Origin of the sequence: Duganella sp. S19_KUP01_CR8 (assembly GCF_036688705.1) — a bacterium.
Taxonomy (GTDB): Bacteria; Pseudomonadota; Gammaproteobacteria; order Burkholderiales; family Burkholderiaceae_D; genus Rugamonas.
Genome location: NZ_JAQQPR010000015.1, coordinates 109,902 through 165,419, shown reverse-complemented (window position 1 = coordinate 165,419; position 55,518 = coordinate 109,902). Strand labels below are relative to the sequence as shown.

The window sequence follows — 55,518 nt, the reverse complement described above, 5'->3', positions numbered from 1 at the left end:
TAGTCTGGATGGATGCAGGCACGGCCCGCTTCCACCATGCGGCCACGCAGGTTGTTCAGGCGCCCCAGGTCGAACTCGCCTTCGGAGTAGACGCGGCCCAGTTTGCGGGCGCGCGATGCGCTCAGCAGGCGGTAGGTGCCCACCACCTTGAGCGTGCTCGAGTCACGCACGATCAGGTGATCGCAGTGTTCGTCGAATTCGTCGCTGTCCAGGCCATCCTCGCGGACCAGCGAACTCAATCCCATTGTTTCGATGAACACCTTGTAGCGCAGGCGTTGTACCTCGCGCAGCTCTTCCGGTGTGCTTGCCATACTGAGTACCAGCTTACCGGACGCTGCTCGCACGTCGGCTTGTATGATCGAAGTTTGCATGCTTCATCCTTTCTGTGGGAGACGAAGCAAGCGTAACGGTCGAATACTTCAGGAAAATGACATCGTGGTGTCAGTTCCGTGACATAAGCCGAAGTGTTGTTTTTTAATTAGGCTTTCTTTGGACGGCCGGTCTTCAGTTGTGGCAGGCCAGCCAACACATTTTGCAGCGTGGCAAGGTCGATCTGGCTGATCAGGGCCACGCCGATACGCAGCAATTCGCTTTTCTTGATTTCGAAGCCGGCTTTCAGGCAAGCCTTCTTGACCTGGCCGAGCACCGCATATTCCTGTTCCGGCATGGTGAAGCTGTCGCGCACCAGCTTTTCCTTGCGGGTTTTGTCCTTGGCGGCATCCACTGGCGCCGGCTTGGCGGCTGCGGCTTTAGGAGCTGCCTTAGGTGCTGGCTTGGCGGCTGCCTTAGGCGCAGCTTTAGGTGCTGGTTTGGCAGCGGCCTTAGGGGCTGGCTTGGCGGCAGCTTTAGGAGCGGCCTTAGGTGCTGCTTTAGGTGCTGCTTTAGGTGCTGCTTTAGGTGCGGCCTTGGCGGCGGCTGGCTTGGCGGCGGCTTTAGGTACGGCCTTCGCTACGACTGGCTTGGCGGCGGCCTTCGGCGCGGCTGGCTTGACTGCGGCCTTGGCCACCGGATTGGCGGCAGCTTTGGCGGCTGGCTTTACTACAGGTTTTTTCGGCAGCGCAGGTTCTTTTCCGTTCAGCGCACCAGTGACAGATTTGTTCATACCAACTCCATTTATTAATCAACAATATAAACAATATATATCATTTACGCTTTTTTTGCTTGTCCTAGCGCAAATGCAGAGCGACGCGGGCAAACAAAACGTCGGGATTGACGGGCTTGCGTAAGAAATCTACAGCGCCTAACGCCAGCCCCCTGGCCTCATCCTCGGACTGGCTCTTCGCCGTCAGGAACAGCACCGGAATGGCGCTGCTGTGCGCATCGGCCTTGAGCCGGCGGCAAGTCTCGAAGCCGTCCATGTCCGGCATCATGATGTCGAGCAGGATCAGGTCCACCGGCGAGGCGGCGACGATTTGCAGCGCCGTCGCGCCGCTGGTCGCGACCTTGGTGTTGTACTTGTCCTTCAGAAGATTGGACAGCAGCGTGATATTGTCCGGCGTATCGTCGACTATCAGTATCGTCGGCCGGCTGTTCTTTCCGTTCATGGCTTCTCCAGTTCTTGCACCACCGCCGCCAGCAATTTTCCGGCGGCCTCGAATTCATAATGCATCATATGGCTGGCCAGGCGGGTCATCGTCACCGGCGGCAGCAGTGTCGCCAGCGATGCCTGCACGCTGCCGAAATAGTCCACGCTGTCGCCGCTGAAGTCCGCCAGCAGCGCGCGCAGTTCCGCCAGCGCCATCTGCGGATCGACCAGGCCCGCATCGGCGCGCGGCGGCAGCGGCGGGATCGCCTTCATCGACACCCCCAGCCAGCGCGACAACACGCTGTACAGCCGTTGCGGATCGACCGGCTTGGTGATGTAGTCCTGCATGCCCTCCTCCATGCAGCGCGCCTCCACGCCGGCCAGCGCGTGCGAGGTCAACGCGATCACCGGCAGCTCGCTGAAACGGCTGTCCTGGCGCAGCAGGCGGGTGGCTTCGTGGCCGTTCATCACCGGCATGCCCAGGTCCATCAGCACCAGGTCATAGGTGCCGGGATCGGCTGCCTGCAAGCGGTCCAGCGCCTCGCGGCCGTTGGCCACCACCTCGACCACGATGCCCTGCAACTCCAGCAGTTCCACCGTCACATCCTGGTTGTCCGGACTGTCCTCCGCCAGCAGCACGCGCGCCGCGCGGCCTGGCGAAGCTTGCAGCGTCAAGTCGCCCACCGGCCCGGGATGCACGGCCGCCTGCACCGCCACCGCCGCCACGTCGGACAACGCGAACTGAAGCTCGAAATGGAAGCTCGAACCGTGATCCGGCTCACTCTCGACTTCGATGCGCCCGCCCATCAGCCGCACCAGCTGCTGCGAAATCGACAGCCCCAGGCCGGTGCCGCCGTAGTGCCGCGTGGTCGAACCATTGGCCTGGCTGAAGGCATGGAACAACTTCGCCTTCTGCTGCTGCGTCATGCCGATGCCGGTGTCGCGCACCGTGAAGCGCAGCCTGGCCCTGCCTTCCTGGGCGTCGACATGACTGGCTTCGCAGCGCAATTCCAGCTCGCCCTCGGCGGTGAACTTGACCGCGTTGTTGGCCAGGTTGACCAGCACCTGCCCCAGGCGCAGCGGATCGCCCACCAGGTAGCGCGGCACCTCCGGCGCGGTCGAGACCAGGTAGCGCAGGCGCTTGTCGGCGGCGCGCTGCGCGGTCACGCTGGAGACATGGGCCAGCACATCCTCCAGCGCGAACGGGATCGCCTCCACGTCCAGCCGCCCCGCTTCGATCTTCGAGAAATCCAGGATGTCGTTGATGATACCCAGCAGCGACAAGGCGGCGCGATGGATCTTGCTGATGTAGTCGTGCTGCTTGGGCGACATCTCGGTGCGCAGCGCCAGGTAGGCCATGCCGATCACGGCGCTCATCGGCGTGCGGATCTCGTGGCTCATATTGGCCAGGAATTCGGACTTGGCGATATTGGCCGCCTCCGCCGCCACGTTGGCGTTGACCAGCTTTTGCTCGCGCTCGCGGCGGTCGCTGATGTCGCGGATGAAGGCGCAGAACTCGAAGCTGTCCTGCCCTTCCGACTTGACCTGGGTGATCGCCAGCTCGATCGGGAACTCCTCGCCGTTGCGGCGCAGCGCCACCACTTCGATACGCGCGTCGAGCACCGGAGCGGTGCCGCCGCCGGCCAGGTAGCGCTGCATGCCGCGCCGGTGGTCGTAGCGGTAGCGCGCCGGGATGATGGTCTTGTCCAGCGCCAGCCCCAGCGCCTCGTCGCGGCTCCAGCCGAAAATCTGCTCGGCCTGCGCGTTCCAGCCGACGATGCGGCCGGCCAGGTCCATGCGCACCACCGCGTCGAGCGCGGTGTCGAGGATGGTTTGCAGCTTGGCCTGGCTGTCGCCCAGCCGCTGCATGGAGCTGGTCAGCTCCCCGGTGCGGGCGGCGATGCGCAGTTCCAGGTCTGTGTTCAACTCGCGCAGTTCCTGCTCGGCGTCGCGCAGCCGGGTCAAGGTGTCGCGGAAGCGCAGCACCGCGCCGGACAGGCGGCCCACCTGGTCCTCGCGGCCGATGCCGGACAGTTTGATGTCGGTCTCGCCGCGCGTCAGTTTTTCAAGGCCGGTCTGGATGTCGGCGAACGGCCGCGCCGCGCGCCGCCCGACCACGAAGATCGACAGCACGATGCCCAGCGCCAGCAGCAGGTTGGCCGCCACCGTGTTGTAGATCTGGCGCCGCAGGTCCTGGTCGATCTGCTGGCGCGAAAAGGCCAGGTCGATCGAGCCGACCGGATAACTGCGGCGGGCGTCGGTGAAGCTGATGTCGCGATGCACCTTGATCGCCGCCACCGGTTCGCGCAGCGGCGAGACGTAGCTGGCCAGCTCCGCGCCGTTGGGCGCCAGCACCCGCAGCACCAGCACTTCCGGCGTGGCGCCGGAGGCATCGACCACGCTGGAGACGGCCGCGCTGTTGATGTCGAACAGCGGCCGCGCCAGCGCCTGCGACAGCACCGCCGTCAGCCGTTCGGCGCGTTCGCGGACGTTTTGTTCGGCCTCGCTCTTGAGCGTCTGCATCACGTAGGTGGTGTAGATGGCGGTCGACAGGGCCACCGACACGAAGATGCCAAAGCCCAGCCGCAGCAGGATGTTGCGGCGCCATGCGCTGCGCAGGCGCGCCAGCGGGCCGCCGCCGCTCAGCGCCGGGTTCAACACCGGATCCAGCGCATCAATGACGGACTCCTTCGGCCGCTTCCAGCTTGCGGTAGGACGTGCTGTTGCGGGCTTCCTCGATGGCGCGCCAGATGCGCTCCGCCAGTTGCGGCCGCGCGGCCACCATGCCGTGCGAGAGTATCAGGAAGTAGGGTTTTTCGATGATGGGGATGGGCAGTTCCTCCAGTTGCGCAGCCAGCGGCCCGTTCATCAGGCCATGGGCGTCGCTGCCGCCGATCGCCGCCGCCGCCACCCGGCCGGCGATCACCTTGCGCGCCAGTTCGTCGGCGCGCTGGCTGCCCTCGTCCACTTCGACGTTCTGCGCGCGCAGCACGTCGCCCACCGAGTAGCCAAGCTGGAAGCCGATGGCGCCGTCGAGGTTGCGGAAGCTCTTGCCGTCCCATTCGACCTTGCTGCCTTTTTTACGCAGCACGACGTAGCTATCAATATGCATGCGTTTGCTGGCGTCGATCTGCTGGCCACCGGGATATTCGCCCAGCTCGCGCCGGTCCGGCTTGTAGCTGACGGCGAAGGCGCCGTCGACGGCGTTGGCTTTGAGTTCGGCCAGGCAGCGTTTCCAAGGAATGCTCTGGTAATCGAAATGCAGGTCGAGCCGCTGCTCGACCATCTTGAGCAGCGCGAAATTCAGGCCGCCACCCTGCTCGGTGCGCCATGGGCGCACGTCCTGCTGCTCGAAGCACAGGGTCACGGTTTCCTTCTTGCCGGCGGCGCCGGCCGGCGACGATACCAGCAACACCGGCGACAGCGCCAGCAACGCCCAAACGCCGGCGCAGCTGCGATAGATGACGTCCTTCGTCATAGCCCTCCCCAGAGTTTAGCCGATGGTGCGTATGCTGAAGTCTACCCCAACTTCATCCCACTGCTCCTGTTCCTTCTCCAGCCAGTAGGACAGGGTTGGATGGTCGCCTATCCATTCGCGGCGGATCTCCAGCTCGATGCGGTTCTTCATGCGCAGCTTGATCAGCGTGAAGTCGATGTCCATGCGCGAGTGCATGAACAGCACCGCCAGCCGCAGCGCCACCACCGCCTTGACGAAATCCGGCTCCGCCAGCGCGTCGGCCACCTTGCGCAGGTTGCCCTTGTGGGCGGAGATCAGCCGGGCCATGGTCTTCTGCTCGCGCGCCGTGAAGCCCGGCAGGTCGGCGTTCTCGATCATGTAGGCGGCGTGCTTGTGGTAGCCGGTGTGCGACACCACCATGCCCATTTCATGCAGCAGCGCGCTCCAGTACAGGTGGCGCGAGTACTGGTCGCCGGCCGGCTTGGTCTGCATATACAGCGCCAGCGCATCGTCGGCCACGCGGTTGGCGCGCCGCTCGTCGCAATGGAACTTGAGCAGGCAGGCCTGCACCGATTGTTCGCGGCGGTCACGCTTGGTCGAGCGCAGGTGCAAATCCCACATCACGCCCATGCGCAGGCCGGCCTCGATCGGCTGCACCACCGGGATGTCCAGCTCGTGCACCAGGCCGATCAGGATCGCCAGGCCGCCGATGATGGTGCCGGCGCGGTCCGGGCGCAGGCCCGCCATCTCGATCCGGCTGACGTGGCCGAATTCGATGAAGCGCTGTTTGAGCGCGGTGAGCGTCTCGATATTGACTTCGCGGCCGATGCCGTTCTTGACGATGATGTCGGCGATGGTGCGGGCGGTGCCGGAGGAGCCGTAGCACTGCTTCCAGTACTGCGGATGGTAAGGCGGCGCCGCGTCCTCGAAATGGCTGCGCGCCGACAGGATGGCCGCCTCGTACGAGGCCGAATCGACCCGGCCGCCGATGAAGAACGACAGGCTTTGCTTGACCGTGCCGACGCTGAACGACTCGACCCGCTCGATTTCCTGGCCGCGCCCCAGTATCAACTCGGTGGAACCGCCGCCGATGTCGATCACCAGCCGCCGTTCGCCCGGCAGCGCCAGCGCGCTGGCCACGCCCATGTAGATCAGGCGCCCCTCCTCCTCGCCGGAGATGATCTCGATCGGATAACCGATCGCCAGTTCGGCTTCGGGCAGGAAGGCGGCGGAATTGCGCGCCACCCGCATGGCCGACGTGGCCACCACGCGCACGCCATCGAGCTTGTAGGCGGCCAGCACGGCGCGGAAGTTTTTCAGGCAGGCCAGCGCGGTCTGCATGGCGGCGGCGGTCAGGTTGCCCTTGTCGTCCAAGCCGGCGGCCAGGCGGATCGGTTCGCGCACGGATTTCAGGACGCGGATCGCCTCCCCGTCATGCTTGCCGATGTGGAGGCGAAAACTGTTGGAACCCAGATCTACTGCTGCGTACATATTTGGAAGCCTCTCTCGGCAAACGGCTACGAAGGCTCGCGGGTGAATCAAACTAAACGATTTACATGATTATAATCACGATAAGCGCAGTTTGTTACCTGCTGATGACAGCGGTGTATCAATTCAGGCTTCCAGCGCTCCGGCGCCGGCCTGCGCTTCGACCACGCGGTTGCGGCCGGCTTGCTTGGCCAGTTGCAGCGCCTCGTCGGCGCGCTTGAACAGGCTGACGGTGGTGTCGTCGGCGCGGATGGTGGTCACGCCCAGGCTGGCGGTCATGTTGATGACGGCTTTTTCCGCCTTCACCGGCTGCGCGGCGACGGCGTTGCGGATACGTTCGGCCACCATCAGCGCATCCTCCAGCGAGGTGCGCGGCAGCTGGATGGCGAATTCGGCGCCGCCCAGGCGGCCCATCAGGTCGCTGTCGCGCAGTTGTTTTTTGCAGACGTCGACCATGGCCTTGAGCACCAGGTCGCCCACCGGATGGCCGTAGTTGTCGTTGACGCGCTTGAAATGATCGAGGTTCAGGATGATCAGCGAAGTCGGCATGCCGGGCCGGCGCGCCAGCGCGATCCACGGCGTCAGCGTCTGGTAGAAGCCGCGCCGGTTGGGCACGTCGGTCAGGGCGTCGACCACTTCCAACCGCGCCAGCTCGGCCTGTTGCTGCTCGCGGGTCAGCAGCAGATAACCGAAGGCATTGCTCAGCATCATCAGGTACAGCGCGGCGATGCCGACGCCCTGGATCAGCGCCGGGCTGACCCAGCCCCAGCCGTCCGGCAGCAGCGCCGTCAGCAGGCCGCGCGCCATCACGGCCAGCGCCAGCAGCAGCGAGGACAGCACCAGGTAGCGCCGCAGCAAGGTGCCGGCGCTCCAGCCCCGGCCCAGCGCGGCGGCGCCGGCGATGAAGAAGAAACCGATGATCAGCGAGGCGATGGCGATGCGTTCGGCGGCCGGCAGTTCCAGCAGCCAGGCGCCGGTGAACACGCCGATCGCCGCACCCAGCGCCGGCAGCAGGTAGCGCCGCCATACGCGGCGGCCGGCCTGCTCCCACAGCGCCGAGGCGTCCAGCGCGAAACCGGCGAACAGCAAGGCATTGGCGAAGGGGATGGTGAGGAAGTCCGGCAGCGTGCCGCGCAGGAACAGCAGGCCCCAGGCCACGGCCTGGAACTGCTTGGCCATGCCCCAGGTGCTGGCGGCCGACGGCTGGCCGTCGCGGCGCCGCTGCTGCTCAAAAAAGAACAGCGCCGCGCACAGGCTCAGATTGCCCAGCGCCAGCGCCAGTACCAAGGTTTTTATATCCATGACCTGCGGCGGGTCAGACCTCGTGCTCGACGTTGGTGCTGCCGTCGCCCATCTTGCTGGCCCAGGCCTGGGAGAAATAGGCCTTTTCGTCGTCGGTCGGCGCGTCGTGCCAGAACACGATCAGCGTGCCCTTGTGGTCGTGCAGCTGGCTGACTTTTTCGATAAAGGCCGGCTTGCCGGCCATGTCCGCCAGCGCCACCACGTAGCCGTACACGCGCAGCAGGCGCTCCATGCGGTCAGGTTCGGTGAAGCTGTTGGTGGCGGTAAGCGTTGGGTGGTCTAAAAACATCGTCTCTGTCTCCAATGGGGCCGCCGGAGGGGCTGGCCTATGCTATCGCCAATGTACCTACAAATGTTGCTTCTGTAAATGCAATGTGGCTTACTGGCCGGCATGCTACTATAAATTGACCTTGCAAATCCACAATATGACTGCCCCCCCGCCCCCCAAGCTGCCGCAAGTGCACACGCGCGGCGACAAGCGCTCGCTCGAATTCCAGCCCGGCATGGTCCAGAGCGAGATGCGGCTGTCGCGGCCGGACGAGCTGGTGCTCAGCTATGCGCGCGCGATGATGTGTTTCGTGCTGTTCCATCCGAGGCCGGAGCACATCGTCATGGTCGGGCTGGGCGGCGGCTCGCTGGCCAAGTTCTGCTACCGCTACCTGCCGCACAGCCGCATCACCGTGCTGGAGCTGCGCGCCGACGTGATCGCGCTGCGCGAGCAGTTCGCCATTCCGCGCGACAATCCGCGTTTCCGCATCATCCAGGCCGACGCCACCGAGTACATGGCCGGCCTGGACGGCGCCGCCGACGTGCTGCTGGTGGACGGCTTCGACGCCGAGGGCCTGCCGCCGGCGCTGGGCAGTGCCGCCTTCTACGCCGACTGCCGCCGCGCGCTGCGGCCCGGCGGCGTGATGGTGGCCAATATCTTCAGCTACGATCCGCAGTACGGCCCCATGCTGCGGCGCCTGCGCGAAACCTTCCAGGGCCGCATCTGCTGGTTCCGCGGCATCGCCGGCAACAACCGCATCCTGTTCGCGGTCAAGGGCGGCAAGCCGTCGCCGGCGCTGGCCATGCAGCAGCGGGTGGCGCGCAGCCACGGCCTCGGCTTCGCGCTGTTCAACCGCCTGCTGGCGCACTGGATCGTGCTGCGCCTGCGCTGGAACCCCGCACTGCCAAGCGGGGTCAGACCCCGTACGGGGTCTGACCCCTAAGTGGCGCGGCAGGCTTATCGCTGAAGCATGCCGGGTTGGAAAGAGCTATTTTTTGGCCGGCAACCCACGCACCGCCACCACTTCGATCTCCACCAGCGCCTTGGGCACCACCAGCGCCGCCACCTGCACCGTGGCGCGGGCCGGCTTGTTGGGCTGGGCCGCCGTGCCGAAGTAGTCCTTGTAGGCCTCGTTCATGCCGGCGAAATCCAGCTTGCCGGCGGCGTCCGCCACCAGGTAGACCCGCATCTGCACCACGTCGCCCATGCCCAGGCCCTGCTCGCGCAGCGTGGCTTCGAACTGTTTGAGCACATCGGCCGTCTGCGCCCTGGTGTCGCCGTCGAACGACTTGGCCAGTTTGCCCGAGACGTACAGCGTGTCGCCGGCCCACACGGCGCTGGCGATGCCGCTGTCGGCGCTTTGCAGGTGCTGGACCTTGAGCTGGGCGGCGGCCGGCAAGGCAACCAAAGAAGCGAGTAGCAACGGGACGGTCAATTTCATATGCATCCTTTCAGGGAAAAATTCAGGCGCGCACCCGCGCCGCCAGTTGTTCGATCACATGGTGGGCCGACAGCACCGCGCCCTCCTGCCATGAGCTGAGGTAGCCCAGGTACTCGCCGGCGAAGTAGATCGGGCCGTCCGGCTGTTGCAGCAGCTGGTAGACGGTGTCGTATTGTTCCGGTTTCCACTCGGCCCAGGAACCCAGGCTGTACGGCACCTTGGGCCAGGCGATGTTGACGCCGTCGCGCACCATGCGGCGGTAGCCGGGGTGGATCGCCTCGCCCGCCGCCAGCGCCTTCTCGATGCGCTCGGCCAGCGGATACTGGCCCATGTCGTCGCCGGGCGTGGCGCCGAAGCAGTAGGAGCCGACCAGCACGCCGTCGGCCTGGCCGATGCCGTGCGACGGATAGAGGATTTGCGTGACGTCGCGGCTGGTCCACGACAGGCCGCCGTAGATGCCGTCGTCCTGCTCCCAGAAGCGGCGCGGCGCGTAGAACGCGGTCTTGGCCGAGCGCGCATACTCGACCTCGGCGATGGCCTTTTGGTAGGCCGGCGCGAAATCGTTGGCGATGCCGCGCAACACCGACAGCGGCAAGGTGCAGATCAGATAATCGCTGTCGACGACGCTGCGGCCGCCGCCGCGATGGAAGACCACGCGCGCGCCCTGCGCCGTCTTGCGGATTTCGTCGACCACCGTGTCGTAGCGGATCACCTGCCCTACCCGTTTGGCGAACGCCATCGGAAAGCGGTCCATGCCGCCCACCGGTTGCAGCATGGTGCCGGCCTGGTCGAAGTCTTCGGCGAAGGACGCCTTGAACTGCCAGAAGTCGGCCCGCAGCAGCTCGTCCAGCGGCAGCGGCGCGCGCACCGCGCCGTGCGGCCGCCCCGGCCCCGGCGTGGCGCTGTAGCCGCTGCGCGGGCTGCCGGCGTAGCGGCCGTCGCGCTGCAAATCGCCGAAGCTGGCGATGGCGCCGAGCAAGCGCTCGCGGTCTTGCTGGCTCAGTTCCTGGTCCAGCCTGCCGGTGGAGACGGCCTTGCCCAGCAGCTCGCCGAAATAGCCGTGCGTGTCGCCCAACACCTGGCGCGCCTGCACCGGCTTGCCGCCGAAGGCCGCGTCGTCCTGCAACAAGGCGGCACGGTCGTCGTTCATCATGATTTCCAGCGGCACGCCGAACTCGCGGCAATAGCCCAGCACCGCGCGGTGGTGGTGCGAGATGCGCGCCGGACCGGGGTTCAGATACAGGTGCGGCGCCTTGGGCCAGCGCGCCTGCTGCACGCCGTCGCTCTGCTCGAAGCGGTCGCCGCCACGGATGGTCCAGCTGCGGCCGCCGGGCCGGTGACGCGCTTCCAGCACCGTGCACGCGAAGCCGGCCTTGCCCAGCTGGTAGGCCGCCGTCAGGCCGGCCACGCCGGCGCCGAGGATGGTGACGCGCTTGCCCTTGCCCAGTCCGCCCGGCAGCACCGGCGGCCCCCGGTAGGCCAGGTCCTCGCCCCAGGCCAGGCTGGCGCAGCCCAGTGCGTCAAGCGCGGCAAACGCGGCCGCCGCGCCGCCGGTGCGGGCGATCTGCGCCAGAAAGCTGCGGCGGGTGACGACATGAACGGGTTTCATGGTCGGTGCTCCTCCAAGGCCGGGGACGTGTCAATATAACATCAATCCTGCCCCGAACCGTGGCTTGCATAAGACAATCCCACAGGTGCCAACGGTCCAAATAACTGTCGTAAAAGCATGACTTATGACACACTAGATTCATCCGCACGCTCTGCCGTCCCCACCCAGAAAGCGCCGCATGCCGCTGTTCCTCAAGTCACCGCCGTTCTCGCTGGCCGCGACGCTGACACTGGTCACCGGGATGGCGGTCACCGGCATGCTGTTCGTCGCGGTCAGCGCGCTGGAGTATGGCAAGATGGAACTCAGTTTCCAGCAGCGCGCGCAGGTACGGGCGGCCGCCATCCGCCGCGGCCTGGACGATACGCTGGAACTGGTCACCATCCTCAACGACCTGTTCAAGTCGGTGGGACCGGTCAGCCGCGAGCAGTTCGGCGACTTCACCCGACCGCTGCTGGCGCGTTATCCTTTTGTGCAAGCTTTCAACTACCACCGCGTGCTCAACGACGACGAGGCGCGCCGCCATGCGGCCACGCTGCAAGACCGCTATCCCGGCTACGCCATGTTCGACGGCGGCCGCCTGCCGCTGTCGTCGCGGCCGCAACACGCGATCGTCGACTACCTGGAACCGCTGTCAGGCAACGAGGCGGCGTTCGGGCTGGACGTGATGTCGCTGGGTCCCATGTCCAACACCATCAATCAGGCGGTGGCGGCCGGCGTGATCATGGCCACGCCGCTGCTGCGGCTGGCGCAGGAACGCGGCAACCAGCAAGGCTTCGTGCTGCTGATGCCGGTCTACCGTCCCGGCGCGCAAACGGCCACGGCGGCGCAGCGGCGCGCGGCCTGGATCGGCAACACCGGCGCCGTCATCCGCTCCACCGACCTGATCCACAAAATCCTGCATGTCGCCGACCTGCTGGACGACGCCTCGCTGGTGGTGCGGGTCTACGTCGGCGACGACGTCCGCCCGGACAACCTGATCTTCAGCCTCGGCCAGCCGGGCGAGCAGGCGGTGGCGGCCAAGCCCCTGCAGCGCTGGCTGGCCTTCGACTACCACGACCTCTACACCCGCACCTTCAGCGCGGCCGGCAAGGCCTGGCACGTGCAGGTGACGCCGCTGCCGCGCCCCTTCCTGGCCAGCCACCTGGGTTCGCTGTCGACCTTGATCGGCGGCCTGCTGTTCTCGCTGCTGACGGCGGCCTTCGTCAACTCGCTGACACGGCGCTCGGTGCGGGTGCAGCGGCTGGTCGAGGAGCGCACCCGCGCCCTGCAACTAAGCAATGAGCGCCTGAACGAAGACGTCGCCGCCCGCAAGCGCACCGAGGAGGCCTTGCAGGAAAGCGAGCTGCGCTTCCGCCGCCTGCTGGCGCTGTCGTCCGACTGGTATTGGGAACAGGACGCGGAATTCCGCTTCACCAGCATCACCGGCGGTTTCTTCGACAAGGGCAAGCAGGACCCGGACAGCTTCATCGGCAAGACGCGCTGGGAACACCATCCCGAAATGCTGCAGGCGCGCTGGGGGCAGGACCATATCGCGCTGCTGGAGGCCCACCTGCCCTTCCTCAACTTCGACTACGCGCTGCCCGGCACAGACGGCCAGCTGCACTGGTTCAGCATCAGCGGCGAGCCGCTGTTCGACAAGGATGGCGCGTTCAAGGGCTATCGCGGCACCGGCACCGACATCACCGAGCGCAAGCTGTCCGAGCAGCGCATCCACCACATCGCCCACCACGACGTGCTGACCGGCCTGCCCAACCGCGTGCTGCTGCAGGACCGGCTGACCCAAGCGGCCGCCTTCGCCAACCGCAGCGGCATCCCGCTGTGGGTCATGCTGATCGACCTCGACCGCTTCAAGTTCGTCAACGACAGCCTGGGCCACAAGGCCGGCGACCTGCTGCTCAAGACCGTGGCCCAACGGCTGCAGGACAGCGTGCGCGAAAGCGATACCGTGGCGCGCCTGTCCGGCGACGAGTTCGTCGCCATCCTGACCGAGTACCCGGACGAGGCGCTGTCGCTGGACGTCACGCAGCGCATCATGCGGGCGGTGGCGCAACCGGTGCTGCTGGAGGGGAAGGAATTCTTCGTCACCTGCTCGATCGGCGTGGCGGTCTACGACCCGGACGGCACGCCGGCGCAGCGGTTGATCGAGCATGCCGACATCGCCATGTACCGGGCCAAGAAGCTGGGCCGCAACAACACGCAGTTCTACCAGCCTGCCATGAACGAGGAAGCGCTGGAGCGGGTCCGCATCGAGACGGCGCTGCGCAGCGCGCTGGAACGCGACGAATTCGTGCTGCACTACCAGCCGCAGGTGGACCTGCGCAGCGGCCGCATCGTCGGCATGGAGGCGCTGATACGCTGGCAGCATCCCGAGCTGGGCATGGTGGCGCCCTACCGCTTCATCGGCCTGGCCGAGGAGACCGGCCTGATCGTGCCGATCGGCGCCTGGGTGTTGCGCACCGCCTGCGCGCAGGCCAAGGCCTGGCAGGATGCGGGCCATGGGCCGCTGCGGATCGCCGTCAACCTGTCGCCGCGCCAGTTCGGCGAGCCGAACCTGCTGGCGTCGATCGCGGAGGTGCTGGAGCAGACCGGCTTGCCGCCATCCTGCCTGGATATCGAGCTGACCGAGGGCTTGTTCATGAACGACGTGGCGCTGGCGGTGGAGCTGCTGCACAAGCTCAAGGCGCTGGGGCTGGCCTTGTCGATCGACGATTTCGGCACCGGCTATTCGAGCTTCTCCTACCTGCGCAAGTTCCCGATCGACGTGCTGAAGATAGACCGCTCCTTCGTCAGCGACATCGGCGCCGACGACGAGGCGGCCATCGTGGTCTCCATCATCGCGCTGGCGCACAACCTCAAGCTGCGGGTGATCGCGGAAGGCGTGGAGAGCGAGGCGCAGCTGGATTATTTGCGGCGCAACGGCTGCGATGAAATCCAGGGCTATTACTTCAGCCAGCCGGTGCCGGTGGCGGCGTTCGAGCAGATGCTGGTCGAGCGCAAGAAACTGCCGACGGCATCCGTTACGGCCTAGCCGCCAGCCTATTCTTCATGCTGGTCGATCTCGGCGCGCTCGTCCTCGCTCATGCCCAGCCAGCGGCGGTGCAGCATGCGCTCCAGCGGCTGCCCAAGGAAAAACAGCAGCAGCACCAGGATCAGGCCGATGCCGGCGATTTGCCACGCGCCCATGCCGCAGATGATGCCGATGCCGGCCGTCACCCAGATCGAGGCGGCCGTGGTCAGCCCCTTGATTTTCGACGTCTCATGGTGGAACACGATCACGCCGGCGCCGAGGAAACCGATGCCGGTGATGACGCCCTGGATGGCCCGGCTCAGCGCATCATGGCTGAATTCTCCGGACACCGGTGCGAACTCCATGCTGGCCGTGGTGACCAGCGCCGCGCCCAGGGCCACCAGGCCCAGCGTTTTCATGCCGGTGGGCTTGCCGCGCAAGTTGCGTTCGAGACCGATCACGCAACCGAACAGCATCGCGATCACCAGCCGGCCGGCCACGCTCCAATAATCAATCATGCGAAGCCTGCTCCGGCTCCTTCTGCTTGCGGCGCCGCTTCTTGGGCGCCAGCATGGTGCCGGTGCAGCCCGGCGCGCCGCAGCGGCAGGCGAAGGAGCGCTTGATGGCCGGCGTGTGGCGGCCATCGTAGATCAGCGGATAGGAATAGCTGAGCTCCTCGCCGCAGCGGATGTCGTGCAGCGCATAGATATAAATGCGGCCCTCGTCCTCGATGGCCTGGCAGTTGGGCTCGCACGAGTGGTTGATGTAGCGCGCCTCGTTGCCCTGGTCGCCGCCGTCGATGACGTTGCCGTTGGCCAGGCTGAAGAAGAAGGTGTGGTTGTGCGGCATGTCCTGCTCGGCCGCGCGCTCCAGCGCCTCCGACCACGGGATCTCGCGGCCGGTGTATTCGATCACGCATTCGCTGACCGCGATATCGCGGCTGGCGAACACGCCCCGGCCATGCACCGGCGAAATCCTGACCACATAGGCCAGTTGGTCGGACAATTCCGCAGGACTACTTTCCAGGGCGTTTTCAGTGAGCATAAGTACGGTGTAGGTTAAGTGGCGTCGCCGCCAGGCGGCTTGAACAGGTCTTCCAGGTCGGCGCGGCTGGTGGGCTTGCGCACCACGTCGCGCCGGCCGGCGAATTCATCCTCGATATGATCGCGATAGTAGCTCCACGCGGCCGCCGAGGTCGACAGCTTGCGCCACACCTCGTTGCCGACGCCCGAATAATCGATGGCGCGGCCGTCGTCGAACTCCACCCGCAGCATGCGATCGCGCGCATCGTACCCGATGGCGCGCAGCTTGCCGGCATTGATGCGTTTCATTTCCATACAGCCTCCTCAGGCCTTGCGGGCTCCATGCACCATTTGACGGGCCTGCTTACGCAGCAGGGCCTGGTCCCAGCGCTGTTTCTGCTCTTCGGTTTCCGGCGCCAGCGGCGGCACCTCGACCGGTTTGCGGCTTTCGTCCACCGCCACCATTGTAAAGTAGCAGCTATTGGCGTGCCGCACCAGACGCTGCTGGATATTTTCCGTCACCACCCGGATGCCGACCTCCATCGAGGTGCGGCCGGTGTAGTTAATCGACGCCAAAAACGTCACCAGTTCGCCCACGTGTATCGGTTGCAGGAACATCACCTGGTCCACCGACAGCGTCACCACATAGCTGCCCGAATAGCGGCTGGCGCAGGCGTAGGCCACGCTGTCCAGGTACTTGAGGATGGTGCCCCCGTGGACGTTGCCGGAAAAATTGGCCATGTCCGGGGTCATCAGGACGGTCATGCTCAGCTCGTGGGCGGTCCAGCTCATCGGTTTTTCCATTGCATACTCCCTAGTTGTTTTCTCCATGCTATCCGCTAAGCTTGTCATTCGCAAATAGTTATCAGAAACAACTAACTTTATCGTATGCTTTGCGCTTCACGAATACGAGGAGCACTCATGAAATGGAAAGTCCTGGCCGCCAGCATCATGCTCGGCGCGGCCGCCACCGCCCAGGCCGTCACGGCCGACGAGGTGCACACCTTCACGCTGGCCAACGGCATGAAGTTCATCGTGCTGGAATCGCACACCATCCCCAACGCCAATATGTACACGTTCTGGAAGGTCGGCTCGCGCAATGAGGCGCCCGGCATCACCGGCCTGTCGCACTTCTTTGAACACATGATGTTCAACGGCTCGAAAAACTTCGGCCCGAAAATGTTCGACCGCACCATGGAAGCCCGCGGCGGCTCCAACAACGCCTACACCAGCAACGACCTGACGGTGTACCAGGACTGGTTTCCTGCATCGTCGCTGGAGACCATCTTCACGCTGGAAAGCGACCGCATCGCCCACCTGACGATCGACCCGAAGATGGTCGCCAGCGAGCGCGGCGTGGTGCTGTCCGAGCGCAGCACCGGCCTGGAGAACTCCAACATCCGCGCGCTGCGCGAGGAAATCAACGGCGTCGCCTTCCAGGCCCATCCGTACTCGTGGCCGGTGATCGGCCATGAATCCGACATCAAGGCCTGGACCCAGGACGACCTGCAACGCTACTTCACCACCTACTACGCGCCCAACAACGCGGTGTCGGTGATCGTCGGCGACGTCAAGACCGACGACGTCAGGAAGCTGGCCACCAAGTACTTCGGCGGCATCCCCAAGCGCGCGCTGCCGCCGGCCGTGCGCACCGTGGAGCCTGAGCAGAAAGGCGAACGCCGCGTATTCGTCGCCAAGGAATCGGCCACCTCGGCCAACCTGGTGGTGGCCTACAAGGTCCCGGCCGCCAACAGCGCCGACTACTACGCGCTGGAAGTGCTGCAAAGCATACTGGGCGACGGCAAGACTTCGCGCCTGTACAAGACGCTGGTCGAGCAGCAGCTGGCCACCCAGGTCAGCGCCAGCAGCATGGACGGCTTCGATCCGGGCCTGCTCTACCTGTCGGCCGTGGCCACCGCCAAGACCGAACCGGCGCAGCTGGAAAAAGCCCTGCTGGCCGAAGTCGACAACGTGGTCAAGAACGGCGTGACCGCCGACGAGCTGCAAAAGGTCAAGAACCAGAAGCTGCTGAACCTGTACCGCGAACAGGAAACCATCAACGGCAAAGCCCAGCAGCTGGGCAACTACGAGGTGTTCTTCGGCGACTACAAGAAAATGTTCGACGCCCCGGCCGCCTACGAAAAACTGACGACCGCCGATATCCAGGCCGTCGCCGCCAAATACCTGAAAAAATCGCAGCGCACCGTCGGCGTGCTGGCTGCGAAGGAGGATTGATACGATGACCATCAAAGCAACAGTAATGGCCGCCGCCGTGCTGGCCGCCATCGGCGCCGCGCCGCTGGCCGGCGCCGCAGACTTCCGCCTGCCGGCGTTCGACACCGTCACCCTGCCCAACGGCCTGACCGTGTACCTGATGGAGCGCCATGAGGTGCCGTTGATCTCGGTGCGCGCCGTGGTCAAGGCCGGCGCCGTCAACGACGCCAAACAGCCCGGCCTGTCCAACCTGACCGGCGACGCCCTGCTGCTGGGCAGCAAAGCCCACAACAAGACCGCCATCGACCAGGCCTTCGACTTCCGCGGCGCACGCCTGGCCGGCGGCGCCGGCACCGAGGCCAGCACCGTGCAAGCCAACTTCGCCCGCGCCGACAGCGCCGCCTTGCTGCCGCTGTTTGCCGAGATCATCCAGCAACCGAGCTTCGACGAAGCCGAGCTGGCCAAGCTGCGCGACCGCAAGGTCAACGGCCTGAAGCAGGCCAAGGAAGCGCCGCGCAATGTGGTGGGCAACTACTACCGCGCCATGCTGTTCGGCGAGACGCCGTACGCGATCCCGGCCAGCGGCACGGTCAGCAGCGTGAGCGCGCTCAAGCAAACTGACGTGCAGGGCTACTACCAGCACTACTACCGTCCGGACAACGCCGCCATCATCGTGGTCGGCGATTTCCAGGCGGCCGAAATGCGCAAGCAGATCGAATCGCTGTTCGGCGCGTGGCAGGCCAGCGGCCCGGCGCTGCCGCAGCAGGACAACGGCAAGGTGCAGGCCGACAAGGCGCGCGTGTGGCTGGTCAACAAGCCGGACGCGATCGAGACCACCTTCCTGATCGGCGGCGTCGGCATCGCCCGCAACGACCCGGACTATGTGCCGCTGCAAGTGCTCAACACCATCGTCGGCGGCCGCTTCACCTCGTGGCTGAACGACGAGCTGCGCGTCAACTCGGGGCTGACCTATGGCGCCCGCAGCGAGTTCGCCACCCTGTCGCAGACCGGCACCTTCGCCATCTCCAGCTTCACCGCGCTGCCCAAGACCGAGGCGGCGCTGGCGTTGGCGCACAAGACCTACCAGCGTTTGTGGGACAAGGGCATCGACAAGGCGACGCTGGAATCGGCCAAGGCTTACGTCAAGGGCCAGTTCCCGCCGCGCTATGAGACCAGCGAGCAGTTGGCCGGTTTGTTGGGCGATATGTATGCGTCCAAAGTCGGCCGCGAGCAGATCGACAACTTCATGAAGGATGTCGACAGCCTGACGCCGGAACGCGCCAAGGCGCTGGTGGACAAGCACTTCCCGCGCAAGAACCTGCAGACGGTGCTGGTGGGGAAAGCGGAAGCCATCCGCGAGATCGCCAAGACCTACGGCGAAGTGACCGAGCTGCAAATCAGCGCGGACGGTTTCCAGCCGTAACACGTCATTGCCGCGCAGGCGGCAATCCATGCTGAGCGAGATAGGATGCGCAGTATGGGTTCCCGCTTGCGCGGCGGTCCGCCGCTGCGGAACGACGTGGCGGAATTAAGCGGGACTGTTTGCCGGGTCCAGCTGGCGCGTCAGTTGTTGGATGTCTGCGGTGACGCCAGGAATGGCGTCGACCACCAGCGCCAGCTGGTCCCAGGCGGTCGCGCCGGCGTCCGCCTTCAGCGCCTGTTCGGCAAGATGCGCCAGGCCGGACAGGCGGTCGGCGCCCACGGTGCCGGCCAGGCCTCGCAGCGTGTGCAGCAAAGGCATCGCCTCGTGGAGATTCCTGTCTGCGCCGGCCGCCTGCAACTGCGCCGCCATATTGCCCGCCTCGCCCGCAAAACTCCGCAACGCCATCAGATACACCGAATGCAGCCCGCCCAGCCGTTTCAGCGCGGCGGCGCTATTGATGCCGGCTTCCGCCAGCGGCGCCGCACCGGCCGTCTCGCCGCCAGCCGCGTCAACAGCCACGGCCACGTCCATCGCAACGGCCCCGCGCCGCGCGTGCTTGCGTATCACCACAATCAGTTGCACCAGGTCGAAGGGCTTGCCGATGTGGTCGACCATGCCCGCGTCCAGCGCGGCGACGCGGTCGGCCGGCATGGCGTTGGCCGTCATCGCCACGATCGGCGGCGCCTGCGCGCCCAGCCTGCGCTGGATCGCCAGCGTCGCCTCATAGCCGTCCATCTCCGGCATCTGGATGTCCATCAGGATCAGGTCCGGCAACGGGCCGGGGCGCGACACGGCGGCCAACGCCATCTGGCCGGAACTGGCCACCTCGACTTCCGCGCCATCGTTGCCGAGCAGTTCGCTGGCGACTTGCTGGTTGGCCGGATTGTCGTCCACCAGCAGCAAACGCAAGCCCTCCAGCCGGCGCAACGACGGCAGCGCCACCGCGGCCAGCGGCGCCCGCTTCTCCATGCGCGCCTCGGCCACCGCGTCGAACAACATCGACGCCGTGACCGGCTTGACCACGAAGCCGTCCAGCACCGGCTCCATCTCCAGGTGGCGTTGCGCCAGCAGTTCGCGGTCGTGCGCGGTCACCATGACGATCAGCGGCAGCTTGCCGTTAGGCGCCAGCTCGCGGATCGCGCAGCTGGTTTCCCAGCCATCGAAGGCCGGCATGCGCCAGTCGATGAACACCACGTCGTAGGCGCGTTGCTCGGCCATGCGCGCGCTCACGGCGGCCAGCGCCTCGCGGCCGCCCTCGGCCACGTCGACCTGCCAGCCGAACGATGCCGCCATTTCGCTCAGCACCATGCGCGCCACCGGGTTGTCGTCCACCACCAGGCAGGCCAGGTCCTTCAACAACGACTGCTCCGGCAACGACGGCGCCATGTCCAGCGCCTCGGCCGGCGTGGCCGCCACACCGCAATCGATGGTGAATTCGAATACGCTGCCCTGCCCCAGCGCGCTGGTCACGGTCAGCTCGCCACCCATCAGGCGCACCAGGCGCTGGCTGATCGCCAGGCCCAGGCCGGTACCGCCGAAGCGGCGCGCGGTCGAGGCCTCGGCCTGCGAGAAACCTTCGAAGATGCGCCGGCTCTGCTCCTCCGAGATGCCGATGCCGCTGTCGCGGATGGCGAAGGCGACCGACAGCGTGGTGTCGCTGCGCGCCAGCAACCGGGCCGACAGCACCACCTCGCCCTGCTCGGTGAATTTGATGGCGTTGCCGGCCAGGTTGAGCAGGATCTGCTGCAAACGCAGGGCGTCGCCCACCACCAGCGCCGGCAGTTGCGGATCGATGCGGAACAGCACTTCGATATTCTTGCCGCCGACATTGGCCGACAGGATCACCGCCAGGTCGCGCCACAGTTTATCGAGCCGGAACGGATGCGGATCGAGCGCCAGCTTGCCGGCCTCCACCTTGGAAAAATCGAGGATGTCGTTGAGCAGTCCCAGCAAGGCGCTGGCGGCCGCATGGGCCTTGGCCGCGTAATCCTGCTGGCGTTCGCTCATCTCGGTTTGCTGCAGCAGTTGCAGCATGCCCAGCACGGCGTTCATCGGCGAGCGGATTTCATGGCTCATGTTGGCGACGAATTCGGACTTGGCGCGGCCGGCCTTGTCGGCCTCTTCCTTCGCCAGCCGCAGCGCGTCGTGCGCGGCGCGCGCCTCGGTGTGGTCGGTGCTGCTGCCCACCCAGCCCAGCACCTTGCCGTCGCCGTCCTTCTGCGGCAGCGCGTGGTTGTCGAACACGCGCCAGGCGCCGTCGGCGCGGCGCAGCCGGCAATCGCAGCGGAAGGCGTCGCCGGCGGCCCTGGCGCGCCGCCACTCGGCCTGCAATACCGCCCCGTCCTCCGGATGCAGCACCGGCGTCCAGTCGCCCGACTCGATCAGCAGCGCCGACGGCACGCCGCTGAAGCGCTCCCAATGGTGGCTGATGAAATCGAGGCGGATCTGCGGCGTGACGGTCCACACCATTTGCGGCAGCCCCTCGGTCAGCGAGCGCCAGCGCGACTCCGACGCCGTCAGCCGCGCCATCGAGGCCTGCAGCGCGCGGTCGGCCTCGACCAGTTGCAGCACCGACTGGTATTGCTTGCGCATCAAATACCAGACGCCCGCCAGCAGCGCCGCCGCGATGGCCGCCAGCACGGCCAGGAACAGGATGGCGTTGCGCACCTCCTTGCGCCACGGCGCCAGGAAATCCTCGCTGGCCAGCCCGACCACCACAAAGATCGGATAACTGCCGACGCGCTGCAGGCTCACCGTGCGTTCGCGGTCGTCGCGCTCGCTGAGGATGTTGTAGGTATCGCCCTTTTGCCTGCCGTCCAGGATGGCCTGGGTTTGCGGCGAGACCGGGATGGTGCTGCCGATCATCATCTTGTCGACCTCGGGATGGCGGTGCAGTATGCGGCGGCGGTCGTCCAGCAGCACGATGGAGCCGTTGGCGCCGACGTTGAGCGACGAGAACAGCTCGGTCAGGCGCGAACTGTTCATCAGCGTGTAGGCGGTGCCGCCGAAACTGCCGTCCGCCAGGGCCAGCGGGTAGACCAGCGGCAGCACCCATTCGCCGCTGATGCGCGACTTGACCGGTACGCCGACGATCAGCTCGTGTTCGACCTTGGCGCGCGGGAAGAATTCGCGGTCGGACACGTTTTGCGGATGGGCCGGATCAACCTGCTCGCCGTAGATCACGCGGCCGGCGGCGTCGGAGCCGCGCACCGCATGCGCGTTCGGGATGCGTTCGCGCAGCGTGCGCAGGTAGGCGCTGAACTGCTCGTCGTCGAAGTGGCCGGACGCATGCATGGCGCGGAACTCGACGCCGGCGCGGCGCATCGCCAGGTCGACCTCTTCGAAATGGGAGTGCAGGAAGTTTTCCAGCGAGACGGCCAGGTTGTGCGCCGTCTCGGCCGCGTTGGCGTAGTAGCGCGCCTGGCTCACCTGCAACACATGGGCGACGAACAGGGACACCAGCAGCAGCACCGCAGCCACCGCCGCAACGAGTACGCCGAACAGTTTACGGAATTTCTGCAGCGTGTGCACTTTCATGGCGGCTGGCGGTCTCTTCTTGTTTTAATGCCTCTACATTAACGCAAAAAAAACGCCCCGGAGGAGCGTTTTTTGTTTTACAAGCCTTGCTTGGCGATATCGGCCAGCGATTCCCGGCCCTTGTCGCTGATATCGTAGCCGCCTTCGGCGCGCGGCACGATGTGCGACTTCTTGCCGAGGAACTGGGCGACGTCGGCGTCGATGACGCTGGCCGGATCGGCTTCGACGGCGCGCAAGCCCAGCACGCAACGGCGCAGGAACAACACTTCCTCGCCCTTGTCGGTGAGCGAAATGCGGCCGTTCTTGGCGATGGTGAACAGCTTGATGCCGGCCAGGCGCTTGGTGTTGCGTCCGACGCAGGCGCTGACGCGCTCGCCCTTGATGCCGCGCTTCACTTCATCCAGTGCGTTGTATTCGTCTTGCGTTAATTTCTCGTTCTTCATTGCCATTTTATCCATAAGAGACTGCTGCGGCCCTCATGGTACGCGCCCGGCGCGGCGACGGCAAGACAATGCGCCTCCCCGGCGCCTCCGATACGCGATCGGAGGCGGCATGGCCGCCTCAAAACGAGAATAAAGTGTGGATCAAAACGCTCGTATCGCCAGCCAGATCAGGCCGATGGTGGCAAATGCCGCTACACAAATCAGGGCTTGGACACGCTTCGCACTGAAAGCGACGCTACGACGGCCGAGGTAGATTTTGTTGTGTAAGGAATTGCCCATGATGCTCTCCGTGAGAGGGAAAATCGATGACATGACTTAATTATAGAAACTCTTTGATTACCCTAGTGTGACGGTCAGCACAAAGTTTAAAATATGTATCCATTGAGCAACAACTATCACACTTTCTCACAGGGTAAGGCGGTCAGGTTTTGATCGGCGTCTGCTTGGGCTGCGGCTCTTCGATCGGCGCCTGGTCGGGCAGCGGCATATTGTCCGGCGGCGGATCTTTTTCCGGCTGCGGCGGCGGCATGTCGGGCTCGGGCGTGGTGTGGGCGCGGATGTTCATGGGACTGTCCTCCTTGAAGTGGAAATGAGCTGTTCAAGAGGCAGATTAGGGGAAGCGGCGGGTAAACAAGTGGCTGATTGCAGGCCAGCGTGCGTTGCCGCACGCTGGTCGTCGCTTCGTCAGGCGGCGATGGGGAAAATCTGCGTGGCGATCTGTTCCCAGCTGTCGCGCGGGCCGCTGACCGGGACTTGCTGCATGCAGAACATGACGTCGGAATCCGGCCTGACCAGCATGCATGCCGTCAGCTGGCGCTGCAATGTGGATGGACTGACATCACCGGTCGCGCCATACGATTCGAGCAAGGCCTGGAGCAGCACGGGACTGCCCTGCGCCATGAAGATCATCGGCGTCAACAACTCGAAGCGGTCGCTGTTGCCGACGATCGCGTCGCCGAAATCAAGCAGGCCGGTCAGCTTCCAGCCGCCCTCTTCCTGCTTCGCCATCAGGTTCCATGGATGGATGTCCATGTGTATGAACCGCAGCGTTCCTTGTTGCGTGTAGTCCTGCGCCGCGGCGATGTATGGCAGCACCTGGTCCAGCAAGCCCTCGGGCATCATCCTGCGTTGGTGCCGCGCCAGGCAACCATCGACCAGGCCCTGCACATACGACGGCCAATCCACCTTGATCGCAATATCGTCATCGAACGCCACGGCGCGCAATTCGCGCAGGACTTGCCCGGTCTGCAGCATGATCGCGCGTTTCTGCTCGATAGCCAGCGTCGGCCACACGTCCGCCAGCACAACGCCGTCCAGGCGCGTCGAGATCACGAACACCCAGTCGTCGATTTCGCCGCTGCCGATCAGGCCGGGCGTTTGCAAGGACAGCTTGCCCTCCAGTAGCGGCGCGACCAGGATTTCCTTGTCGCCCTGCCGGCGCCAGTTGGACGGCACCAGCTTGACGATCACATCGCCCCCCAAGCCGAACAAGGCGTTGGATCCTTGCGGGATTTTCTGCCACGGACCATCCGCCAGGCCAAACTCCCGCCGCAGATGGTCGAGTGCCGGCAGCCACGACGACAACGGCGCATTTTCTATGAAGTCGCAGCAGGCGGCATTATTGACGCCTCGCGGCAGGCAATTGAGGAAGGCTTTCATTTGATGCGAAAGATTACGTCCACGGTCTGCGTCCATTGCAGCGACTGGATCGACAGGAAGTCTTTCTCCCCCTGCTGGGCGTTGCTGCCGCGACTACGATTGTTGAAGAAGTCCACCGGCAGCAGACCGACGGCGTTGGTCAGGTTGCGCAGCTGGCCGGACGAGATGGCCGTCACCGCGCCCACCTTCTTGCCGAAGCCGGCCGCCATGGCCTCGGCGCGCCGCTGCGCATCCTTGATCGCCACGGCGGTCAGTTCCTGCTCAACCTTGAGGCGGTCACTCTTGCCGAAGCCGGTGCTCATGTGGTCGATATTCGGCTTGCCCAGCAGGCCTTGCATGATGGCGCGCCACTTGGTCAGGTCGCGCACCACGACGTGCACGGCGCTGCGGATCTCATACTCGGGCGACGCGTTCGGATCGGGATTGGCGGACTTGCGCATTTCCTTGCGCATGTCGCGGAAGGACGCCTCGGCCTCGGTATCCTTGCCGGGGTCGCCGCCCTGCTCGGCCAGCAAGGCCTGAATTTCCGCCACGCGGGCCTGCACCACGGCCACGGCGGCGTTGGTGTCGGCGTCGAAGGCGCTGATGTCGAAATCGATCTCGCCCATGTCGGGCATGACCCGCAGGAAGCCTTCGCCACCGACGTGGATGAAGGGATAATCCGGCAGGTTGGAAGCGTGCGCGGCCAACGGCAACAGGGCAACGGCAAGAGCGAGTTTCTTCAACATCGAGCATCCTTCAAGAGTGAAAGCTGGAGTATCCAATACTTTTTACTATTTAACAACTTGCAAAAAGTGGGGGCAACCCCATTTGCCACTCCAACAACAATCACTCGGGGGAAGAATATGCTGGCTCCAAGACGCCCACGGTCGGTGCACGACAACCGCCCGGTCGCGGTACAGGTGGTCAAGCAGGAAAAGTCGGGCGCCGTCGACAAGCATGTGCTGGTCGTCGAGACGCCCAAGCTCAAGCCGGCACCGCCGAAAACGAAATAAACTATTTACCCTTATTGATCTCGGAGATCAGCAGGAAGGCTTCGTGGTGGATGGCCTGCTCGGCGGCCTTGAATTCCTGGTTGGCCTTGATGAAGGCCGGTTTCTTCAGTTCGGCCTTTTCCTTGGCGCTCGGGGTCGGATCGACCGGATACAGGCGCGGCGGGCCGTTATAGGTCTGGGCCAGCACTTTCTGGCCGTAGCTGGACTGGTAGTACTGGGTCATCTCGAGCGCCGTCTCGGTACTGAGCAGGCGCGCCACCGGCAACGCCAGGCGGCTGTAGATGGTTTCGTTGGGCAGCTTGTCGAGCTTGGCCATCATCAGCTCGCGCTGGGTCGGGCTGGGGTACTTGCTCATGCCGGCGGTGGTACGCAGCATCTTCTCGGCCTGCATGGAGGCCAGCAGGTCGTGCGCGGCCTTGACCTGGGCGGCGTCCGGCGCGGCGGCATGGGCGCACAGCGCGGTGATCATCAAACTGGCTGCGACCAGCATTTTTATTGGTTTCATGTCTGCTCCTTTAGATGTACTGGAACACATGATATTGCCAAAGTCGCAAACATGGCCACATAATTGGTGAGTAGAATGTCGGCTCACACAGACAACGAGGTTTCCACCATGCAGCACACGCCACTGAACGACGACGAATACGATGCGCTGGATGCGCTACAGGACGTGTCCTGGCTGGAAGGATTCCTGACCGCCATCGTCATCGGCCCGACCGCGCAGAAGCCAGAAAACTGGCTGCCGGCGGCCCTGAAAAATCCCGCCGCCGAGCCGCTGGCACTGCGCCACTACCACTACATGCAGACCTGGATGAGCAAGGACCCGGCCAGTTTCGAGCCCATCTACGAATGCGGCGGCAACTGGGGTCCCGAGCAGTGGTGCGAAGGTTTCGCGGCCGGCATGCAGGTGGACGTGGCGGCCTGGGCGCCGCTGCAAGCGGCCCATCCGGAATGGCTGGCGCCATTCCAACGCGAGGGTGACTCGTGGGCCGACGCGGTGACGCCGGCTGTCATCCAGATCAACGCCTACTGGCATCCGCCGAAAGGCCCGAAAGTCGGCCGCAACGATCCCTGCCCTTGCGGCAGCGGCAAGAAGTACAAGAAGTGCTGCGGCGACGCCGCCTAAACGTGGAACTCGAAGAACTCGCGCCAGTCGTCCGAGGCTTGCGCCAGTAATTGTTCGCGCTCCTCCGGCGAAGCGCTATTCCAGTACGGCATCCAGAGCCAGTTCCACCAATAATCTAAGCTGCCCTGCAAACTGCCGATCGCCCCTGCGTCGATGTCGGGAAAGGCAAGCCAAGGCGCTGGTGGACGCAGACGCATGGCATCCAGCGTCTGAAGCAATACCACGGAGTTGGTCACCAGTTCAATAACGCTGCCGCCAAACTCAAGCCGCGCCTCGTGGTGGGTGAAGTAACCCGCATCGCTCGCGTGCGTGGCCAGTAAGCTCAGTACGCGAGGCAGGTCGTCGTCTGTTACCACGAACTGGCTGTGATACACCAGGCCTTGGCGGCTATTCACAAGCTCCTTGAACGGATAGGCGGCGAGTCCGCTGGCGCCGTCTGGCGTGACATGCTGGTCAACCAATGGTATCGGTCTGTTGGGAAGCGATGAGGACCGCGCCGCAGGAGGTCTTCATCCCTTCCACGGCGGTGCTGACGCCCATGATGGTGTGCGTGACCGCGCCTTCGACGATGGTCTGCGTGCCCCGGCATTTGGGGCAGCTGACCTTGTGGCCGACGCCGGCCGCCGGCTTGCCCATCACGATCACGTCCTGATGGCCTTCCAGCACGGTGCCATGGTGCGACGTCTTGTCGCCCAGCCTGATGATTGCTTTCCCGCCCATATAACCTCGCACTGATTCAATGATGCGGCGATCATAGCATTGTCTTTTTCGCCACGTCGCACGGCATGGCCTCAGTTTTCCCAATAGCCACGGCGCATGGCGATCATCACCGCATGGGTACGATCGCGCGCATCGAGCTTCTGCAAGATGGCTTTCATGTGGGCCTTGATGGTGTCCTCGCTCAGGCCCAGTTGGTCGGCCACGCGCTGGTTCGTATTGCCCTCCCCCACCAGGCGCAGCACCTCGATCTCGCGCTTGCTTAAGGTGTCCAGCTGAAAACTGTTCACCAGGCTGGCCGCGACTGGCGGCGGCAACAGGCGCCGGCCGGCATGCGCGGAAACGATGTAGTCGCCCAATGCGCTGCGGGCCAAATTCTTCAGGACGTAGCCGATCGCGCCGGCCTTGAGCCCGCGCGACACCTGCACATCGCCGCCGAAAGTGGTCAGGATGATGATGCGGGCCTCGGGGTCGATACAGCGTATCGCGCTGGTGGCCTCGATGCCGTTCAAGCCGGGCATCTGCAAATCCATCAGGGTGACATCCGGGCGCCATTGCCGGTACATTTCGACGGCGGTGTCGCCATCCTCCGCTTCGGCCACCACCGAGAATGCCGGATTGGATGACAGCACCGCGACGATCCCGCTGCGCACCAGGGGATGATCGTCGGCGATCATGAGGCGTATCACGTCACTCTGCATGGCTATGCTCCTCTATTTTCGCGCGAGCGTATCACCGGCAGCGCCATCGCGCATCCCACTATCGGGTATATGCCAGCGCGGCTGGAACATCCAGCTGCCATTCGGTGCCGCCGCCTTCACAGCTGCGCACCAGCAATTGAGCCTTGATCCTGGCCGCGCGCTCGTACATCCCGCACATGCCCCAATGGTTCTGGCGACCGCCGTCGCTGAGGACGGCGGCGGGAATGCCGATGCCGTTGTCCCTCAGGATACAGCGGAATTCCCACCTGCTGTAGCGGACTTCAGCCTCTATCCTGGTCGCCCTGGCGTGGGTATAGGCATTGACTACCGCCTCGGTGACGATCGCCAACGCCTCCGTGTAGATCGTCGCGTCGAGCTGGCGGGCGGCGCCGGAAATCGTCAGGCGCAGCGGACCGGCATCGCCATGCGGCAGGCGCGCCGCCGCAGCCAGCACCGCATCAGCAAAGCACAGCTTGCCGCCGTCTTGCCCGCGCAGTTCGCGTATCCGCTCCCGTCCCTCGTCGAGCACCTCGTCGGCCTGCTGCAATGCGGTTTCGATCTGCAGCCGCGCCGTATCTTTCACCGGCAATTTCAGCACTGCTGCATGCACATGCAGCACCAGGCCCTGCACCGATTGCAGCAGGGTGTCGTGCAACTCCCTGGCAATCCGCTCGCGCTCGTTGACCCGCTCCTGCAGGCGGTCGGCCAGCTGCCAGCCCAAGCGCCGGATCCGCCATCGATACACCACGTAGACGGCCGAGAACAGAGCGAACCCACACAAGGCCTTGAACCACCAGGTCTGCGTCGCCTTGGGCGCGATCGCAAAATCCACGGTGCTGACGGCGTCGGACCAGTTGCCGTTGTAGTCGGTCGCGGTCACGCTGAAGTGGTAATCGCCCGGCGCGAGGTTGCTGTAGTAGGCGCTGCGGCGCGCGCCCGCCTCCTGCCATGCCGCATCGATCTCGTGCAGGCGGTAGCGGAAGCGCAGGCGTTCCGGGATCGCCAGCGCCGGACTGGTGTAGTCGAACTGCAGCGCGGACGTGCCCGGCGCAAAGCGGATCGGCAGCTGCAGCGGCTTGCCGTCTCCGGGCGCTCCCAGCGTCTTGATGACGACCGGCAGCCCGGGCGCGGGCGGCAACGGCTCGGCGGGATTCAGACGGAACAGGCCGGTGGAACGGGCTATCCACAGACGCCGGTCGGACGTCAGCACCAGCGACGGGGTCGGCGCGAGGTAGGGTGCGCTGCCCTCCAGTCCATCCAGTTGGTCCAGCCGCTCGTAATGCACGCGATAGTCGCGCTGCTGTTCGAATTTGGCGATTTCCGCGCCCGGAATGCGGAACAGGCCGGCGAAGGCATTCACCCACACATCGCCGTTGTCCAGTTCGACGATGCCGGAAATGCCGTGGAAGGTCTCGCCATTGGCGCCGCTGAGCCGGTTAAAACGGTCCGCTCCAAACAACGCCAGGCCATGTTCGCCGCCAGCCCATACGTGCCGGCCGTGCAGGTGCAGCGCCATCACCGTTCCCAGCGCCAGTCCTTCGGCCGCACCGTAGCTGCGCCGCGCCGCGCCTTGCACATGGACCACCAGGCCTGGATGATATCCAAGCCAGAGTCCGCTGGCATCCGAGCGGGCCATCACAATGACCTCGCCCTCGCCGCCGGTTTTTTCCCAGCTTCCCTGTGGGCTGCGCCGGTACAGGCCGTGCTGGGCCAGCGCCACCAGCAGGCTGTCATCCCGGTCCGCCAGCAGCGCCTGCACCCTCACCGCGTCCAGGTTGGCAGGCAAGGCTACCGGCCGGCTGCCCCTGCCCTCGATCCGCCGCAAGGTCCCGTACGAAGCGCCCCACAACGCGCCATCGCTGGTGCGGGCAAGACTGGTCAGCACGCTATCCCAACCGCCGCCGGCCAGCGTCCGCAGCGGCGTGGCGCTGACCTGGCCGGTCTCGCTGGCGACAACATGGTAACTGCCGATCCAGACGCCGCCGCTGTCATCGGCGACGAGCGCGCCGCCAACCGCCGCGGCGGGAACATCCAGCTTGGACAGGCGCCGGTGGCGGAAGCGATCGATCCCGCTGGAGGTCGACGTCCAGATATTTCCCTCCCGATCTTCAAAGATGGCGCCCACGGCGCGTCCGCTCAAGCCCTGCAGCGGCGCCGCCCGGGCGATACCCTGCGCGGTATGGTGTTCGAGGCCTTCCAGCAGTCCCACCCAGAGATCGCCGTGGCGGTCGATCAGCAGGCTGCCGGGATCGCCTATCGCGCTCCATTGCCGATAGGCTGTATTCGCCCCGGAGCCCGTCAGCAGACTGAGCCGCGTATGCCGCGCATTCCAGCTGACCACCTTGCCATCGGGGAGCTCGAACAGCACGCCGGTTCCGCTGTCGACTGCGGCCCTGATGAAGCGTGTCTCGCCCGGCTTGAGCGAATACACGCCCGCGTCGCCCTGCGCCCACAGCACGCCATGCCGATCGCGCATCAGTGTTTTATAGCGGCCGCCATCCAGGCCCCATGAGGCGGCCGGCTTCTGCCAACGCTCGCCGTCCAGGTAGAACATGCCCAGCGCCGTGGCAGCCCACATGCGGCCGCCGCCATCATGCTCCAGGCCCCAGACGGCGCGATTGGGCAAGCCGTCCTGCTCACCGTAGTTGCGTATCAGCCCGTGCTGCAAAAAACTGGCGCCGCCGGTGCGATAGCCTATCCACAGCCCGCCGCCCGCCGCCGCGTTCACCAGGCTGACGTTTTGGGTCGGCAACGCCGCATTGACCGGCGCGAACTGCTCGAACTGCATGCCATCGAATCGATACAGTCCGCCCGCCCCGCCCAGCCACAGCCAGCCGTCGCGGGTCTGCGTGATCGACAAAATCGATTCCGGCGCGCCGTCGCGCGCGCTCCAGCTGGTGTGGTGCAAATTGATTGCAGGCGGTAAAACTCCCTGCGACCGGCAAACCGCCGGCAAAGCGCTGCACGACAACGCCACGCAGCAGGCCAGGAGTGCGCGGCAATAGCCAGGCAATGGACTCTTCATCATGTCAACTAACAATTAGTGATAATTATGCAAGCCGAACGATTGTATAGAAGATCTCTACCCGATAGTGGGTATGTTTCGCCCCATCGCTTGGCTATCCTGTGTTTTCAACCACAGGAGCCCACATCATGCGTATCAGCCTTGCCCGCGCGGCCGCGTTTGCAGCCGCCCTTCAGCTTGTCCCGGCGTGGGCGGCGCCGCTGCCCTATCCGTCCACCTTCAAGATAGAAGACATCAAGACGCCGGAGGTTTCCATCCATGTGCGGGTGGGCGGCAGCGGGCCGGCGGTGGTGCTGCTGCACGGCTTTGGCGACACCGGCGACATGTGGACGCCGCTGGCGATTGCGCTGGCCAAGGACCACCAGGTGATCGTGCCGGATCTGCGCGGCCTGGGCTTGTCTTCCCGGCCCGAAAGCGGCTATGAGAAAAAGAACCAGGCCGCTGACATCCGCGCCGTGCTGGACAAGCTGGGCGTCGGCAAGGCCGTCATCATCGGCCACGATATCGGCACCATGGTGGCCTATGCCTACGCTGCGCGCTATCGCGACCAGACCAGCAAGCTGGTGGTGATGGATGCGCCGGTGCCGGGCATTCCGCCGTGGGAGCAAGTGGTCCGCCTGCCCGCGCTGTGGCACTTCGATTTCGGCGGCAAGGATGCCTTGCGCCTGGTCCAGGGGCGCGAGCGCATCTACCTCGACCGTTTCTGGAACGAATTCGCCGGCGACCCGGGCAAGATCGACGAAAGCACCCGCGCGCATTACGCAAAACTCTACGCCGCGCCCGGCGCGATGAAGGCGGCCTTCAACCAGTTCCAGTCTATCCGCAAGGATGTCGATGACAACGCCGTATCCGTGAAGACCAAGCTGAGCATGCCGGTGCTGGCGATCGGCGGCGAAAAATCGTTCGGCGCCAACGAAGCCATCGTCATGCGCAACGCCGCCACCAACGTCACCGAAAAAGTGATACCCAACGCCGGCCACTGGCTGATGGAGGAAGCGCCCGACGCGACCATTCAAGCCGTGCTAACGTTCATCAACGCCAAATAACCAAGGAGCATCGACATGGACCTGCAACTGAATGGCAAGCTGGCACTGGTCAGCGGCAGCACGGCCGGCATCGGCTACGCGATCGCGGCCACGCTGGCCCGGGAAGGCGCCAGCGTCATCGTCAACGGCAGGACGCAGGCCGGGGTCGACGAGGCGGTGGAGCGCATACGCGCGGAGACGCAAGGCACGGCCTACGGCTATGCCGCGGACCTGAGTCTGGCCGAGGCGGCAAAGGAAGTGGTCAGGCAGCATCCGGGCATCAACATCCTGGTCAACAACCTCGGCATCTTCGAGCCCAAGGCTTTCGAGGATATTCCCGACGAGGACTGGCAGCGCTTTTTCGACGTCAATGTGCTGAGCGGCGTCCGCCTTGCGCGGCTGGTGCTGCCGGCGATGAAGCGGGCGAATTGGGGCCGTATCATCTTCATCTCAAGTGAAAGCGCGGTGCAGATCCCCACCGAGATGATCCACTACGGCATGACCAAGACCGCGCAGCTCGCAGTGTCGCGCGGGCTGGCGGAATCGGTCGCCGGCACGAATATCACCGTCAACAGCGTGCTGCCGGGGCCGACGAAATCGCGCGGCGTCGGCGACTTCGTCGAAAGCATGGCGCGCGCCAGCGACAAGAGCTTCGAGCAGATAGAGGCGGAGTTTTTCGACCAGGTGCGCCCGACGTCGCTAATCAAACGCTTCGGGACGCCGCAGGAGGTGGCCTCGCTGGTGGCCTACGTGGCCAGTCCGCTGGCGTCGGCGACCACCGGCGCGGCGCTGCGGGTCGATGGCGGCGTGGTCAAGAGCGCTTTCTAAAAAAGGCGTGCAGCAAATAAAAAAGCTCCCTTGCGGGAGCTTTTTCATTTAATAATGGCGGAGAGGGTGGGATTCGCCTACATTCCGCAGGCCGCCCTCGCGCGAGTACGCGCGAGTCTTCGAATGCCACGCGCGAGCTGCGCTCGCTCCTTTCCGCTGTGGAAATAAAAAAGCTCCCTTGCGGGAGCTTTTTCATTTAATAATGGCGGAGAGGGTGGGATTCGAACCCACGGTACGATTTAACGTACGCTTGATTTCGAGTCAAGTACATTCGACCACTCTGCCACCTCTCCGTTTTCCCACTAGCTGCTGCGAGAAGGCAAGATTATAGCAGGCCGTTGGGAAAAAGGAAGGAGTATTTACGCCTTCAGGTGAGTTAATCCACCCATGTACGGGCGCAGCACCGGCGGGATCTCCACCGAACCGTCCGCCTGCTGGTAATTTTCCAGCACGGCGACCAGGGTGCGGCCGACCGCCAGGCCCGAACCGTTCAGCGTGTGCAGCAGTTCCGGCTTGCCCTGGGCGTTGCGGAAGCGTGCCTGCATGCGGCGCGCCTGGAAGGCTTCGCAGTTCGACAGCGACGAGATTTCACGGTAGGTGTTCTGCGCCGGCAGCCATACTTCCAGGTCGTAGGTCTTGGTGGCGCCGAAGCCCATGTCGCCGGTGCACAGCGACATCACGCGATACGGCAGGCCCAGGCGCTGCAAGATGGTTTCCGCATGGCCGACCATTTCGTCCAGCACGGCATACGAGGTGTCCGGATGCACCACCTGCACCATCTCGACCTTGTCGAACTGGTGCTGGCGGATCATGCCGCGGGTGTCGCGGCCGTAGCTGCCCGCTTCCGAGCGGAAGCACGGGGTGTGTGCGGTCATCTTCAATGGCAGCGTGTCGGCCGCCACGATCTCGTCGCGCACCAGGTTGGTCAGCGTGACTTCCGAGGTCGGGATCAGGTAGAAGTTCTCGCCCTCGCCTTCCGCGCCGCCTTTTTTCACCGAGAACAGGTCGGCTTCAAACTTCGGCAGCTGGCCGGTGCCGCGCAGCGAATCGGCGTTGACCATGTACGGGGTGTAGCACTCGGTGTAGCCGTGCTCGTCGGTGTGGGTGTTCAGCATGAACTGCGCCAGTGCGCGATGCAGACGGGCGATGCCGCCTTTCATGACCGAGAAGCGCGAGCCGGTCAGCTTGGTCGCCACATCGAAATCCAGGCCCAGCGGGGAGCCGACATCGACGTGATCCTTGACTTCGAATTCGAAGCTGCGCGGGGTGCCGACCTTGCGCACTTCCACGTTGCCGCTTTCATCCGTACCTACCGGGACCGATTCGTGCGGCACGTTGGGAATGGCCTGCATGAAATCGCCCAGCTTGGCCTGTACTGCCGACAGCGCCGTTTCGTTGGCCTTGAGCTCGTCGCCCAGGCCGGCCACTTCCGCCATCAGGGCGGTGGTGTCTTCGCCCTTGCCCTTCATCATGCCGATCAGCTTGGACTGCGAGTTACGCTTGCCCTGCAGCTCTTCAGTGCGCGTCTGGATCGCTTTGCGTTCGGCTTCGAGGGCGTTGAAACCGTCCACGTCGAGCTGGAACTTGCGGGTCGCCAGGCGCGCGGCGACGTTGGCTATATCTTTACGGAGAAGTTGGATATCAATCATGGGAACAAGTGCCGTTGTATCGAAAACGTCAATTGTACCAAGAGGATGCCACTTCCCTGCGAGTTTTGAACAGCCCGCCGGCTGCGGTGATTACAGTGCAGCTTTTTCGGCGGCGGTCAGGCGCTTGGCGGTCACGGTCACGACTTGCATTTTGGCGGTCGAGACGGCGACTTTGGCGGCTGGGGCGACCGGGGCGACATTGGTGTCGGCGGCGGTGGCGAAACTCGTGGCGGCGGCCAGTACGGTAGCGGCGACGAAGATGATTTCCATGTTTTTAGCGATGTTCATGATGTACTCCTTCAGGTGGTTGGTTTCGCGCTACTTGGTAACGCTGCTTGGTATGGTTGTACTGTACCTAAAGGCCCTGTGCGTCGCCATCGGGATGCGACGAAGCGCCGGAAACGGCGCCTGAAGTGCAAAAAACGGGTCGGAAACGAAAGATTCAGGCGGCGCTGCGCAGCACGGCCGGCTGGTCGGCATGCCGGTGCACCAGCTCGCCCAGCGTGGCGATGGCGGCCTGGGTGCGCGGCCCCCACGGATTGCCGCAGTTGAGGCGCAGATAGTTGCGGAACTTGCCGGTGGCGGAGAACAACTGCCCCGGCATCGACGCCACGCCGGCCGCCACGGCGTCGCCGTGCAGGGCCAGCGCGTCGACCTGCTCCGGCAGGCTGACCCAGACCACGAAGCCGCCCTGCGGCTCGGACACGGTGCACTGGTGGGGGAAAGTCTCGCAGATCGCGTCCGACATGCGGGCGATGCGCTGCGACAGCGCGCGCCGCATCTTGCGCACCTGGTTTTCATAGGCGCTGCCGGTCAGGAAGTCGGCCAGCACGGCCTGGAAGAAGTGGCTGGTGGCGCCGCTGGCGATCATCTTCTGCACCACGATATCCTGCGCATAGCGCCCCGCCACCACGTAGCCGACCCGCGAACCGGGGCTGATGGCCTTGGAAAACGAGGCGCACAGCATCACATGGCCGCTGGTGTCGTAGGCCTTGACCGGCCACGGCCGCTCCGGCGTGAAGCACAGGTCGCCGTAGACATCGTCCTCGATCAGCGGAATATCGTGCTGCGACAGCAGCTTGGCCAGCCGCTGCTTGTTCGCCTCCGGCATGATGCAGCCCAGCGGATTATTGGCGTTCGGAATCAGCAGCACCGCCTGCACCAGGCCGGCGTTCATCGCCAACTCCAGCGCGTCGATCGACGGGCCGGTCTTCGGATGGGTGGGGATCTCCAGCGCCTTCATGCCCAGCGACTCGATCAATTGCAGCAGCACGAAATAGGTCGCCGACTCGATCGCGATGGTGTCGCCGGCCTTGGCCACCGCGCGCAGGCACAGGCTGAGCGCCTCGGTGCAGGAACCGGTGACGACGATTTCGTTCAGGTCCAGATGGCCCCAGTCCAGCGCGCGGCGGGCGATCTGGCGGATGAACTCGGGATGGTTGGTGTCGTAGCAGCTGACCGTGCTCAACAGGCCCGGATCGCGCCGGGCCACGGCGGCCACGGTCTTCTGCATGCGCTTCATCGGCAGCAGTTCCTGCAGCGGCCATGCCGAGCCCATCTGCACCAGGCCGGGGTCTTCGTTGGCCCTCAGCACCCGCATCAGCAGGTTGTTGATGCCGACATAGGCCGGCTCCTGCAAATGCTCGGCGTCGGTCATCACCGCAGCTATGCGCGAGCGATGGCGCACGTAGTAGCCGGCCTGCGGCTTGGCGTCGACCAGGCCGCGGTCCTCCATCAGCCGCAGCGCCTGCATCACGGTGCTGACGGACAGGCGCTTCTGCTGCGCCAGGTGGCGGATCGAGGGCAGCCGGTCGCCCGGCGCGAACACGCGGCTGGCGATCAGCCCGCCCAGTTCGTTGGCCAGTTGTTCGTACAGTGTGAGTTGATGGGACATCCGGCTATTGTGGCCCCGCCCCGCCCGATGGCGACAGGTACAGCGAGCGCAAATTTCGACCATAACAGTTTAGTCCAAACGCCATTGTGATGGTCACAATTTCGATTTGTTGCATCTGTTATGGTCGTCCGCCGCTGCGTATTCTGGTTGTACAAACCACCACGGCAGGAGCCCCCATGAAACCGGAATTACTCGCACTGACGCAGGGACAAGCCGAATACAGCCTGTCCGAGAACCATCCCTTGCGCATCGCCGGCGCGGCCGGCCGCCACATCGAGTGCCTGGCCGGCACCGCCTGGATCACCGCCTACGGCGAGCATACCGACTTCATGCTGCGCCAGGGCCAGACCTTCGAAGTGCCGAACGACGGCCTGACGCTGATCGATGCGGTCGGCCCGCGCGCGGTGCGGGTGCGCCTGCCGGCCGACACCGAGGTACCGCACGGATGGGCGGCGTTCCAGGCCCGGTTCGCCTCGGCGCTGCATGGCTGGGGATTGTAGGATTTCACCTACGCAACTAATCGTGCGCCACGCTATCCCCGGACTATGTACGATGTATCAACAGTACAAACACCGAGGAGAATAATTTGAACCAGCCATTCCTGAAAATAGCCGCCGCCGGCGCCGTCATGATGATCGCCGCCGGTTGCTCGACCATGGGCGGCCCGTCCAAGGACGAAGCACCGCCGCCGGCCAACCCGGCCTTCGCCGGCGAGATGGCCAAATTCAACGCCCAGTTCCCGAACGATAAGGCGACCAAGTACGAGGAAGTGTCGATCAACTTCAACAACTCGAACAAGCTCGACGAGCGCGGCAACTGCCACGACAAATCCAAGTATCCGGTGGTGATCGTGCTGACGCTGGACGCCGCGGGCAAGGTCATCCGCAGCACCACGGACGTGGAGAACAGCAAGGCCGAATGCTTCCGTCAGGCCTACGCCTCGGCCCAACTGCCGGCGCCGCCGTTCGCGCCCTATCTGAAGCCGATCAAGCTGCGTTAATGAATCAGGCCGCCGCGTCCTGCTCGGCGGCCTCGTCGTTGTCGGCCGGCTTTTCCAGCCAGCCCAGCACCACTTCATTGAAGCGCTCGGGCTGGCGCAGCATCGGCCAGTGGTCGGTGTTGAAGCCCACCACCTTGCAGCCCTCTTTCGCCTCCAGCTTGTCGGCCCAGGCGTCGGAATGGAACATGAAGGGCTTGCGGGCGCCGTAGATGAACAGCATCGGCACCTGCGGCACGAAACGCACCATATTGCGGTAGGAGCCGGCCTCGCCGGCCGCCATGATGTAGTACGGGAAATTCATCTTGACGCTGATGTATTCGCGCGGCGACGGCACGCGCAGCACCTTCGCCATATAGCGCGTCATCATATTGCCGATCGGCCCGCCGATCGCCCAGGCCAGCGCCAGCGTGCCCTGGTAGCCTTTGACCATCATTTTCTGCGACATCGTGCGCGCGTCCTGCACCGCCTTCGACTGCGCGTCGCCGATGTCGACGCCGATGATGGCCGACACCGCCTGCTTGTTGCGCATGTAGTATTCGTAGCCGAACATGCAACCCCAGTCGTGCAGCATCAGGATCACCTTCTGCTTCTGGTTCACGCTGTTGACGATGTAGGAAATCAGGCGGATGGTGGCGTCGAGCGAGTAGGCGCGGCGCGGCTTGCTGATGTCGAAGCCCGGCAAGGTGAAGCGCACGCAACGGTAGCGATGCTTGAGCTCTTCAACCTGGGCATCCCACACGCGGTAGGTATCCGGCCAGCCGTGTATCATCACGATGGTCTCGGTACCCTCGCCTTCGATATAGACTTCGATGCCGTCAACCTTGGTCACCTGCTGCATGCTGCTCCTCGTTCGCCGCTTCCACAATCCGTCATCTTACAACATTTGGGCACGGCCGAAATCATCGGCCGGGTAGCCGCGCCCGCAAAACGCGCTCGGCGCCGACCTGGTTCACGGCGAAACCATTGCGCCCGGCAGCCTTGACGCCATACAGGGCCTGGTCCGCCGCGCGCATGACCTCGTCGACCGTCACCGTCGGGCAGGTCGTCAGCGCTATGCCGATGCTGGCCGTGACCCGGCGTTGCGCCGCGCCGCACGGGAAGGGTTCATGCATGGCCTCCACGATCTTCCGTCCCAGCAGATCGATTTCGGTATTCGAGGCCAGCTGCTCGAACACGATCACGAATTCATCGCCGGCCAGGCGCGCCACCGTATCCGTGGTGCGCACCGAGGCTGTCAGTCGGCGGGCGAACTCCACCAGCACCTGGTCGCCGGCGGCGTGGCCCAGCGTATCGTTGATGTCCTTGAAGTGGTCGATATCCAGGAAGGCCAGCCCCACCTGCTGGCCGGCGCGCGCGGCCCGCGCCAACGCCTTGGGCAGGAAATCGTCGAACATGCGGCGGTTGCCGATGCCGGTCAGGACATCGGTGGTGGCCAGGCGGTGCAGCTCCAGCTCGGCGCGCGCGCGGCTTTGAGACAGCGCATAAAACGCCCGGCTGAGGTGGCCGAACTCGTCGCCCCGGTCGACATCGAACACTTCGATACTGGCCTTGCCGGCGCTGATGTCCTCCACATGCCGTTGCAGCCGGCCCAGCGGCAACAGCAGTTTCTTGGTGATCGCCCAGCCGAACAGGCCGGCCAGGCCGGTCAGCAGCGCTGCCCCGACAAAGGCGCGCAGCCGCACGCTGCGCATCGGCGCGAAGGCGCTCTCGAGCGGATAGGACAAGGCGATGGTCCACCCCACCTCGCGCAAGTGCTTGTGCACCAGCAGCACCGGCACGCCATCGTCGAGGATGCCTTCCTGCCAGCCTTCACCGCCCTGCAGGGCCGCCTCCATCACAGTGCCGACGCCATCGTCGCCTTTTTCCAGCAGCAGTTTTTTATTCGGGTGATGGACTATCACGCCATCGTCGGTGACGATGAACAGATAGCCTTCGGAGCTGGAGCGCAGCGAGTCGATCTGCGCGGAAAACGACGGTCGCAGCAACTCGATCGCGCCCAGCAGCACGCAGACGATCTTGCCGCTAGCGTCGCGTAGCGGCTGGGTCAGCACGAACACCGGCTTCCCGGAAAGCACGCTCTTGAAAGGCGCCGAGATCACGCCCTCCTTCACCCGCAAGGTCTCCTGGAAGTACTTGCGGTCGGAGATGTTGATGCGCTTGGCGTTGCGGTCGCGCAGGCTGGCGATCAGCTTGCCATTGGCGTCGAAGGCGGAGACGTTGAAAAACTCCTCGCGCAGCGTTTCGTGGGTTTCCAGCTCCTGCTGCACCTGGTCCAACGTCAATTCGTGCGCCTGGAACTGCTCGGCCAGCAAGCGCAGCAGCTGCCGTTTGTCCTGCAGATCGCTGTCGATCAAGGCGGCCGCGCTGGTCAGCAGCGACAGCTCCTGGCGCGCGATCACCTGCCGCAGTTCCGACTCGGCGATGAGCAAGGAAATGCCACCCGTGCCGATGCCCGCGACCAGCACCAGCGCGATCACGAGGGCGGTGATCTTGAACTTAAAACTGAGAAAGAAGCCAAATGCAGGCCGCATGGGAACTCCTGAAATGCAAGTCCGTCAGGACACTGCGGATCGAATGGACTAGCCATCGTTGTACGCGGGAGTTCGGCGGCACTATGTGTTACCAGGTTACCAGTATATTACGCCGGTTGAGAATCGCACCGGTTCCGTTGCCATGAAACAACGTACTTAAGGCAACATCATCCAGAACATGGCCAGCACCGCCAGCGTCATGGCCGCCGTCGCGCCCCAGCCCAGGATCCGCAGGCGGCGGCCGATCACGAAGCGGCCCATGACGGCGGCACGTCCGGCCATCAGCATCATCACCGCCATGATGGGCACCGAAATGACGCCGTTGATCACCGCGCTCCAGTACAAGGCCTTGATCGGATCGATGGAAGTAAAGCCCAGCAGGATGCCGACGATAGTGGAGAAGGCGATGATGCCGTAGAACTCCTTGGCCTGCGACGCGGTCTTCTCCAGCCCCTTCTGCCACTGGAAGGCGCCGGCCATCGCATACGCTGCCGAACCGGCCAGCACCGGCACCGCCAGCATGCCGGTGCCGATAATGCCGGCGCTGAACAGGATAAACGCGAACTCGCCCGCCAGCGGACGCAGGGCGGCGGCGGCCTGGGCCGAGGTGTCGATCGCGGTGATGCCGTGCAGATGCAGCGTCACCGCCGTGGTCAGCATGATGAAGAACGCCACCAGGTTGGAGAAGCCCATGCCGATCACGGTGTCGACCTTGATGCGCTGGAAACTGGCGCGCGCCTGCGTCGGTGCGTCGAGCAGCGCCTGCGACTGCGGATTGGCCTGCAACTCCTCCACTTCCTGCGAAGCCTGCCAGAAGAACAGGTAGGGGCTGATGGTGGTGCCGAACACCGCCACCATGGTGGTGATGTAGGCCGGCGACCACTCCAGGCGCGGCATCGTGGTGGCAGCCGCCACCTGCAGCCACGGCACGTGGACGGTGAACACCGTCGCCACATAGGCCAGCAAGGCCATGGTCAGCCACTTCAGGAAGCGCACATAGCGGCGGTAAGGTATCAGCACCTGCAACAGCAGCGAGACCAGGCCGAACAGCGCCGCATACCAGCGCGACGAGCCGCCGGCGATCAGCGTGACCGCCTCGCCCATGGCTGAGACATCGGCCGCGATGTTGACGGTATTGGCGACCAGCAGCAAGGCGACGATGGCGCGCACCAGCCAGGACGGAAAATGTTCGCGGATATTGCCGGCCAGGCCCTTGCCGCTGACGCGCCCGATCCGCGCGCTCACCACCTGGATGCCCACCATCAGCGGATAGGTGAACAAGATCGTCCACAGCATCTGGAAGCCGAACTGCGCGCCCGCTTGCGAATAGGTGGCGATGCCGCTCGGATCATCGTCGGCGGCGCCGGTGATCAGGCCGGGGCCGAGTTTCTTCAGCCAGGTGGCGGCGGAGTTCGCGGGCGCGGTAGCGGCGTGGTTGGCGTCGGGGAGCATCAGGGCTTGCCGGCATCCATGTCCAGCTGGCGCAGGAAGGCCATCTTGTCGGCTATCTTGCTTTCCAGGCCGCGCGGGACCGGCTGATACCAACCGGGTTCGCGCATGTCGTCCGGGAAGTAGGTTTCGCCGGCCGCGTAGGCGTGCGGCTCGTCGTGGGCGTAGCGGTATTCGTGGCCGTAGCCAAGTTCCTTCATCAGCTTGGTCGGTGCGTTACGCAGGTGGACCGGCACTTCGCGCGACTTGTCCTTCTTGACGAAGGCCATGGCTTGGTTGAAGGCGTTGTAGCCGGCGTTGCTCTTGGCGGCGATGGCCAGGTAGAGCACCGCCTGCCCCAGCGCCAGCTCGCCTTCCGGCGAACCGAGGCGTTCGAAGGTGGCGGCGGCGTCGTTGGCCATCTGCATCGCGCGCGGATCCGCCAGGCCGATGTCTTCCCACGCCATGCGGACGATGCGGCGCGACAGGTATTTGGCGTCGGCGCCGCCGTCCAGCATGCGGCACAGCCAGTACAACGCGGCGTCCGGATTCGAGCCGCGCACGGATTTGTGCAGCGCCGAGATCTGGTCGTAGAAATTGTCGCCGCCCTTGTCGAAGCGGCGCGCGTTCAGGGTCAGCGCGTTCTGGATGAACTCGGGCGTGATCTTGTTGGTCTTTGCGGCGTTGGCGGCCGTGCTGGTCTGCTCCAGCAGGTTCAGCAGGCGGCGGCCGTCGCCGTCGGCGTAGCCGATCAGCGTGTCGATCGCCGCTTCGTCGAACTCCAGGTGCGTCAGCACCTTGGCGCGGGCCTTGTCGACCAGCTGGCGCAGCTCGGCGTCGTCGAAGGAATGCAGCACGTAAACCTGCGAGCGCGACAACAGCGCCGAGTTGACTTCGAACGAAGGGTTCTCGGTGGTCGCGCCGATCAGCGTCACCAGGCCGGATTCGGCGTACGGCAGCAAGGCGTCCTGCTGCGACTTGTTGAAGCGGTGGATCTCGTCGACGAACAGGATCGTATGCTTGCCCATGTCCAGGTTGTGCTGGGCTTGCTCCATCGCGGCGCGGATATCCTTCACGCCGGAGAACACGGCCGACAAGGCGATGAACTCGCACTCGTAGGCGTTGGCGGTCAGCCGCGCCAGCGTGGTCTTGCCCACGCCCGGCGGGCCCCACAAGATCATCGAATGCGGCTGCCCCGACTCAAACGCCAGGCGCAGCGGCCTGCCCGGCCCCAGCAGGTGATGCTGGCCGATGACGTCGTCTAGCGTCTTGGGCCGCAGCGCTTCGGCCAGCGGCTGGCGCGGTTCGGTGGAAAATAAATCTGCCATGATCTTTAAAAGGAAAAACGCCGCAGCGTCGCAGCTGCGGCGTCGGCACCCGCGACAGCAGTGTCTTAGTTATTATTGAATACGTCGGCGCCCTTCGGCATGACGAACTTAAAACTCGTCGCAGTCAGCGCCGGATTTTTTTCGATCTTGCGGAACGACAGCACCGACGTCTGGCCAAACGAATCCTTCAGCTCCATCGCTTCCGGCAAGCCGTTGCGCAGGCCGATGGTGATTTGTTCGAAGCTGGTGTCCTTGGCTTTCGGCACGGCCTTCAGCCACTCCAGGCCTTCCTTGGTGCCGGCTTCCGACAGCGTGAAGTTCTTTTCCAGGTCGTTGCTGCCGAACAGGATGGCGGCCGGCGACGAGCCCAACGCATCGCCCAGCTTCTTCACGGTGACCTGGTTCAGGTCCTTGTCGAAGATGAACAGCTGGTCGCCGTCGGCTTGCAGCACCTGGTCGTAGGGCTTCACATAAGTCCAGATGAACTTGCCCGGACGGGCGAACACGAAGGTGCCGGTGGCGGTGTTGGATGCCTTGGGCACTTCGCCGTTGGTATTTTTGACCTGCTTCTGGGTGAACTCGCCCTTGGCGGCCTTGGTCGAGGCGACGAAGGATTTGAACTGTTCCAGCGCGCTGGCCTGGGCGAAGCCGGACAACAGCAGTCCGCACGCAACAACGGCCAGAGACTTCAGCACGTCATTCCCGCGCACGCGGGAATCCATAGTCAGCATGGATTCCCGCTTGCGCGGGAATGACGTGGCGGTGGTGAAAGTAATCATACGGTTTATCCTGTTTTATTCTGCACTGGCAGCCGGCACCAGAATGTCGCGGTTGCCGTTCGACTGCATGGCGGAGACCACTCCGCTATTTTCCATTTGTTCCAGCAAGCGCGCCGCACGGTTGTAGCCGATGCGCAGATGGCGCTGCACCAGCGAGATCGAGGCGCGGCGGTTCTTCAACACCACCTGCACCGCCTGGTCATACATCGGATCGGCCTCGCCGCCGCCCTCGCCCGCCACCGCATCACCGCCGCCGGCTTCGCCTTCCAGCGTGCCGCCTTCGAGGATGCCTTCAATATAATTCGGCTCGCCGGTGGTCTTCAAATGCTTGACCACGCGGTGCACCTCCTCATCCGACACAAACGCGCCGTGCACCCGCACTGGCAAGCCGGTACCCGGCGGCATGTACAACATGTCACCCATGCCGAGCAGCGCTTCCGCCCCCATCTGGTCCAGAATGGTGCGCGAGTCGATCTTCGACGATACCTGGAACGCGATACGGGTCGGGATATTGGCCTTGATCAGGCCGGTAATCACGTCTACAGATGGGCGCTGCGTCGCCAGAATCAAGTGCAGGCCGGCGGCACGGGCTTTTTGCGCGATACGGGCAATCAGCTCTTCCACCTTTTTGCCGACGACCATCATCAGGTCGGCCAGCTCGTCGATGATGATGACGATGGTCGGCAGTTTTTCCAGCGGCTCCGGCGAATCCGGCGTCAGGCTGAACGGATTCGGGATGTGTTCTTCCTTCTTCTTGGCTTCGGCGATCTTGGCGTTGTAGCCGGCCAGGTTACGCACGCCCAGCTTGGACATCAGCTTGTAGCGGCGCTCCATCTCGTTGACCGCCCAGTTCAACGCATGGCCCGCCTGGCGCATGTCGGTCACCACCGGCGCCAGCAGGTGCGGGATGCCTTCGTACACCGACATCTCCAGCATCTTCGGATCGATCAGGATCATGCGCACGTCGGCCGGGTCGGACTTGTACAGCAGCGACAGGATGGTGGCGTTGATACCCACCGATTTACCCGAGCCGGTGGTACCGGCGACCAGCAAGTGCGGCATCTTGGCCAGGTCGGCCACCACGGCCTTGCCGGCGATATCCTTGCCCAGCGCCACCGTCAGCGGCGAAGGATTGTCGTTGTAGACCTTGGAACCGACGATCTCGCTCAGGCGCACGATCTGGCGCTTCGGATTCGGCAATTCCAGCGCCATGTAATTCTTGCCCGGAATGGTCTCGACCACGCGGATCGAAGTCAGCGACAGCGAACGCGCCAAGTCGCGCGCCAGGCCGACGATCTGGCTGCCCTTGACGCCGGTGGCCGGCTCGATCTCGTAGCGCGTGACGACCGGCCCCGGATAGGCCGCCACCACCTTGGCTTCGACGCCGAAGTCGGACAGTTTCTTCTCGATCAGGCGGCTGGTGAATTCCAGCGTTTCGATCGACACGGTTTCCTGCACCTCGGCCGCCTCGTCCAGCAGGGACAGGGCCGGCAACCGGCTGTCTCCGCTCAGATCCTGGAACAGATTGGCCTGGCGCTCCTTCTCGACGCGCTCGGACTTGACCACGGCAACCACCTGCGGCTCGATCTTGACCGGCGCCGCCGCCACGGGATGCTTCTCGACGTGCTTGGCGCGCTCGATGACCACCACCTCTTCGCGCTTGACGGCGGCGACCTCGCCCTGGCGGCGGTCTTCGCGGTACTGGTAGCGCTGGATGAACCAGTCGATCATCATCTCGATGCCGCCGCCGATGCGCTCGGCCAAGGTCAGCCACGAGACGTGGAAGAACAGGCTCAGGCCCAGACCGAACAGCAGCAACAGCAACAAGGTCGCGCCGGTGAAGCCGAACGCCACATGGGTCGAATGGCCGATCAGTTGCCCCAGCACGCCGCCCGGCGCGCGCGGCAGTTGCACATGCAGCGAGTACATGCGCAGGTATTCCAGCCCGACGCTACCGATAAACAGCAGCACGAAGCCTATCCCGCGTATCAACGGTTCCTGCGCGTGTTCCGGATCAGGTTCCTTGGACAGCACGTATTTCTGCGTCAGCCGGCGATAACCCAGCCAGACGATGCGCAGCAGGCAAAACGCCCACCACCAGGCCGAAAAGCCGAAGATATACAACAGCAGGTCGGACAGCCAGGCGCCAGCGCGCCCGCCGAGATTGTGCACTTTAGGCACCAGCGTTTCATGGGACCAGCCGGGGTCCATCTTGTCGTAGCTGATGAGGATCAGCACGAAATACAGGCCGAGCACGGCGAGCGCCAGCCAGCGCGCCTCGGACAGCAGCCGCACCAGCCGATTCGGCAGGGGCTGGCGTTCGGTCGGGGTGCGGGTATAGGCGGAAGATCCGGCGGAAGAGGCTTTTGGCATGCGTTCCTGAACTTTTTTACTGCTCATAGGTATAAAGGTGTTGCAATCTTATCGGTCAGGAAATATTCGGATATGGGTATTCTAAGGCATATGGGCCCCAACCGGCCCGACGATTCATCCTGATGCGCTGCTTGCACTATAATCTTGTATTGCCTTTGTGAATGCAATAGCGTCCGCCATGCTGCCGCCCTTGCCGTCACTATAAATGCCCCCAAATTCGGATTAATCCAACATATTAAGAAGCCTTCCATGACCACACCTAAACACGCCCGTGTATTGATCCTTGGCTCCGGCCCAGCCGGCTACAGCGCCGCCATCTACGCCGCGCGCGCCAACCTGAAGCCGATGCTGGTCACCGGCGTCGAGCAAGGCGGCCAGCTGATGACCACCACCGACGTGGAAAACTGGCCGGCGGACCCGATGGGCGTGCAAGGCCCGGACCTGATGCAACGCTTCCTGCAGCACGCGGAACGTTTCAATACTGACATCGTGTTCGATCATATCCACACCGTCAAGCTGCAAGAAAAACCGATCCGCCTGATCGGCGACAGCCACGAGTACACCTGCGACACGCTGATCATCTCGACCGGCGCCTCGGCACAGTACCTGGGCCTGCCGTCGGAACAGGCGTTCATGGGCAAAGGCGTGTCCGCCTGCGCCACCTGCGACGGCTTCTTCTACCGTGGCCAGGAAGTGGCCGTGGTCGGCGGCGGCAACACCGCCGTCGAGGAAGCGCTGTACCTGTCCAACATCGCCACCAAAGTGACGCTGATCCACCGCCGCGACAAGTTCCGCGCCGAAGCCATCCTGATCGACCGCCTGAACGCCAAGGTCGCCGAAGGCAAGATCGTCATCAAGTACAACCACACGCTGCAAGAAGTGCTGGGCGACGACAGCGGCGTCACCGGCATCAAGATCCAGTCGACCGACAACAGCGCCGTCACCGAGCTGACCGTGCACGGCCTGTTCATCGCCATCGGCCACAAGCCGAACACCGGCATCTTCGAAGGCCAGTTGGACATGCACAACGGTTACATCAAGACCAAGACCGGCACCGAAGGCATGGCGACCGCGACCAGCGTACCGGGCGTGTTCGCCGCCGGCGACGTGCAGGATCACATCTACCGCCAGGCCATCACCAGCGCCGGCACCGGCTGCATGGCCGCGCTGGACGCCCAGCGCTACCTCGAAGGCCAGGAGTAATAGCGTGGGACTGAAAGACTTCGCCGACCTGAAATCGCTGGCCAAGCAGCTCAAGGAGCAGGCCGACACGCGCGCCGCCGCCGAGGCGGAACGCGTCAAGCGGGAAAAGGTGCAAGCAGTGGAAGCGAATATCTTCCAGTCCAGCCTGGGCGGCGTCAAGCGCATGCCGGTGTCGGACCGTTATGTGCCGCAGATGCCGAAGACTGCGTCCGTAGCCGCCGTGCCGGCCCGCAAGCTGACGCAGGCCGAGGACGACGCGGCCGTGCTGCGCGAGTCGCTGTCCGACCTGTTTGAAGTCGATCATTACCTGGAAGAAGATCCGGCGCTGAACTACGCCGCTCCGGGCGTCGGCCCGGACGTGGTGAAGAAGATGCGCAAGGGCCACTGGCCGGTGCAGGACGAGCTGGACCTGCACGGCCTGCGCCGCGACGATGCGCGCGACGCCATCGGAGATTTCCTGCGCAAGTCGGCCATGCGCAATCACCGCTGCGTGTGCGTGATTCATGGCCGCGGCTTCGGCTCCAAGAGCCAGGAGCCGGTGCTCAAGTCCATGGTGCATAGCTGGCTGGTGCAGAAGGAAGAAGTCGTGGCCTTCTGCCAGGCCCGCCCGTCCGAAGGCGGCGAAGGCGCGTTGATCGTGCTGCTGCGCGCCGCGTTGCAAGTCCAGCGCTAAGGCGCAGCGGCTGCCCATTCACTGCGCAGCCAATCGAAGAAAGCCTGCACCGGCGGATGCCGCTCCCGGCCCGGCAGACACAACACCGTGTAAGTGCCGCCGGCGATCTGTATATCCGGCCGCGCGGCCTTCAACAGCCCTCTCTGCTCCGTATCGGCAACCAGGATGGAGCTGGCCATAACCAGGCCCTGCCCGGCGATCGCCGCCTGCAGCGCATACATTTCCTCCGCATATTCCCGCAGCGCCAGCCCCGGCAGCCAGCCCTTGTCGGCCGCGTCGCTCCACGCGCACCAGCTGTCGCGGTACAGCGTGGACTTGGCCCAATGGACAGATATCAGCGACGGCGCCGCAAGGTCCATCAACTCATCCACCCTGCCCGGCGCGCCGTAGACGCCGAACGACTCGACCATGCCGCCCGGGCTGTACAACTCCGGATACGGGCCGCCGCCGTAGCGGATCGCGACGTCGACGCTGGCGTCCTGCTGTAGGTCGATAGGCGCGGTCGACGTATCCAGCCGCAGATTGACGTCAGGATGAGCGGCGTAGAACCGGTCCAGACGGGGAATCAGCCACAGCGCGGCAAACGACGAGGCGGTGGTTACGGTCAGGCGGCCGGCCACCGGCATCGCGCGCAGGCTGTTGGTCACTTGCGCCAGGTCGGCCAGCGCCGAGTGCAGCGAATGGAACAGCGTCTCGCCCTTGGGCGTCAGCCGGACACCGCGCGGCAGGCGCTCGAACAGCGCCACGCCCAGCCATTCCTCCAGCGTCCGCACCTGGTGCGACACCGCGCCTGGCGTCACCGCCAGTTCGTCGGCCGCCAGCTTGAAACTCAGGTGGCGCGCCGACGATTCGAAAGTGCGCAGCGCGATAACCGGTAAAGCACGAAACATGGTGTGTCCTCGAGTGAATCCAATTCGTCTGGCATCAATTCAGCTGGTTTGTCGGGCGTGACAGCACGACCTATAGTCATTGCTCGACAACCCGCGAGCATACCGCATCCACACCATGACCACACTCCTACACCTCGACTCCAGCGCCCGCATGGGCAATTCCGCAGACCAGCCATTCGGCTCGCATACCCGGCGCCTGAGCTCGCGCTTCGTCGCCCTTTGGCGAGCCGCGCATCCCGACGACACCGTGATCTATCGCGACCTGGGCGCCCTTCCGCCGCAGCACGTGACCGGCGACTGGATCCATGCCGCGTTTACCAAGCCCGAGCAGCGCCTGCCGTGGATGCACGCGGTGCTGGAAGAAAGCGACCAGTTGATCGATGAACTGTGCGCGGCCGACCTGGTCGTCGCGGGCGTGCCGATGTATAACTTCAACGTGCCGGCGCAGTTCAAGGCCTATATCGACAACATCGTGCGCGTGGGGCGGACCTTCGGCTTCGACCGCAGCCGCGCCGGCGCGCCCTACTGGCCGCTGCTGGACCAGCATCGCAAATCGTTCGTCATCCTCAGCTCGCGCGGCGACTATGGCTACGGCCAGGACCAGCGCCTCGCCCACATGAACCATGTGGAACCGTCGATCACCACGGCGCTGGGCTATATCGGCATCACCGACGTGCATGGGGCGGCCATCGAGTACGACGAATTCGGCGACGAACGGCTGCAAGCGTCGATTGTGGCGGCAGAGTCACACGTCGAGCGGCTGGTGGCGCAGTTGAGCGCGCAACGGCGACAGACATCAGAATCATGACACGTGGTCGGTTTGTCATGTTAACCTATGGCATCATCACTTTGTCCATAAGCCTACATGAAGCACGTCCCTGTTCCGCACGTTTCCCTGATCACCGTCATCGAGATTGTCGCGATTCTGGTGGGCGCGTTTTCCGGCTTCGTTGAAGCGCGCCGCAAGCGCATGGACGTGGTGGGCGTGTTCACGGTGGCCTTCATCACCGCGTTCGGCGGCGGCACGTTGCGCGACATCCTGCTCGACCGAAGACCGCTGTTCTGGGTGCTGCACCAGGAATACGCGATCCTGATCTTCATCCTGGCGCTGGTGGCCGCGCCGCTGATGCGCACCCTGCGCCAGATTTTGTCCGAACGCCTGATCGTGGTGGCCGACGCCATCGGCCTCGGGCTGTTCGCCGTGGCAGGTGTCTCGCAGGCGCAGGCCGCGCACATGCCGCTGTTCATTGCCTCGATGATGGGCGTGATCACCGGCATCTTCGGCGGCGTGCTGCGCGACATCGTCTGCAACGAAGTGCCGATGGTCTTCCGCGACGGCAAACCCTACGCCATCTGCGCCTTCTTCGGCTGCTGGATGTATATCGGCCTGCAGTACACCGACGTCTCCGACGACTTCGCGCTATGGGCCAGCGCCGCCTGCATCACCGTGCTGCGGCTGGTGACGTGGAAGTTCGAGCTGCACCTCCACTACCACAAGAATTGATCACATTCGAAAGAGCAGGCACTCATGGGACTATTTTGCAAACCCGGCATTATCGCTGGGCTCCTGGTTGCCGGCCTTAGTCCCGTCTGCCACGCTCAGCAAACCTGGCGCGCGCTCGATCCTGAAAACTCGCTCGTCATCGATACTACCAAGGGTCGCCTGATCATCGAAATGCGGCCGGAAATGGCACCCAAATCCATCGAACGGGTGAAGATGCTGGCGCGCGAAAAAACCTATGACGGCTTGCAGTTCCATCGGGTTATCGGCGACTTCGTCGCACAGACCGGCAATCCAAACAACAAGGATGGCGGAAAGACGTCCTATCCGAACCTGGCGCCTGAGATGACCTTCAAGCATCAGCGCAAGGCCATCGAAGTCTGGGCCAGCAATGCCACCGATGCAGGCAGCGGTTTCCTGGGTAGCGTGCCCTTTCAGTCCATTCCGATTCTTGCGGACCAGCAAGCCCGGATTGCCTGGGGCGTCCATTGCGCCGGCGTCATGGGAATGGGGCGCGACGAGCCGCTGGATTCGGCGAACAGCGAGTTCTATTTCATGCTGGCGGCAAGTCGCCGCCTGGACCACACCTACTCCGTGATTGGGCGCGTGGTTGTCGGCATGGACGTGTTGCTGGCGCTGCAGCAGGGAGAGCCGCCCGCCAACCCGGACCTGATGCAATCGGTACGCTTGCTGGCGGATCTGCCGGCATCCCAACGGCCCAAGGTAAGCGTCATGACAGGCAAAGCCCTGAGCGCATTCATCGATAAGATCAGGCATCAGAAGAAAGCGGATTTCAGCGTCTGCGATGTGGTCGTACCGGTGAAGGTTGAACCATGAGCAGAAGCGCAGCCTGGCTGCTGACTGTGTCACTAATACAGACCTTGCCGGCCGCCATGGCGGCGCCCATCTCGATTGACGTTCGAGGCAGCCAAATTATCGGCCCCGACCAGCAAGATATCGGCGAAGCGGACTGGCTCGCGCGGCTGAACAACTGGAAGCGCGATCCCAACGGCAAGCACGAAGCCTGGCTGGTCGCCATGCGCAGCTGGCGCACTGGACAGCTGGCTAAGATCCAATACGACGACGCCCAGTATCGCCGCCCTGAGCTGCGCTGGACCCAGCGCAATTTCGTGCAGCCGCAGGCCATGGTGGAGGACCGCTATCTGTACGACCCGCTTACTAGACGCTACACCGTCGACCGCTACCTGAAAGACCTTGAGCAGCGCTACGGCGGCATCGACAGCGTCCTGCTCTGGCCGGTCTATCCCAACATCGGCATCGACAACCGCAACCAATGGGACATGGTGCGCGACCTGCCCGGCGGCATCGACGGCGTTCGGCAGCTGGTCAAGGACTTCCATGCACGCGGCGTCAAGGTCTTCTTCCCCACCATGCCGTGGGACACCGGCTCGCGCGACGTCGGCACGACCATGCATCAAGCCACCGCAGCGCTGATGGCGGAGATCGGCGCTGACGGCATCAACGGCGATACGATGGACGGCCTGCCGCTGGAGTACCGCACCGCCTCCGACGCCACCGGTCATCCGGTCGCGCTGGAACCAGAGCTCGCATTCAAGGATGACGGCATGCTGGCCTACAACCAGCAGAGCTGGGGCTACTGGCCGACGGCGCTGGTGCCCCTGGTCAGCAAATGGAAGTGGATGGAACCACGCCATATGGTGCATGTGTGCGACCGCTGGGCCACCGACCGCACCAATATTCTGCAGGATGCCTTTTTCAACGGCGTCGGCATCGAAAGCTGGGAGAACGTCTGGGGTTGGTGGAACCAGTTCACGCCGCGCGACGGCGAAGCGATGCGCCGGATCTCCACCATCTATCGGGCCTTCCCCGATCACCTCGTCAGCGCCGACTGGCGGCCGCATGTGCCGACGCTGCATTACGGCGTCTATGCCAGTGAGTTTCCGCTGCCTGGCAAGTCGCTGTGGACGATCATCAATCGCACCGACTGGAGCGTGAACGAGAGCATCATGCGCGTCCCGCACAAGCCGGGCCAACGCTACTTCGATGTGTGGAACGGCAAAGAAATCACGCCGCTGATCCGCGACGATCAAGCCGAACTGAGCGTGCAACTGGAAGCACACGGCTACGGCGCCGTGCTGCGCATCGACCGCGATGCCAGCATTGCCGACCTGGACATCACATTAAAGCGATTGGCGCGACAGGCCACCAAGCCATTACATTCCTACGCCAACGAGTGGCGGCCGCTGCAGCAGAAAATGACGCCGATCGCAGCCAGCACTCCCGCCCGCAGCACTCCCGATGGCATGGTCAAGATACCGGGAACCGTCTTTGACTTCCAAGTGCACGGCATTGAGATCGAAGGCGAAAACAAACCGGGACTGGATGTGCAATACCCATGGGAGCAGTCCGCCAGACGCGGCCACGTACATCGCCTGACGATCAAGTCGTTTTACATCGACAAATATCCGGTCACCAATGCGCAGTTCAAGAAATTCGTCAGCGCGGCGGCCTATCGGCCGAAGGATGACCACAACTTCCTCAAGCATTGGGTGAACGGCAGCCCTCGATCCGGCGATGAAAATCGGCCAGTGACCTGGGTTTCGCTGGAAGACGCGCGCGCATATTTGCTATGGGCCGGCAAGCGCTTGCCGAATGAATGGGAGTGGCAGTATGCTGCCCAGGGCAACGATGGCCGCCTCTACCCATGGGGAAATGAGTGGGATGCAGCGATGGTCCCGACACCGGCCAAGGGGCGCGACCTTCCGGCACCGGAACAGGTCGGCCAGCACCCGGGCGCGGCCAGCCCATTTGGCGTCGAGGACATGATCGGCGGCGTCTGGCAATGGACCAACGAGTTCGCCGATGAGCACACCCGCACAGCGATCCTGCGCGGCGGCAGTTACTACCAGCCACAAGATTCATACTGGTACTTCCCGCAAGCCTACAAGCTGAATGAACACGGGAAGTACTTGCTGATGGCCCCTTCCAAGGACCGCTCCGGCGGCCTGGGATTCCGGGGCGCAAAAGACACGACAACCGAATAATTTCACTTTTCGTATGGAACCCGCATGAGCACAATTAGTATTCGCCAGGCCGCACTCACTGATATTGACGCACTGTCCGTTTTATTCGATGGCTACCGCCAGTTCTATGGCCGCGAAAGCGACGTCGCGGCGGCAAAGCAATTCCTGATCGACCGATTCGGCAACGGCGAGTCGGTACTGTTTATCGCGCACGATGGATCCGAGCCCATCGGCTTTACGCAACTGTATCCGAGCTTCTCCAGCGTTTCGCTTGGTCGTATCTACGTCCTGAACGACTTGTTCGTCAATGAACTGGGCCGCCGCAAAGGAGTGGGTTCCAAACTACTGGCAGCAGCAGCCGATTTTGCGCGCGCGGTTGGCGCCATTCGTCTCGCCCTGTCCACCTCAAACACAAACACCGCTGCGCAAACGCTCTACGAAACCGAAGGCTGGGAGCGCGACGACGACTTCTTCTACACCTACACCACTAAAAAATAGTCGTGCACGAAAATGCTAGCGGGTCCAGTCTTCGACCCGCAGTTTAGGAACTTGGGCGAAGACATGGTCGCTCGTGACCAGGACCGCATCCTTGATCAGGGCATGGGTCGCAATCAGCAAATCGAACGGCGCCAGAACATTGTCCTTCGCCGTCATCTGTCCACGCACCGTGCCGTAAAGTTCCGCTGCATCGCCATCCCATGGCAGAACATCGACGCGCCGCAGAAATTCTTGCACCACCGTCCGCAACCGGATCGCCTCCGGCCGCCTGGCTAATCCGAACATCAGTTCACCCTTGGTGATGGCCGAAATGCAAAGCAACGCCATCGGCACATTCAACAAGCGCCCGGTAACAACCGGATGGTCCTTGACCAGATGGCTGACCGTATTGGTATCGAGCATGTACAACGTCATTCTCGCCATCCTTCAAAAGGATCGCGCTGCGGCGACTCCTGGCGACGCTCTTCCTCGCTAAGGAAATCGGCGGGCACATCGGCGCTCTTCAGCGCTGCGAAAAAACCATCCCAATTACTGGGCCGCCGTGACAGGATCACATCCCCGGTTTCAGGGTCTTGTCGAATAAAGACCTCTTTGGTGTCAAACCGGTAGGCGGCAGGCAAGCGCACCGCTTGGCTGCGCCCATTGACAAAGAGTTTTGCGATATAGCTCATGATCACCTCTTTGGCATATACCAAAGTATATGCCAACTCAAAAAAGGTGCAATGCTAATCAGATGATAGGCCTCAATCGACGATGCTGCCCGCCGGCGGCACGCCATAGCGGTCTGCCTGTACCTTGCCGCTGACGCCGTGCGTGCGCACGTCGGCGGTGATCGGCAGCATCTCCTTGTTCCACTGCTCCCACTGCTCTTTCAACTTCGCAAACACTTCGGGGTGGCGCTTGGCCAGGTTGGCGCGCTCGCGCTGGTCCTTGGCCACGTCGAACAGGAACTCGTTGCCGCCAATTTTCAGATACTTCCAATTGCCGGAACGGATGGCGCGCTGCGCGTTAGCCTTGTAGCGCCACAGCAGCGTGCGCTCCTGCTGCTTCGCCTGGCCCAGCAACAGCGGCAGCAGATTGGTTCCGTCGGTCGGATAGGCCGGATCGGGCGCGCCGCCGGCTGCGGCCAGCAAGGTCGGCAGCCAGTCCATGCTGATCGCCACCTGCTCGGACACCTGCCCCGCCGCAATCTTCGCCGGCCAGCGCACGATGGCTGGCACGCGGATGCCGCCTTCCAGCAGCTCGGTCTTTTGCCCGGTCAGCGGCCACGTCTTCGAGAAGCGCTCGCCGCCGTTGTCGCTGGTGAAGATGACGATGGTGTTCTCGGCCAGCCCCTTATCCTCCAGCGCTTTCAACACGCGGCCGATCGACGCATCCAGCGATTCGACCATGCGGCCGTAGGTGGCCAGGTCGCCGCCGTCGTAGTGGAAGATGTTGTCGATGTCGCGCGAGATGGCCTCGTCGCCCGGCCCTTCCCAAGGCCAGTGCGGCGCCGTGTAGTGCAGCGACAGCAGGAAGGGCTTGCCGGCCTGCTGCTTCTGCACATAATCCACTGCGCGCGCGCCCAGCAGGTCGGTGTAATAGCCAATCTGGTGCACCGGCACTTCGCCCTCGTACAAATCCTCCTTCACCTGCGGGCCGACGCCCGGCTTGTGCGTGAAGTAGTCGATGGCGCCGCCGTAGTTGCCGAAGAAGCTATCGTAGCCGCTCTTCAGCGGGCCGAAGGTCGGCAGGTAGCCCAGGTGCCACTTGCCGATCAGCGCCGTGCCGTAGCCCTGCTTCTTCAGCAGCGACGGCAGTGTCGGATGCGTGCGCGGCAGGCCGATGGTGTCGGAAGCGCCGGCGATCGGCTCCTCCAGCCCGCCGCGCAGGCGGTACTGGTAGCGGCCTGTGATCAGAGCAAAGCGCGTCGCCGAGCACACGGCCGAGTTGGCATAAGCCTGCGTGAAGCGGA

55 protein-coding genes and 1 tRNA gene (2 of these 56 running past the window's edge) are annotated in these 55,518 nt (G+C 64.1%); 17 read left to right on the top strand and 39 right to left on the bottom strand.

The features are described from left to right. From V6M89_RS16915 to V6M89_RS16880, 8 genes are all read right to left on the bottom strand, one after another. A protein-coding gene (locus V6M89_RS16915) for a GNAT family N-acetyltransferase (RefSeq protein WP_116989671.1) crosses the window boundary here: on the bottom strand, positions 1–371 show its 5' end (the start). The gene continues 403 nt to the left of window position 1, outside the view; 371 of the gene's 774 nt are visible here — the first part of the coding sequence; it begins with the start codon at positions 369–371; the stop codon falls past the left edge of the window. Positions 372–478: 107 nt separating this feature from the next. Beyond that, on the bottom strand, positions 479–1,102 hold the full coding sequence (locus V6M89_RS16910) for a hypothetical protein (protein ID WP_332854253.1): 624 nt from the start codon (positions 1,100–1,102) through the stop codon (positions 479–481). A 64-nt stretch (positions 1,103–1,166) separates the two neighbouring features. Next, a complete protein-coding gene (locus tag V6M89_RS16905) occupies positions 1,167–1,544 on the bottom strand; it encodes a response regulator (RefSeq protein WP_116989669.1) in 378 nt (125 codons plus the stop codon). Further along, positions 1,541–4,183: an ATP-binding protein gene (locus tag V6M89_RS16900; RefSeq protein WP_332854252.1), complete on the bottom strand. Its 2,643-nt coding sequence runs from the start codon at positions 4,181–4,183 to the stop codon at positions 1,541–1,543. Before V6M89_RS16900 ends, V6M89_RS16905 begins: the two co-directional genes overlap by 4 nt. A 16-nt stretch (positions 4,184–4,199) precedes the next feature. Further along, entirely contained in the window at positions 4,200–5,003 is an 804-nt protein-coding gene (locus V6M89_RS16895) for a substrate-binding periplasmic protein (RefSeq protein ID WP_332854251.1), read from the bottom strand. A gap of 15 nt (positions 5,004–5,018) precedes the next feature. After that, complete coding sequence (locus V6M89_RS16890; protein ID WP_332854250.1) at positions 5,019–6,473, bottom strand: Ppx/GppA phosphatase family protein; 1,455 nt, start codon at positions 6,471–6,473, stop codon at positions 5,019–5,021. A 123-nt stretch (positions 6,474–6,596) separates the two neighbouring features. Continuing rightward, positions 6,597–7,772 (bottom strand): GGDEF domain-containing protein, encoded by a 1,176-nt coding sequence (locus V6M89_RS16885; RefSeq protein ID WP_332854249.1) that lies wholly within the window; start codon positions 7,770–7,772, stop codon positions 6,597–6,599. 13 nt (positions 7,773–7,785) lie between these two features. Further along, complete coding sequence (locus V6M89_RS16880; RefSeq protein ID WP_020705967.1) at positions 7,786–8,061, bottom strand: hypothetical protein; 276 nt, start codon at positions 8,059–8,061, stop codon at positions 7,786–7,788. 136 nt (positions 8,062–8,197) lie between these two features. Here V6M89_RS16880 and V6M89_RS16875 point away from each other — a divergent pair, with 136 nt between their 5' ends. Continuing rightward, the gene (locus V6M89_RS16875) at positions 8,198–8,983 is read left to right on the top strand and encodes a transferase spermidine synthase (RefSeq protein WP_332854248.1); all 786 of its coding nucleotides are present in this window, start codon (positions 8,198–8,200) and stop codon (positions 8,981–8,983) included. Positions 8,984–9,028: 45 nt separating this feature from the next. On the opposite strand, the gene V6M89_RS16870 is transcribed toward V6M89_RS16875, so the two are convergent. Together V6M89_RS16870 and V6M89_RS16865 are read right to left on the bottom strand one after the other, a co-directional pair. Further along, a complete protein-coding gene (locus V6M89_RS16870) occupies positions 9,029–9,481 on the bottom strand; it encodes a Rid family hydrolase (RefSeq protein WP_332854247.1) in 453 nt (150 codons plus the stop codon). Between the two features lie 22 nt (positions 9,482–9,503). Further along, positions 9,504–11,090: a flavin monoamine oxidase family protein gene (locus tag V6M89_RS16865; RefSeq protein WP_332854246.1), complete on the bottom strand. Its 1,587-nt coding sequence runs from the start codon at positions 11,088–11,090 to the stop codon at positions 9,504–9,506. A gap of 178 nt (positions 11,091–11,268) precedes the next feature. Between V6M89_RS16865 and V6M89_RS16860 the strand changes: the two genes are divergently transcribed. Continuing rightward, complete coding sequence (locus V6M89_RS16860; protein WP_332854245.1) at positions 11,269–14,118, top strand: bifunctional diguanylate cyclase/phosphodiesterase; 2,850 nt, start codon at positions 11,269–11,271, stop codon at positions 14,116–14,118. 8 nt (positions 14,119–14,126) lie between these two features. On the opposite strand, the gene V6M89_RS16855 is transcribed toward V6M89_RS16860, so the two are convergent. Genes V6M89_RS16855 through V6M89_RS16840 form a run of 4 tightly spaced genes read right to left on the bottom strand, consistent with a single transcriptional unit; the run spans position 14,127 to position 15,923 of the window. Beyond that, entirely contained in the window at positions 14,127–14,615 is a 489-nt protein-coding gene (locus V6M89_RS16855) for an MgtC/SapB family protein (RefSeq protein ID WP_332854244.1), read from the bottom strand. After that, positions 14,608–15,141, bottom strand: coding sequence for an SET domain-containing protein (locus tag V6M89_RS16850; protein ID WP_332854243.1), 534 nt, complete (start codon positions 15,139–15,141; stop codon positions 14,608–14,610). Before V6M89_RS16850 ends, V6M89_RS16855 begins: the two co-directional genes overlap by 8 nt. A 14-nt stretch (positions 15,142–15,155) precedes the next feature. Further along, complete coding sequence (locus V6M89_RS16845) at positions 15,156–15,434, bottom strand: KTSC domain-containing protein (protein ID WP_116989660.1); 279 nt, start codon at positions 15,432–15,434, stop codon at positions 15,156–15,158. A gap of 9 nt (positions 15,435–15,443) precedes the next feature. Further along, a complete protein-coding gene (locus tag V6M89_RS16840) occupies positions 15,444–15,923 on the bottom strand; it encodes an acyl-CoA thioesterase (protein WP_116989659.1) in 480 nt (159 codons plus the stop codon). Positions 15,924–16,040: 117 nt separating this feature from the next. Between V6M89_RS16840 and V6M89_RS16835 the strand changes: the two genes are divergently transcribed. Both V6M89_RS16835 and V6M89_RS16830 read left to right on the top strand, forming a co-directional pair. Next, complete coding sequence (locus V6M89_RS16835) at positions 16,041–17,354, top strand: M16 family metallopeptidase (RefSeq protein ID WP_332854242.1); 1,314 nt, start codon at positions 16,041–16,043, stop codon at positions 17,352–17,354. Positions 17,355–17,358: 4 nt separating this feature from the next. Then, positions 17,359–18,756, top strand: a complete 1,398-nt coding sequence (locus V6M89_RS16830) for a M16 family metallopeptidase (protein ID WP_332854241.1) — start codon at positions 17,359–17,361, stop codon at positions 18,754–18,756. A gap of 105 nt (positions 18,757–18,861) precedes the next feature. On the opposite strand, the gene V6M89_RS16825 is transcribed toward V6M89_RS16830, so the two are convergent. The 6 genes from V6M89_RS16825 to V6M89_RS16800 all read right to left on the bottom strand — a co-directional run bounded on the left by V6M89_RS16825 (position 18,862) and on the right by V6M89_RS16800 (position 25,123). Further along, positions 18,862–22,293 carry a response regulator gene (locus tag V6M89_RS16825; protein ID WP_332854240.1) on the bottom strand — a complete coding sequence of 1,144 codons (3,432 nt, stop codon included), beginning with the start codon at positions 22,291–22,293 and terminating at the stop codon, positions 18,862–18,864. Positions 22,294–22,370: 77 nt separating this feature from the next. Further along, positions 22,371–22,736, bottom strand: a complete 366-nt coding sequence (locus V6M89_RS16820; protein ID WP_332854272.1) for a hypothetical protein — start codon at positions 22,734–22,736, stop codon at positions 22,371–22,373. A gap of 141 nt (positions 22,737–22,877) precedes the next feature. Further along, positions 22,878–23,015 (bottom strand): hypothetical protein, encoded by a 138-nt coding sequence (locus V6M89_RS16815; protein WP_175001208.1) that lies wholly within the window; start codon positions 23,013–23,015, stop codon positions 22,878–22,880. A gap of 142 nt (positions 23,016–23,157) precedes the next feature. Further along, the gene (locus V6M89_RS16810; RefSeq protein WP_332854239.1) at positions 23,158–23,301 is read right to left on the bottom strand and encodes a hypothetical protein; all 144 of its coding nucleotides are present in this window, start codon (positions 23,299–23,301) and stop codon (positions 23,158–23,160) included. 119 nt (positions 23,302–23,420) lie between these two features. Then, positions 23,421–24,395, bottom strand: a complete 975-nt coding sequence (locus V6M89_RS16805; RefSeq protein ID WP_332854238.1) for a phosphotransferase family protein — start codon at positions 24,393–24,395, stop codon at positions 23,421–23,423. Beyond that, complete coding sequence (locus V6M89_RS16800) at positions 24,392–25,123, bottom strand: SIMPL domain-containing protein (protein WP_332854237.1); 732 nt, start codon at positions 25,121–25,123, stop codon at positions 24,392–24,394. The genes V6M89_RS16805 and V6M89_RS16800 overlap by 4 nt, the downstream gene beginning before the upstream one ends. Before the next feature lie 117 nt (positions 25,124–25,240). On the opposite strand from V6M89_RS16800, the gene V6M89_RS16795 reads away from it, so the two are divergent. Continuing rightward, on the top strand, positions 25,241–25,390 hold the full coding sequence (locus V6M89_RS16795) for a hypothetical protein (RefSeq protein ID WP_332854236.1): 150 nt from the start codon (positions 25,241–25,243) through the stop codon (positions 25,388–25,390). Position 25,391: 1 nt separating this feature from the next. On the opposite strand, the gene V6M89_RS16790 is transcribed toward V6M89_RS16795, so the two are convergent. Then, positions 25,392–25,895 (bottom strand): hypothetical protein, encoded by a 504-nt coding sequence (locus V6M89_RS16790; RefSeq protein WP_332854235.1) that lies wholly within the window; start codon positions 25,893–25,895, stop codon positions 25,392–25,394. A 75-nt stretch (positions 25,896–25,970) separates the two neighbouring features. On the opposite strand from V6M89_RS16790, the gene V6M89_RS16785 reads away from it, so the two are divergent. Next, positions 25,971–26,516, top strand: coding sequence for a UPF0149 family protein (locus tag V6M89_RS16785; protein ID WP_332854234.1), 546 nt, complete (start codon positions 25,971–25,973; stop codon positions 26,514–26,516). Here V6M89_RS16785 and V6M89_RS16780 read toward each other — a convergent pair. The 4 genes from V6M89_RS16780 to V6M89_RS16765 form a co-directional block, all read right to left on the bottom strand. Continuing rightward, positions 26,513–26,977, bottom strand: coding sequence for a hypothetical protein (locus tag V6M89_RS16780; protein ID WP_332854233.1), 465 nt, complete (start codon positions 26,975–26,977; stop codon positions 26,513–26,515). The genes V6M89_RS16785 and V6M89_RS16780 overlap by 4 nt on opposite strands. Further along, positions 26,970–27,236: a PAAR domain-containing protein gene (locus V6M89_RS16775; protein WP_332854232.1), complete on the bottom strand. Its 267-nt coding sequence runs from the start codon at positions 27,234–27,236 to the stop codon at positions 26,970–26,972. The genes V6M89_RS16780 and V6M89_RS16775 overlap by 8 nt, the downstream gene beginning before the upstream one ends. Positions 27,237–27,307: 71 nt before the next feature. Further along, positions 27,308–27,934: a response regulator transcription factor gene (locus tag V6M89_RS16770; RefSeq protein ID WP_332854231.1), complete on the bottom strand. Its 627-nt coding sequence runs from the start codon at positions 27,932–27,934 to the stop codon at positions 27,308–27,310. A gap of 58 nt (positions 27,935–27,992) precedes the next feature. Then, a complete protein-coding gene (locus V6M89_RS16765; RefSeq protein WP_332854230.1) occupies positions 27,993–30,842 on the bottom strand; it encodes a sensor histidine kinase in 2,850 nt (949 codons plus the stop codon). Between the two features lie 245 nt (positions 30,843–31,087). On the opposite strand from V6M89_RS16765, the gene V6M89_RS16760 reads away from it, so the two are divergent. Continuing rightward, positions 31,088–32,005, top strand: coding sequence for an alpha/beta fold hydrolase (locus V6M89_RS16760; RefSeq protein ID WP_332854229.1), 918 nt, complete (start codon positions 31,088–31,090; stop codon positions 32,003–32,005). Between the two features lie 15 nt (positions 32,006–32,020). After that, the gene (locus V6M89_RS16755; protein ID WP_332854228.1) at positions 32,021–32,812 is read left to right on the top strand and encodes an SDR family NAD(P)-dependent oxidoreductase; all 792 of its coding nucleotides are present in this window, start codon (positions 32,021–32,023) and stop codon (positions 32,810–32,812) included. 203 nt (positions 32,813–33,015) lie between these two features. On the opposite strand, the gene V6M89_RS16750 is transcribed toward V6M89_RS16755, so the two are convergent. The 4 genes from V6M89_RS16750 to V6M89_RS16735 all read right to left on the bottom strand — a co-directional run bounded on the left by V6M89_RS16750 (position 33,016) and on the right by V6M89_RS16735 (position 36,355). Next, positions 33,016–33,105: transfer RNA gene (locus V6M89_RS16750), tRNA-Ser, on the bottom strand. Between the two features lie 66 nt (positions 33,106–33,171). Further along, complete coding sequence (gene serS, locus V6M89_RS16745) at positions 33,172–34,461, bottom strand: serine--tRNA ligase (protein ID WP_332854227.1); 1,290 nt, start codon at positions 34,459–34,461, stop codon at positions 33,172–33,174. 90 nt (positions 34,462–34,551) lie between these two features. Then, positions 34,552–34,749 carry a hypothetical protein gene (locus V6M89_RS16740; protein ID WP_332854226.1) on the bottom strand — a complete coding sequence of 66 codons (198 nt, stop codon included), beginning with the start codon at positions 34,747–34,749 and terminating at the stop codon, positions 34,552–34,554. Positions 34,750–34,903: 154 nt separating this feature from the next. Then, positions 34,904–36,355 (bottom strand): aminotransferase-like domain-containing protein, encoded by a 1,452-nt coding sequence (locus tag V6M89_RS16735; RefSeq protein WP_332854225.1) that lies wholly within the window; start codon positions 36,353–36,355, stop codon positions 34,904–34,906. Positions 36,356–36,531: 176 nt separating this feature from the next. On the opposite strand from V6M89_RS16735, the gene V6M89_RS16730 reads away from it, so the two are divergent. Together V6M89_RS16730 and V6M89_RS16725 are read left to right on the top strand one after the other, a co-directional pair. Continuing rightward, positions 36,532–36,855 (top strand): DUF2917 domain-containing protein, encoded by a 324-nt coding sequence (locus V6M89_RS16730; RefSeq protein WP_332854224.1) that lies wholly within the window; start codon positions 36,532–36,534, stop codon positions 36,853–36,855. Between the two features lie 86 nt (positions 36,856–36,941). Further along, positions 36,942–37,355 (top strand): hypothetical protein, encoded by a 414-nt coding sequence (locus tag V6M89_RS16725; RefSeq protein ID WP_332854223.1) that lies wholly within the window; start codon positions 36,942–36,944, stop codon positions 37,353–37,355. A gap of 4 nt (positions 37,356–37,359) precedes the next feature. Here V6M89_RS16725 and V6M89_RS16720 read toward each other — a convergent pair whose 3' ends face one another. The 6 genes from V6M89_RS16720 to V6M89_RS16695 form a co-directional block, all read right to left on the bottom strand. Next, positions 37,360–38,193, bottom strand: coding sequence for an alpha/beta fold hydrolase (locus V6M89_RS16720; RefSeq protein WP_332854222.1), 834 nt, complete (start codon positions 38,191–38,193; stop codon positions 37,360–37,362). Between the two features lie 61 nt (positions 38,194–38,254). Next, a complete protein-coding gene (locus tag V6M89_RS16715) occupies positions 38,255–39,886 on the bottom strand; it encodes a diguanylate cyclase domain-containing protein (protein WP_332854221.1) in 1,632 nt (543 codons plus the stop codon). A 156-nt stretch (positions 39,887–40,042) separates the two neighbouring features. Continuing rightward, positions 40,043–41,338 carry an NRAMP family divalent metal transporter gene (locus tag V6M89_RS16710; protein WP_332854220.1) on the bottom strand — a complete coding sequence of 432 codons (1,296 nt, stop codon included), beginning with the start codon at positions 41,336–41,338 and terminating at the stop codon, positions 40,043–40,045. Continuing rightward, complete coding sequence (locus V6M89_RS16705) at positions 41,338–42,642, bottom strand: replication-associated recombination protein A (protein WP_332854219.1); 1,305 nt, start codon at positions 42,640–42,642, stop codon at positions 41,338–41,340. Before V6M89_RS16705 ends, V6M89_RS16710 begins: the two co-directional genes overlap by 1 nt. A 65-nt stretch (positions 42,643–42,707) precedes the next feature. Beyond that, positions 42,708–43,364, bottom strand: a complete 657-nt coding sequence (gene lolA / locus V6M89_RS16700) for an outer membrane lipoprotein chaperone LolA (protein WP_442881982.1) — start codon at positions 43,362–43,364, stop codon at positions 42,708–42,710. A 72-nt stretch (positions 43,365–43,436) separates the two neighbouring features. After that, the gene (locus V6M89_RS16695; protein WP_332854217.1) at positions 43,437–45,794 is read right to left on the bottom strand and encodes a DNA translocase FtsK; all 2,358 of its coding nucleotides are present in this window, start codon (positions 45,792–45,794) and stop codon (positions 43,437–43,439) included. 249 nt (positions 45,795–46,043) lie between these two features. Between V6M89_RS16695 and trxB the strand changes: the two genes are divergently transcribed. Further along, on the top strand, positions 46,044–46,997 hold the full coding sequence (gene trxB / locus V6M89_RS16690; RefSeq protein WP_332854216.1) for a thioredoxin-disulfide reductase: 954 nt from the start codon (positions 46,044–46,046) through the stop codon (positions 46,995–46,997). A gap of 4 nt (positions 46,998–47,001) precedes the next feature. Further along, the gene (locus V6M89_RS16685; protein ID WP_332854215.1) at positions 47,002–47,670 is read left to right on the top strand and encodes a Smr/MutS family protein; all 669 of its coding nucleotides are present in this window, start codon (positions 47,002–47,004) and stop codon (positions 47,668–47,670) included. On the opposite strand, the gene V6M89_RS16680 is transcribed toward V6M89_RS16685, so the two are convergent. Then, complete coding sequence (locus V6M89_RS16680) at positions 47,667–48,560, bottom strand: LysR substrate-binding domain-containing protein (protein WP_332854214.1); 894 nt, start codon at positions 48,558–48,560, stop codon at positions 47,667–47,669. The two genes, V6M89_RS16685 and V6M89_RS16680, sit on opposite strands and share 4 nt — an antisense overlap. Positions 48,561–48,675: 115 nt before the next feature. Between V6M89_RS16680 and V6M89_RS16675 the strand changes: the two genes are divergently transcribed. From V6M89_RS16675 to V6M89_RS16655, 5 genes are read left to right on the top strand one after another with little or no spacing between them, the layout of a single operon-like run. Continuing rightward, entirely contained in the window at positions 48,676–49,368 is a 693-nt protein-coding gene (locus V6M89_RS16675) for an FMN-dependent NADH-azoreductase (protein ID WP_332854213.1), read from the top strand. Between the two features lie 57 nt (positions 49,369–49,425). Further along, positions 49,426–50,064 carry a trimeric intracellular cation channel family protein gene (locus V6M89_RS16670; protein WP_332854212.1) on the top strand — a complete coding sequence of 213 codons (639 nt, stop codon included), beginning with the start codon at positions 49,426–49,428 and terminating at the stop codon, positions 50,062–50,064. 24 nt (positions 50,065–50,088) lie between these two features. Then, positions 50,089–50,898, top strand: a complete 810-nt coding sequence (locus V6M89_RS16665) for a peptidylprolyl isomerase (protein ID WP_332854211.1) — start codon at positions 50,089–50,091, stop codon at positions 50,896–50,898. After that, entirely contained in the window at positions 50,895–53,087 is a 2,193-nt protein-coding gene (locus V6M89_RS16660; protein WP_332854210.1) for a formylglycine-generating enzyme family protein, read from the top strand. The genes V6M89_RS16665 and V6M89_RS16660 overlap by 4 nt, the downstream gene beginning before the upstream one ends. 24 nt (positions 53,088–53,111) lie before the next feature. Further along, positions 53,112–53,564: a GNAT family N-acetyltransferase gene (locus V6M89_RS16655; protein ID WP_332854209.1), complete on the top strand. Its 453-nt coding sequence runs from the start codon at positions 53,112–53,114 to the stop codon at positions 53,562–53,564. A gap of 15 nt (positions 53,565–53,579) precedes the next feature. Here V6M89_RS16655 and V6M89_RS16650 read toward each other — a convergent pair whose 3' ends face one another. The 3 genes from V6M89_RS16650 to V6M89_RS16640 all read right to left on the bottom strand — a co-directional run. After that, entirely contained in the window at positions 53,580–53,966 is a 387-nt protein-coding gene (locus V6M89_RS16650) for a type II toxin-antitoxin system VapC family toxin (protein ID WP_332854208.1), read from the bottom strand. An 8-nt stretch (positions 53,967–53,974) separates the two neighbouring features. Further along, positions 53,975–54,235 (bottom strand): antitoxin, encoded by a 261-nt coding sequence (locus V6M89_RS16645; RefSeq protein ID WP_332854207.1) that lies wholly within the window; start codon positions 54,233–54,235, stop codon positions 53,975–53,977. A 72-nt stretch (positions 54,236–54,307) separates the two neighbouring features. Then, positions 54,308–55,518: the 3' portion of a sulfatase family protein gene (locus V6M89_RS16640; RefSeq protein ID WP_332854206.1), read on the bottom strand. The gene runs 205 nt beyond the window's last position; only the last 1,211 of its 1,416 coding nucleotides appear in the window; the start codon falls outside the window, past its right edge — the gene reads right to left on this strand; it ends in the stop codon at positions 54,308–54,310.

What these genes read in the sequence shown, in the direction of transcription:
- V6M89_RS16910 (WP_332854253.1), bottom strand. Translation starts at nt 1,102, where the DNA reads ATGAACAAATCTGTCACTGGTGCGCTGAACGGAAAAGAACCTGCGCTG.
- V6M89_RS16905 (WP_116989669.1), bottom strand. Translation starts at nt 1,544, where the DNA reads ATGAACGGAAAGAACAGCCGGCCGACGATACTGATAGTCGACGATACG.
- V6M89_RS16895 (WP_332854251.1), bottom strand. Translation starts at nt 5,003, where the DNA reads ATGACGAAGGACGTCATCTATCGCAGCTGCGCCGGCGTTTGGGCGTTG.
- V6M89_RS16890 (WP_332854250.1), bottom strand. Translation starts at nt 6,473, where the DNA reads ATGTACGCAGCAGTAGATCTGGGTTCCAACAGTTTTCGCCTCCACATC.
- V6M89_RS16885 (WP_332854249.1), bottom strand. Translation starts at nt 7,772, where the DNA reads ATGGATATAAAAACCTTGGTACTGGCGCTGGCGCTGGGCAATCTGAGC.
- V6M89_RS16880 (WP_020705967.1), bottom strand. Translation starts at nt 8,061, where the DNA reads ATGTTTTTAGACCACCCAACGCTTACCGCCACCAACAGCTTCACCGAA.
- V6M89_RS16875 (WP_332854248.1), top strand. Translation starts at nt 8,198, where the DNA reads ATGACTGCCCCCCCGCCCCCCAAGCTGCCGCAAGTGCACACGCGCGGC.
- V6M89_RS16870 (WP_332854247.1), bottom strand. Translation starts at nt 9,481, where the DNA reads ATGAAATTGACCGTCCCGTTGCTACTCGCTTCTTTGGTTGCCTTGCCG.
- V6M89_RS16865 (WP_332854246.1), bottom strand. Translation starts at nt 11,090, where the DNA reads ATGAAACCCGTTCATGTCGTCACCCGCCGCAGCTTTCTGGCGCAGATC.
- V6M89_RS16860 (WP_332854245.1), top strand. Translation starts at nt 11,269, where the DNA reads ATGCCGCTGTTCCTCAAGTCACCGCCGTTCTCGCTGGCCGCGACGCTG.
- V6M89_RS16855 (WP_332854244.1), bottom strand. Translation starts at nt 14,615, where the DNA reads ATGATTGATTATTGGAGCGTGGCCGGCCGGCTGGTGATCGCGATGCTG.
- V6M89_RS16850 (WP_332854243.1), bottom strand. Translation starts at nt 15,141, where the DNA reads ATGCTCACTGAAAACGCCCTGGAAAGTAGTCCTGCGGAATTGTCCGAC.
- V6M89_RS16845 (WP_116989660.1), bottom strand. Translation starts at nt 15,434, where the DNA reads ATGGAAATGAAACGCATCAATGCCGGCAAGCTGCGCGCCATCGGGTAC.
- V6M89_RS16840 (WP_116989659.1), bottom strand. Translation starts at nt 15,923, where the DNA reads ATGGAAAAACCGATGAGCTGGACCGCCCACGAGCTGAGCATGACCGTC.
- V6M89_RS16835 (WP_332854242.1), top strand. Translation starts at nt 16,041, where the DNA reads ATGAAATGGAAAGTCCTGGCCGCCAGCATCATGCTCGGCGCGGCCGCC.
- V6M89_RS16830 (WP_332854241.1), top strand. Translation starts at nt 17,359, where the DNA reads ATGACCATCAAAGCAACAGTAATGGCCGCCGCCGTGCTGGCCGCCATC.
- V6M89_RS16825 (WP_332854240.1), bottom strand. Translation starts at nt 22,293, where the DNA reads ATGAAAGTGCACACGCTGCAGAAATTCCGTAAACTGTTCGGCGTACTC.
- V6M89_RS16820 (WP_332854272.1), bottom strand. Translation starts at nt 22,736, where the DNA reads ATGAAGAACGAGAAATTAACGCAAGACGAATACAACGCACTGGATGAA.
- V6M89_RS16815 (WP_175001208.1), bottom strand. Translation starts at nt 23,015, where the DNA reads ATGGGCAATTCCTTACACAACAAAATCTACCTCGGCCGTCGTAGCGTC.
- V6M89_RS16810 (WP_332854239.1), bottom strand. Translation starts at nt 23,301, where the DNA reads ATGAACATCCGCGCCCACACCACGCCCGAGCCCGACATGCCGCCGCCG.
- V6M89_RS16805 (WP_332854238.1), bottom strand. Translation starts at nt 24,395, where the DNA reads ATGAAAGCCTTCCTCAATTGCCTGCCGCGAGGCGTCAATAATGCCGCC.
- V6M89_RS16800 (WP_332854237.1), bottom strand. Translation starts at nt 25,123, where the DNA reads ATGTTGAAGAAACTCGCTCTTGCCGTTGCCCTGTTGCCGTTGGCCGCG.
- V6M89_RS16795 (WP_332854236.1), top strand. Translation starts at nt 25,241, where the DNA reads ATGCTGGCTCCAAGACGCCCACGGTCGGTGCACGACAACCGCCCGGTC.
- V6M89_RS16790 (WP_332854235.1), bottom strand. Translation starts at nt 25,895, where the DNA reads ATGAAACCAATAAAAATGCTGGTCGCAGCCAGTTTGATGATCACCGCG.
- V6M89_RS16785 (WP_332854234.1), top strand. Translation starts at nt 25,971, where the DNA reads ATGTCGGCTCACACAGACAACGAGGTTTCCACCATGCAGCACACGCCA.
- V6M89_RS16775 (WP_332854232.1), bottom strand. Translation starts at nt 27,236, where the DNA reads ATGGGCGGGAAAGCAATCATCAGGCTGGGCGACAAGACGTCGCACCAT.
- V6M89_RS16770 (WP_332854231.1), bottom strand. Translation starts at nt 27,934, where the DNA reads ATGCAGAGTGACGTGATACGCCTCATGATCGCCGACGATCATCCCCTG.
- V6M89_RS16760 (WP_332854229.1), top strand. Translation starts at nt 31,088, where the DNA reads ATGCGTATCAGCCTTGCCCGCGCGGCCGCGTTTGCAGCCGCCCTTCAG.
- V6M89_RS16755 (WP_332854228.1), top strand. Translation starts at nt 32,021, where the DNA reads ATGGACCTGCAACTGAATGGCAAGCTGGCACTGGTCAGCGGCAGCACG.
- serS (WP_332854227.1), bottom strand. Translation starts at nt 34,461, where the DNA reads ATGATTGATATCCAACTTCTCCGTAAAGATATAGCCAACGTCGCCGCG.
- V6M89_RS16740 (WP_332854226.1), bottom strand. Translation starts at nt 34,749, where the DNA reads ATGAACATCGCTAAAAACATGGAAATCATCTTCGTCGCCGCTACCGTA.
- V6M89_RS16735 (WP_332854225.1), bottom strand. Translation starts at nt 36,355, where the DNA reads ATGTCCCATCAACTCACACTGTACGAACAACTGGCCAACGAACTGGGC.
- V6M89_RS16730 (WP_332854224.1), top strand. Translation starts at nt 36,532, where the DNA reads ATGAAACCGGAATTACTCGCACTGACGCAGGGACAAGCCGAATACAGC.
- V6M89_RS16720 (WP_332854222.1), bottom strand. Translation starts at nt 38,193, where the DNA reads ATGCAGCAGGTGACCAAGGTTGACGGCATCGAAGTCTATATCGAAGGC.
- V6M89_RS16715 (WP_332854221.1), bottom strand. Translation starts at nt 39,886, where the DNA reads ATGCGGCCTGCATTTGGCTTCTTTCTCAGTTTTAAGTTCAAGATCACC.
- V6M89_RS16710 (WP_332854220.1), bottom strand. Translation starts at nt 41,338, where the DNA reads ATGCTCCCCGACGCCAACCACGCCGCTACCGCGCCCGCGAACTCCGCC.
- V6M89_RS16705 (WP_332854219.1), bottom strand. Translation starts at nt 42,642, where the DNA reads ATGGCAGATTTATTTTCCACCGAACCGCGCCAGCCGCTGGCCGAAGCG.
- lolA (WP_442881982.1), bottom strand. Translation starts at nt 43,364, where the DNA reads ATGGATTCCCGCGTGCGCGGGAATGACGTGCTGAAGTCTCTGGCCGTT.
- V6M89_RS16695 (WP_332854217.1), bottom strand. Translation starts at nt 45,794, where the DNA reads ATGCCAAAAGCCTCTTCCGCCGGATCTTCCGCCTATACCCGCACCCCG.
- trxB (WP_332854216.1), top strand. Translation starts at nt 46,044, where the DNA reads ATGACCACACCTAAACACGCCCGTGTATTGATCCTTGGCTCCGGCCCA.
- V6M89_RS16680 (WP_332854214.1), bottom strand. Translation starts at nt 48,560, where the DNA reads ATGTTTCGTGCTTTACCGGTTATCGCGCTGCGCACTTTCGAATCGTCG.
- V6M89_RS16675 (WP_332854213.1), top strand. Translation starts at nt 48,676, where the DNA reads ATGACCACACTCCTACACCTCGACTCCAGCGCCCGCATGGGCAATTCC.
- V6M89_RS16670 (WP_332854212.1), top strand. Translation starts at nt 49,426, where the DNA reads ATGAAGCACGTCCCTGTTCCGCACGTTTCCCTGATCACCGTCATCGAG.
- V6M89_RS16665 (WP_332854211.1), top strand. Translation starts at nt 50,089, where the DNA reads ATGGGACTATTTTGCAAACCCGGCATTATCGCTGGGCTCCTGGTTGCC.
- V6M89_RS16660 (WP_332854210.1), top strand. Translation starts at nt 50,895, where the DNA reads ATGAGCAGAAGCGCAGCCTGGCTGCTGACTGTGTCACTAATACAGACC.
- V6M89_RS16655 (WP_332854209.1), top strand. Translation starts at nt 53,112, where the DNA reads ATGAGCACAATTAGTATTCGCCAGGCCGCACTCACTGATATTGACGCA.
- V6M89_RS16650 (WP_332854208.1), bottom strand. Translation starts at nt 53,966, where the DNA reads ATGCTCGATACCAATACGGTCAGCCATCTGGTCAAGGACCATCCGGTT.
- V6M89_RS16645 (WP_332854207.1), bottom strand. Translation starts at nt 54,235, where the DNA reads ATGAGCTATATCGCAAAACTCTTTGTCAATGGGCGCAGCCAAGCGGTG.